Origin of the sequence: Streptomyces sp. NPDC002573 (assembly GCF_042889625.1) — a bacterium.
Lineage (GTDB): Bacteria > Actinomycetota > Actinomycetes > Streptomycetales > Streptomycetaceae > Streptomyces > Streptomyces gibsoniae.
Window position 1 is genome coordinate 1 of sequence record NZ_JBIARC010000043.1, and the last position, 57551, is coordinate 57551.

Annotated in this window: 47 protein-coding genes, 1 tRNA gene and 3 pseudogenes (1 of these 51 running past the window's edge); 29 read left to right on the forward strand and 22 right to left on the reverse strand. The window is 71.0% G+C overall.

Annotation, left to right across the window (positions count from 1 at the left end; all coding sequences use genetic code 11):
- The 3 genes and pseudogenes from ACFYX0_RS31610 to ACFYX0_RS31620 form a co-directional block, all read right to left on the reverse strand.
- A pseudogene (locus tag ACFYX0_RS31610) lies at positions 1 to 243 on the reverse strand (IS607 family transposase); the annotation flags it as partial.
- A 95-nt stretch (positions 244 to 338) separates the two neighbouring features.
- A pseudogene (locus tag ACFYX0_RS31615) lies at positions 339 to 878 on the reverse strand (TetR/AcrR family transcriptional regulator); the annotation flags it as partial.
- Positions 879 to 1134: 256 nt separating this feature from the next.
- A complete protein-coding gene (locus ACFYX0_RS31620; protein ID WP_388975242.1) occupies positions 1135 to 1551 on the reverse strand; it encodes an ATP-binding protein in 417 nt (138 codons plus the stop codon).
- A 122-nt stretch (positions 1552 to 1673) separates the two neighbouring features.
- Between ACFYX0_RS31620 and ACFYX0_RS31625 the strand changes: the two genes are divergently transcribed.
- Positions 1674 to 2492, forward strand: coding sequence for a Scr1 family TA system antitoxin-like transcriptional regulator (locus tag ACFYX0_RS31625; RefSeq protein ID WP_388975245.1), 819 nt, complete (start codon positions 1674 to 1676; stop codon positions 2490 to 2492).
- Complete coding sequence (locus ACFYX0_RS31630) at positions 2489 to 2761, forward strand: DUF397 domain-containing protein (protein WP_388975247.1); 273 nt, start codon at positions 2489 to 2491, stop codon at positions 2759 to 2761. The genes ACFYX0_RS31625 and ACFYX0_RS31630 overlap by 4 nt, the downstream gene beginning before the upstream one ends.
- Here ACFYX0_RS31630 and ACFYX0_RS31635 read toward each other — a convergent pair.
- Entirely contained in the window at positions 2665 to 3309 is a 645-nt protein-coding gene (locus ACFYX0_RS31635) for a GNAT family N-acetyltransferase (protein ID WP_388975251.1), read from the reverse strand. The genes ACFYX0_RS31630 and ACFYX0_RS31635 overlap by 97 nt on opposite strands.
- Positions 3306 to 4241 (reverse strand): EamA family transporter, encoded by a 936-nt coding sequence (locus ACFYX0_RS31640; protein ID WP_388975254.1) that lies wholly within the window; start codon positions 4239 to 4241, stop codon positions 3306 to 3308. Before ACFYX0_RS31640 ends, ACFYX0_RS31635 begins: the two co-directional genes overlap by 4 nt.
- A gap of 89 nt (positions 4242 to 4330) precedes the next feature.
- Between ACFYX0_RS31640 and ACFYX0_RS31645 the strand changes: the two genes are divergently transcribed.
- The 3 genes from ACFYX0_RS31645 to ACFYX0_RS31655 all read left to right on the forward strand — a co-directional run bounded on the left by ACFYX0_RS31645 (position 4331) and on the right by ACFYX0_RS31655 (position 8094).
- Complete coding sequence (locus tag ACFYX0_RS31645) at positions 4331 to 5248, forward strand: LysR family transcriptional regulator (protein WP_388975257.1); 918 nt, start codon at positions 4331 to 4333, stop codon at positions 5246 to 5248.
- A gap of 307 nt (positions 5249 to 5555) precedes the next feature.
- Positions 5556 to 7415, forward strand: coding sequence for a glycoside hydrolase family 3 protein (locus ACFYX0_RS31650; RefSeq protein ID WP_388975260.1), 1860 nt, complete (start codon positions 5556 to 5558; stop codon positions 7413 to 7415).
- Positions 7416 to 7494: 79 nt separating this feature from the next.
- Positions 7495 to 8094, forward strand: coding sequence for a hypothetical protein (locus ACFYX0_RS31655; protein ID WP_388975263.1), 600 nt, complete (start codon positions 7495 to 7497; stop codon positions 8092 to 8094).
- Between the two features lie 23 nt (positions 8095 to 8117).
- Here ACFYX0_RS31655 and ACFYX0_RS31660 read toward each other — a convergent pair whose 3' ends face one another.
- The 3 genes from ACFYX0_RS31660 to ACFYX0_RS31670 all read right to left on the reverse strand — a co-directional run bounded on the left by ACFYX0_RS31660 (position 8118) and on the right by ACFYX0_RS31670 (position 13957).
- Positions 8118 to 9542, reverse strand: a complete 1425-nt coding sequence (locus ACFYX0_RS31660) for a S28 family serine protease (RefSeq protein WP_388975266.1) — start codon at positions 9540 to 9542, stop codon at positions 8118 to 8120.
- A 125-nt stretch (positions 9543 to 9667) separates the two neighbouring features.
- Positions 9668 to 10054, reverse strand: coding sequence for a hypothetical protein (locus tag ACFYX0_RS31665; protein WP_311692611.1), 387 nt, complete (start codon positions 10052 to 10054; stop codon positions 9668 to 9670).
- A gap of 120 nt (positions 10055 to 10174) precedes the next feature.
- Positions 10175 to 13957, reverse strand: coding sequence for an ABC transporter ATP-binding protein (locus ACFYX0_RS31670; protein WP_388975269.1), 3783 nt, complete (start codon positions 13955 to 13957; stop codon positions 10175 to 10177).
- Positions 13958 to 14228: 271 nt separating this feature from the next.
- Between ACFYX0_RS31670 and ACFYX0_RS31675 the strand changes: the two are divergent.
- A pseudogene (locus ACFYX0_RS31675) lies at positions 14229 to 14396 on the forward strand (carboxyvinyl-carboxyphosphonate phosphorylmutase); the annotation flags it as partial.
- A gap of 188 nt (positions 14397 to 14584) precedes the next feature.
- On the opposite strand, the gene ACFYX0_RS31680 reads toward ACFYX0_RS31675, so the two are convergent.
- Together ACFYX0_RS31680 and ACFYX0_RS31685 are read right to left on the reverse strand one after the other, a co-directional pair.
- Positions 14585 to 15649: an esterase-like activity of phytase family protein gene (locus ACFYX0_RS31680; protein WP_388975272.1), complete on the reverse strand. Its 1065-nt coding sequence runs from the start codon at positions 15647 to 15649 to the stop codon at positions 14585 to 14587.
- 96 nt (positions 15650 to 15745) lie between these two features.
- On the reverse strand, positions 15746 to 16666 hold the full coding sequence (locus tag ACFYX0_RS31685) for a serine hydrolase (protein ID WP_388975274.1): 921 nt from the start codon (positions 16664 to 16666) through the stop codon (positions 15746 to 15748).
- Between the two features lie 234 nt (positions 16667 to 16900).
- On the opposite strand from ACFYX0_RS31685, the gene ACFYX0_RS31690 reads away from it, so the two are divergent.
- Entirely contained in the window at positions 16901 to 17521 is a 621-nt protein-coding gene (locus ACFYX0_RS31690) for a hypothetical protein (protein ID WP_388975276.1), read from the forward strand.
- Between the two features lie 75 nt (positions 17522 to 17596).
- Here the strand turns inward: ACFYX0_RS31690 and ACFYX0_RS31695 are convergent, their stop codons facing one another.
- The 3 genes from ACFYX0_RS31695 to ACFYX0_RS31705 all read right to left on the reverse strand — a co-directional run bounded on the left by ACFYX0_RS31695 (position 17597) and on the right by ACFYX0_RS31705 (position 21866).
- The gene (locus tag ACFYX0_RS31695; RefSeq protein WP_388975279.1) at positions 17597 to 19291 is read right to left on the reverse strand and encodes a thiamine pyrophosphate-binding protein; all 1695 of its coding nucleotides are present in this window, start codon (positions 19289 to 19291) and stop codon (positions 17597 to 17599) included.
- Positions 19288 to 20295 carry an agmatinase gene (gene speB, locus ACFYX0_RS31700; RefSeq protein WP_311692597.1) on the reverse strand — a complete coding sequence of 336 codons (1008 nt, stop codon included), beginning with the start codon at positions 20293 to 20295 and terminating at the stop codon, positions 19288 to 19290. The genes ACFYX0_RS31695 and speB overlap by 4 nt, the downstream gene beginning before the upstream one ends.
- 107 nt (positions 20296 to 20402) lie before the next feature.
- Complete coding sequence (locus ACFYX0_RS31705; protein ID WP_355904060.1) at positions 20403 to 21866, reverse strand: sodium:solute symporter; 1464 nt, start codon at positions 21864 to 21866, stop codon at positions 20403 to 20405.
- A 205-nt stretch (positions 21867 to 22071) separates the two neighbouring features.
- Here ACFYX0_RS31705 and ACFYX0_RS31710 point away from each other — a divergent pair, with 205 nt between their 5' ends.
- Entirely contained in the window at positions 22072 to 23724 is a 1653-nt protein-coding gene (locus tag ACFYX0_RS31710) for a PucR family transcriptional regulator ligand-binding domain-containing protein (RefSeq protein ID WP_388975282.1), read from the forward strand.
- A gap of 62 nt (positions 23725 to 23786) precedes the next feature.
- Complete coding sequence (locus ACFYX0_RS31715; protein WP_388975285.1) at positions 23787 to 24584, forward strand: phosphatase; 798 nt, start codon at positions 23787 to 23789, stop codon at positions 24582 to 24584.
- Positions 24585 to 24618: 34 nt separating this feature from the next.
- On the opposite strand, the gene tesB is transcribed toward ACFYX0_RS31715, so the two are convergent.
- The 4 genes from tesB to ACFYX0_RS31735 all read right to left on the reverse strand — a co-directional run bounded on the left by tesB (position 24619) and on the right by ACFYX0_RS31735 (position 27845).
- The gene (tesB, locus tag ACFYX0_RS31720) at positions 24619 to 25485 is read right to left on the reverse strand and encodes an acyl-CoA thioesterase II (protein WP_388975288.1); all 867 of its coding nucleotides are present in this window, start codon (positions 25483 to 25485) and stop codon (positions 24619 to 24621) included.
- Positions 25486 to 25519: 34 nt separating this feature from the next.
- On the reverse strand, positions 25520 to 26677 hold the full coding sequence (locus ACFYX0_RS31725) for an acyl-CoA dehydrogenase family protein (RefSeq protein ID WP_355904072.1): 1158 nt from the start codon (positions 26675 to 26677) through the stop codon (positions 25520 to 25522).
- A gap of 98 nt (positions 26678 to 26775) precedes the next feature.
- Positions 26776 to 27141: a YrdB family protein gene (locus ACFYX0_RS31730; RefSeq protein WP_388975373.1), complete on the reverse strand. Its 366-nt coding sequence runs from the start codon at positions 27139 to 27141 to the stop codon at positions 26776 to 26778.
- Between the two features lie 104 nt (positions 27142 to 27245).
- Entirely contained in the window at positions 27246 to 27845 is a 600-nt protein-coding gene (locus ACFYX0_RS31735) for a TetR/AcrR family transcriptional regulator (protein WP_388975291.1), read from the reverse strand.
- 86 nt (positions 27846 to 27931) lie between these two features.
- On the opposite strand from ACFYX0_RS31735, the gene ACFYX0_RS31740 reads away from it, so the two are divergent.
- From ACFYX0_RS31740 to ACFYX0_RS31785, 10 genes are all read left to right on the forward strand, one after another.
- Positions 27932 to 29548 (forward strand): carboxyl transferase domain-containing protein, encoded by a 1617-nt coding sequence (locus ACFYX0_RS31740; RefSeq protein ID WP_388975294.1) that lies wholly within the window; start codon positions 27932 to 27934, stop codon positions 29546 to 29548.
- Between the two features lie 8 nt (positions 29549 to 29556).
- On the forward strand, positions 29557 to 31497 hold the full coding sequence (locus ACFYX0_RS31745) for an acetyl-CoA carboxylase biotin carboxylase subunit (RefSeq protein WP_388975297.1): 1941 nt from the start codon (positions 29557 to 29559) through the stop codon (positions 31495 to 31497).
- Positions 31494 to 32432 carry a hydroxymethylglutaryl-CoA lyase gene (locus tag ACFYX0_RS31750; protein WP_311692579.1) on the forward strand — a complete coding sequence of 313 codons (939 nt, stop codon included), beginning with the start codon at positions 31494 to 31496 and terminating at the stop codon, positions 32430 to 32432. Before ACFYX0_RS31745 ends, ACFYX0_RS31750 begins: the two co-directional genes overlap by 4 nt.
- A 5-nt stretch (positions 32433 to 32437) precedes the next feature.
- Positions 32438 to 33598 (forward strand): acyl-CoA dehydrogenase family protein, encoded by a 1161-nt coding sequence (locus tag ACFYX0_RS31755; protein WP_388975299.1) that lies wholly within the window; start codon positions 32438 to 32440, stop codon positions 33596 to 33598.
- Positions 33599 to 33772: 174 nt separating this feature from the next.
- Positions 33773 to 34825: an ABC transporter substrate-binding protein gene (locus ACFYX0_RS31760; protein ID WP_388975301.1), complete on the forward strand. Its 1053-nt coding sequence runs from the start codon at positions 33773 to 33775 to the stop codon at positions 34823 to 34825.
- Between the two features lie 75 nt (positions 34826 to 34900).
- Positions 34901 to 35752 (forward strand): siderophore-interacting protein, encoded by an 852-nt coding sequence (locus tag ACFYX0_RS31765; protein ID WP_388975304.1) that lies wholly within the window; start codon positions 34901 to 34903, stop codon positions 35750 to 35752.
- 120 nt (positions 35753 to 35872) lie between these two features.
- Positions 35873 to 37348 carry a lysine decarboxylase DesA gene (desA, locus tag ACFYX0_RS31770; protein WP_388975306.1) on the forward strand — a complete coding sequence of 492 codons (1476 nt, stop codon included), beginning with the start codon at positions 35873 to 35875 and terminating at the stop codon, positions 37346 to 37348.
- The gene (locus tag ACFYX0_RS31775; RefSeq protein WP_388975308.1) at positions 37332 to 38612 is read left to right on the forward strand and encodes a lysine N(6)-hydroxylase/L-ornithine N(5)-oxygenase family protein; all 1281 of its coding nucleotides are present in this window, start codon (positions 37332 to 37334) and stop codon (positions 38610 to 38612) included. The genes desA and ACFYX0_RS31775 overlap by 17 nt, the downstream gene beginning before the upstream one ends.
- The gene (locus ACFYX0_RS31780; RefSeq protein WP_388975311.1) at positions 38609 to 39157 is read left to right on the forward strand and encodes a GNAT family N-acetyltransferase; all 549 of its coding nucleotides are present in this window, start codon (positions 38609 to 38611) and stop codon (positions 39155 to 39157) included. Before ACFYX0_RS31775 ends, ACFYX0_RS31780 begins: the two co-directional genes overlap by 4 nt.
- On the forward strand, positions 39154 to 40926 hold the full coding sequence (locus ACFYX0_RS31785; RefSeq protein ID WP_388975313.1) for an IucA/IucC family protein: 1773 nt from the start codon (positions 39154 to 39156) through the stop codon (positions 40924 to 40926). The genes ACFYX0_RS31780 and ACFYX0_RS31785 overlap by 4 nt, the downstream gene beginning before the upstream one ends.
- A gap of 74 nt (positions 40927 to 41000) precedes the next feature.
- On the opposite strand, the gene ACFYX0_RS31790 is transcribed toward ACFYX0_RS31785, so the two are convergent.
- Complete coding sequence (locus ACFYX0_RS31790; RefSeq protein WP_388975316.1) at positions 41001 to 42593, reverse strand: beta-N-acetylhexosaminidase; 1593 nt, start codon at positions 42591 to 42593, stop codon at positions 41001 to 41003.
- 266 nt (positions 42594 to 42859) lie between these two features.
- A complete protein-coding gene (locus ACFYX0_RS31795; RefSeq protein WP_388975318.1) occupies positions 42860 to 44425 on the reverse strand; it encodes a purple acid phosphatase family protein in 1566 nt (521 codons plus the stop codon).
- Between the two features lie 165 nt (positions 44426 to 44590).
- Between ACFYX0_RS31795 and ACFYX0_RS31800 the strand changes: the two genes are divergently transcribed.
- Positions 44591 to 44848 (forward strand): hypothetical protein, encoded by a 258-nt coding sequence (locus ACFYX0_RS31800; protein ID WP_311692562.1) that lies wholly within the window; start codon positions 44591 to 44593, stop codon positions 44846 to 44848.
- A gap of 65 nt (positions 44849 to 44913) precedes the next feature.
- Complete coding sequence (glmS, locus tag ACFYX0_RS31805; RefSeq protein ID WP_388975321.1) at positions 44914 to 46731, forward strand: glutamine--fructose-6-phosphate transaminase (isomerizing); 1818 nt, start codon at positions 44914 to 44916, stop codon at positions 46729 to 46731.
- Between the two features lie 116 nt (positions 46732 to 46847).
- Here the strand turns inward: glmS and ACFYX0_RS31810 are convergent, their stop codons facing one another.
- Both ACFYX0_RS31810 and ACFYX0_RS31815 read right to left on the reverse strand, forming a co-directional pair.
- On the reverse strand, positions 46848 to 47414 hold the full coding sequence (locus ACFYX0_RS31810) for a GPR1/FUN34/YaaH family transporter (protein ID WP_388975324.1): 567 nt from the start codon (positions 47412 to 47414) through the stop codon (positions 46848 to 46850).
- A 358-nt stretch (positions 47415 to 47772) separates the two neighbouring features.
- Positions 47773 to 48300, reverse strand: coding sequence for a universal stress protein (locus ACFYX0_RS31815; protein WP_311692556.1), 528 nt, complete (start codon positions 48298 to 48300; stop codon positions 47773 to 47775).
- A 479-nt stretch (positions 48301 to 48779) separates the two neighbouring features.
- On the opposite strand from ACFYX0_RS31815, the gene ACFYX0_RS31820 reads away from it, so the two are divergent.
- The 4 genes from ACFYX0_RS31820 (at position 48780) to ACFYX0_RS31835 (ending at position 51717) form a co-directional block, all read left to right on the forward strand.
- Positions 48780 to 49142, forward strand: coding sequence for a hypothetical protein (locus tag ACFYX0_RS31820; protein ID WP_388975327.1), 363 nt, complete (start codon positions 48780 to 48782; stop codon positions 49140 to 49142).
- A gap of 379 nt (positions 49143 to 49521) precedes the next feature.
- Entirely contained in the window at positions 49522 to 50778 is a 1257-nt protein-coding gene (locus ACFYX0_RS31825) for a helix-turn-helix domain-containing protein (protein ID WP_311692552.1), read from the forward strand.
- 152 nt (positions 50779 to 50930) lie between these two features.
- On the forward strand, positions 50931 to 51533 hold the full coding sequence (orn, locus tag ACFYX0_RS31830) for an oligoribonuclease (protein WP_311692550.1): 603 nt from the start codon (positions 50931 to 50933) through the stop codon (positions 51531 to 51533).
- Positions 51534 to 51644: 111 nt separating this feature from the next.
- Positions 51645 to 51717, forward strand: a tRNA-His gene (locus ACFYX0_RS31835).
- A 230-nt stretch (positions 51718 to 51947) separates the two neighbouring features.
- Here ACFYX0_RS31835 and ACFYX0_RS31840 read toward each other — a convergent pair.
- A complete protein-coding gene (locus ACFYX0_RS31840) occupies positions 51948 to 53003 on the reverse strand; it encodes a LacI family DNA-binding transcriptional regulator (protein WP_388975330.1) in 1056 nt (351 codons plus the stop codon).
- 342 nt (positions 53004 to 53345) lie between these two features.
- Between ACFYX0_RS31840 and ACFYX0_RS31845 the strand changes: the two genes are divergently transcribed.
- The 4 genes from ACFYX0_RS31845 to ACFYX0_RS31860 all read left to right on the forward strand — a co-directional run.
- Positions 53346 to 54668, forward strand: a complete 1323-nt coding sequence (locus ACFYX0_RS31845; RefSeq protein ID WP_388975333.1) for an ABC transporter substrate-binding protein — start codon at positions 53346 to 53348, stop codon at positions 54666 to 54668.
- The gene (locus tag ACFYX0_RS31850; protein WP_388975336.1) at positions 54665 to 55693 is read left to right on the forward strand and encodes a carbohydrate ABC transporter permease; all 1029 of its coding nucleotides are present in this window, start codon (positions 54665 to 54667) and stop codon (positions 55691 to 55693) included. The genes ACFYX0_RS31845 and ACFYX0_RS31850 overlap by 4 nt, the downstream gene beginning before the upstream one ends.
- Positions 55690 to 56598, forward strand: coding sequence for a carbohydrate ABC transporter permease (locus ACFYX0_RS31855; protein WP_388975339.1), 909 nt, complete (start codon positions 55690 to 55692; stop codon positions 56596 to 56598). Before ACFYX0_RS31850 ends, ACFYX0_RS31855 begins: the two co-directional genes overlap by 4 nt.
- Before the next feature lie 199 nt (positions 56599 to 56797).
- Positions 56798 to 57551, forward strand: partial view of a GH1 family beta-glucosidase gene (locus ACFYX0_RS31860; RefSeq protein ID WP_388975342.1) — the 5' portion only. 674 nt of this gene lie beyond the right edge of the window; 754 of the gene's 1428 nt are visible here — the first part of the coding sequence; its start codon is at positions 56798 to 56800; its stop codon lies off the right edge, out of view.

Below are 57551 nucleotides of genomic sequence, written 5' to 3' on the forward strand. Positions count from 1 at the left end.
CGCCGCCCATGCCGACAGGCGAGCGGTCTGCCGCTCCAGGTCCGGCTTCTGATCGTGCGAGGAAACACGGGCATACAGACCTACACCACCGGTCATGGAGGGTGAGGTGTTCGCGTCGATGTTCACCAGGATCGTGCGCGGTCCCACGCGTTCCGCAGGTACCGGCAATGTGCCCTCACGGAACCATCGATACGCGGTACGCGGGGCAATTCCCTGCGCACGTGCCCATTCCGTCAGGTTCATGCACAAGATCGTACAACACTCATGACATCTAAAAGACACTCATGGACACTTACCCGAGAGCAGGTTCTGACCCCTCGGTCGCCGAAGAGGACCTCTCAACGCCGACCGTGCGGGCCCAGATTGAGCAGCACCGTGCCGAGGTCGGCGGAAGTGAGGGCCGGCGTCGGCAGAGGGGGTGTGTCCGGGTGGGCGCGAAGGTCGTCAAGGAGCAAGGCGAGCGGGCGGAGCCAGGTGTCCGGGGCGACCGTGGTGAGCGCGGGAACCGCCCGGCCCAGTGCTGCCAGGGCGAAGAGCAGGTCCTCGGTGGTGAGGTCCGGGCGGAGGGTGCCCTGTTCCTGACCGCGCCGGAGCAGCCCGTCGATGGTTGTGCGGTTGTGGGCGTGGATCGCCTCCAGCGCGGTGACGCCTTCCAGATTCGTGGTCATGAGGTCGTTGGTGCCGCGGTCTGCCGCCAAGCCGGCGAACACTGCTCGTAGGTACTCCGTCAGTCCCGTCCATGCGTCTTCGGCGGCTCTTGCCCGTTCGCCCGCCGCTGTGGTCTCAGTGAGCGCATCGCGGAAGACCTCATCGACGAGCGCGGCACGGGTCGGGAAATGGCGATAGAGGGTGGCGTTGCCCACGCCCGCCCGCCGGGCGTGACGCGCGTGCCGTCGTCCTGCTGTCCCCGGACCGCGTTGCGCGCCGCATCATGGGACGCAACATGACGGACGACACGCGTCGGCCGGACGCTGCCCGCGCGGGCCACGCCCAGGCCTGCGCCCTGGCCCCTTCGGTGGCCGACGTCTGGCAGGGGTGACGCGGGGTCAAAGTGCACGTCGCCCGACATCGCCTGACCGCGTGAGTTGCGTTGGATGTGCGGCCTCACGCGGCGTAGGGCGTAGCCACGGTCGGTCAGAACAGAATCCTGGCCCACACCGTCTTCCCGACGCCCCGGTCCCTGACTCCCCACGACTCGGACAGCGCGGCGACGAGCAGCAGGCCGCGGCCCGAGGTCGACTCCGGGTCCGGGTCCGCCGGCACCGGCAGGCGCGCGCAGGCGTCGGACACCTCCACGTCCACGGTCTTCTCACCGTCGTACGCCATCGCCACCTCGAAGTAGCGGCCGGGCACACGACCGTGGCGTACGGCGTTCGTCGCCAGTTCCGAGACGACGAGTTCGACGGTCTCGCGCGCCTCGTCGGGCACGCCCCAGGAACGCAGGACACGGCGGGCGCCGCGGCGGGCCTCGACGGCGTGGCGCGGGGTGGGCGTGAACCTCAGCCGCCAGGTGCGGAGCCGCACACGCGCGCCGTCACTTTCTGTATTCACAGGGCTACTTTCGGCCCTGGTCGCTACCGTCGCCAGTGACCGAGCGTCGACGACTGCGGACGGCAACTGGTGCGCTGCGCGCGTTGATCGGCGTAGAGCCGTGTAGAGGGGGTGGTGCTGCGGTGGGGCAGCCCAGGAAGAACTCGCCGTCGCCCGCCGCGCAGTACTTCGCAGAGGTCCTGCGAACGCTGCGCGTGAACGCCGGGTTGTCGCAGAACGAGTTGGGCGAGCGGATGGCGTACTCGGGGGCGGCGGTGAGCGCGGTGGAGACGTGCGCGAAACCGGCGACGGACGAGTTCATCGCGGCGGCGGAGAAGGCGTTGGGGGCCGGGGGGTTGATTGCGGCGGCTGCGAAGTACCTGCGGCTGGAGCGGTATCCGGCTCATTTTCAGGGGTTCGTGCAGCTGGAGCAGGAGGCGTTGAGCATTTCTTCGTACTGCACGCAGCTCATCCATGGCCTGCTGCAGACGAAGGAGTACGCCGAGGCAGTCCTCAACTACGCTTTCCCGCCCCTGGACACGGAGGAGGTGGAACGGCTGGTGTCGGCACGCATGGAACGTAAGGAGCTGTTGGACCGCAAGCCAGGGTGTGTCGTCAACGTCATCCTCGAAGAAGCAGCCCTCAAGCGCCGGATCGGCGACACAGAGACCATGCGCGCCCAGTACGAGCACCTGTCGGCGAGCACCAGGCGGCCGAACGTCGTCCTTCAGGTCATGCCGGAAAACAGGGCAGGTCATGCGGGCCTGCAAGGCGCCCTCACCGTGCTCGACACCCCGGAGAACACCACCCTTGTGTACATGGAGGGCAATGGCCACAGCACGCTGGTTTCACGGCCCGATGAGGTCGGTGTTCTGGCGCGCCGCCATGCAATGATCAGGAGCCAGGCCCTCCATCCGGAGGAATCCGCCGCCCTGATCGAGCAGTTGGCAGGGGAGCTATGACCGACTTGGCGTGGTTCAAGAGCAGCTACAGCGACAGCAGTGGCGGTGAATGCCTCGAAGCCGCCTTCGCCTGGCACAAGAGCAGCTACAGCGATTCCGGCGGCGGCGACTGCGTCGAAGTCGCCCGCACCGCCCACATACACATCCGTGACTCCAAGGCCCCGACCCGCCCCTACCTGACCCTCTCCCCCGACGCCTGGGCCAGTTTCCTGACCCTTGCCTCCAAGGGTGCGCGGCGTTCGGGCCACTCCTCCGCCGTGATCGAGTAGATCGCGGAGTCCCGGAGGCGGTCCTCCTCGCCCGGGGTCCAGGAGCGGGACCAGTTGCGCAGGACGCCCTCGAAGCGGGCGCCGGTGCTCTCGATGGCCGCCCGGGAGCGGGCGTTGCGCGCGTCGGTCTTCAGGTCGACGCGCGCGACACCCCACTCCTCGAACGCGTGGCGGAACAGCAGCAGCTTGGACTCGGCGTTGACACCCGTGCCCTGGGCCGACCGGGCCAGCCAGGTGAAGCCGATCTCGATGGCGTCGAGCCGGTCGTCCGACAGCCAGCAGCGAGGGTCCCAGAAGGAGGTCGTGCCGACCACCCGGCCCGTGGCGAGGGAGATCTGGGCGTACGGCGCCAGTCGGCCCGCCGCCGCCCGGGCGAGCTGGGCGTCGATGTAGTCCCCGACCTCGTCGGCTCTGGGCACCCAGGTGTACGCGTAGGAGGTCCGGTCCTCCTCCGCCGCCACCGCCAGGCCGGCCGCGTGCCGGTGCTCCAGCGGCTCCAGCCGCACGAGCGTGCCCTCCAGGACCGGTCCCCTCAAGATGAACGTCACCGTTGCAGCGTGGCGGATCCGCTCGTCGGCGTCGAATGGATTTCGTACTCCTTCACACGTTCCTCCGCCCGCCGGGCCCCCTTCGGAGCCAGGGACGTCAGCGCCACCCCGCCCACCAGCAGCGCCGCCGCTCCCCAGCGCAGCGGGGTGATCTGCTCGCCCAGGAACAGGGCCGCGGACGACATGCCGAAGACGGGGACGAGCAGGGAGAACGGGGCGACCGTGGACGCGGGGTGGCGTCGCAGCAGCCAGCCCCACGCGCCGAAGCCGAACACGGTGGTGATCCAGGCGACGTAGAGGACGACGCCCACGCCTTGCCAGTCCAGGGCCCGCAGGGCCGACAGGTCGCGGGAGGGGCCTTCGGTCAGCAGGGACAGGCCGAGCAGGGGCAGGACGGGCACGGTGCTCACCCACACCATGAAGTTGAGCGCGTCGGGCGGGGACGCCTTGCGGGTCAGGACGTTGGACAGGCCCCAGAAGGCCGCCGCCGCGATCACCAGGGCGAACGCGCCGAGCGGACCGGCCGTGCCCTCGTCGACGGCCGCGAGGACCACTCCGACGAGGGCCACCGCCATCCCCAGCGCCCGTACGCGCGTGGGCCGTTCGCCGAGGGCCGCGAAGGCGATCAGCGCCGTGAAGACGGACTGGATCTGGAGCACCAGGGAGGACAGTCCGGCGGGCATGCCCGCGTTCATGCCGAGGAACAGCAGGCCGAACTTGGCCACGCCCAGGACGAGGCCGACGGAGAAAATCCATTTCCAGGCCACCTTCGGGCGGCCGACGAAGAAGACGGCCGGGACGGCGGCGGCCAGAAAGCGCAGGGCCGAGAACAGCAGGGGCGGGAAGTGGCCGAGGCCGATCTCGATGACCGTGAAGTTCACGCCCCAGACGGCGGTGACAAGGACGGCGAGAGCAAGGTGTGCGGGTCGCATGCGTCGAGGATCACGGCCGGCGACCGTGAAGCACCAGCGATGATTGCTGCATGATCGGATGAAGCATCGCTAATCCCTGAGGGGGGTCCATGCTCGATCTCCAACGGCTGCGCGCCCTGCACGCCGTCTCCGTCCACGGCACGGTCGGTGCCGCGGCCGCCGCGCTCGGGTACACGCCGTCCGCGGTCTCCCAGCAGATCGCCAAGCTGGAGCGGGAGACCAGGACGACACTGCTGGAGCGGGAGGGGCGCGGGGTGCGGCTCACCGACGAGGCACGGCAACTCGCGGGCACCGCACAGGAGTTGATGGCGATCGTGGAGCGCGCCGAGACGGACCTGGAGGAGCGGCGTGGGGTGCCGGCCGGACGGCTGACCGTGGCCGCGTTCCCGTCGGCGGCGCGCGGGCTGATGCCGGGCGTGCTCGCGGACCTGGCGCGGCGGCATCCCGCCCTGGACGCCCGGCTCACCGAGGTCGACCCGCATCTGTCGGTGGACCTGGTCGCTAAGGGCGCCGTCGATCTCGCCGTCGTGCACGACTGGGACATCGCCCCGCTGCCGGCGCCCTCAGGGGTGGAGCAGGCGGTCATCGGGGACGACCTGTGCGATCTGCTCGTCCCCGAGGGGCACCCGTTCGACGGGCGGGAGTCCGTGCGGCGCGAAGAGCTGGGCGGCGAGCGATGGATCTGCCAGCCGCCGGGCCGGGTCTGTCACGACTGGCTGCTGCGGACCCTGCGGTCGGCGGGACACGAACCGGAGGTCGTCCACCAGGCCGACGAGAATCCCACCCTCGTCGCCCTGGTCGGAGCCGGCCTCGGGGTCGCGCTCATCCCGCGCCTGGGCCGCGGCCCGCTGCCGCCCGAGGTCGTCGAGGTCGCCCTCGACCCGATGCCCGTACGACGGCTCTACGCACTGTGGCGCACGGGCGCGGCGCGGCGGCCGGCGATCGCGCAGACCGTGCGGACACTGAAGGAGTTCTGGCCCGGGGCGGCGGCACGGGCGACCCGCTGACCTCCTGCGTACCGCTTGCGGATTCCGGGGGCGCCCGGGGAACCCGTCCGAGCCCGCCTTCGTCCAAGGCGCAGGCTGCCGGATGAGTCTCCGCCTGCGGTGTCGGCCTCGCTGCTGGCTGCGATCGCTGACCCACCCTCTCCGCCGCACGCGGCCGGCAGCACGCCGTCATCGGCGCGCCCCCTCCACCTGCGCCGATGGCGGCCCCCCGCCGGTTACCGTGCAGTGCCTTGACTGGCAGAAACTTCCCGGATATTGGTGACTCCTCGGAAGTTTCCTTCAGCGTTCTCCTTCGGAAGGAGCGCATGTGCACGACTCCGGCACAGGAAGCACCGCACACCCCTCCAGACGCTCGGTCCTCGCCGCCACGGCGGGCCTGACCGCGGCCCTCGCCCTCACCCCGGAATCCGCCCGCGCCGCCGGGCGCGACGACGCGCGGCTCACGGCCCTCATCTCCCGTATGACGCTGGAGGAGAAGGTCGGCCAGCTCTTCGTGATGCGGGTCTACGGCCACTCGGCCACCGACCCCGACCAGGCCGACATCGACGCCAACCTCGCCGAGATCGGCGTACGGACGGCCGCCGAACTGGTCGCGAAGTACCGCGTCGGCGGGATCATCTACTTCACCTGGGCGCACAACACCCGTACACCGCACCAGATCGCGGACCTCTCGAACGGCATCCAGCAGGCGTCCCTCGCCCAGCCGCGCGGCCTGCCCGTGCTCATCGCCACGGACCAGGAGCACGGCATAGTGGCCCGCGTGGGCAGGCCCGCCACCCTCTTTCCCGGCGCGATGGCGATCGGGGCCGGGGGCTCCCGGGCCGACGCCCGTACCCTCGGCCGGATCTCCGGCGCCGAGCTGCGCGCCATCGGCATCCGTCAGGCGTACGCGCCGGACGCCGATGTGAACGTCAACCCGGCCAACCCGGTCATCGGCGTACGGTCCTTCGGCGCGGACGCGGACGCGGTGGCGGGGCTTGTCGCCGCGGAGGTGAAGGGCTGTCAGGAGTCCGGGGTCGCGGCCACCGCCAAGCACTTCCCCGGCCACGGCGACACGGCCGTCGACAGCCACTTCGGATTCCCGGTCATCACCCACAGCCGTGAACTGTGGGAGAAACTCGACGCGGTGCCATTCCGGGCGGCGATCCGCGCGGGGATCGACTCGATCATGACCGCGCACATCATGGTCCCCGCGCTCGACGACTCCGGCGACCCGGCGACGCTCTCCCGCCCGATCCTCACCGGCATCCTGCGCGAGGAGCTGGGCTACGACGGGGTGGTGGTGACCGACTCGCTGGGCATGGAGGGCGTGCGCCAGAAGTACGGCGACGACCGGGTGCCCGTGCTCGCCCTGAAAGCCGGCGTCGACCAGCTGCTCAACCCGCCCTCCCTGGACCTCGCCTGGAACGCGGTGCTCACGGCCGTGCGCAGCGGGGAGCTGACCGAGGCGCGGCTCGACGAGTCGCTGCTGCGCGTCCTGCGGCTGAAGGCGAAGCTCGGGCTGCTGGACCGGCCGTACGTCACCGCGGACGGAGTCGACCGGACCGTCGGCACCCCCGGGCATCTGCGCACGGCGGACCGTATCGCGGACCGTACGACCACACTGCTCGTCAACCAGCGGGGACTGCTGCCGCTGTCGCGCCGTACGCACCGCAGGATCCTCGTCGTGGGCGCGGATCCGGCTTCGCCGTCCGGCACCGACGGGCCGCCCACCACCGTGCTCGCGAACGCCCTCACCGCCCTGGGCTTCACCGCGACCGCGCTGTCCACCGGCACGGCGCCCACGGCGGCGGCGATCGAGAAGGCGGTGACGGCGGCGGGGGACTCGGACGCGGTGGTCGTGGGCACCTACAACGTGACCGCGACCAGTTCCCAGCGGACCTTGGTGACCCGGCTCGCCGCCACCGGGAGACCGGTGGCCGCCCTCGCGATCCGCAATCCGTACGACGTGGCCCAACTCCCCGACGCCACGGCCTGCCTGGCCTCCTACTCCTGGACCGACGTGGAACTGCGCGCGGCGGCACGGGTGATCGCGGGCCGAGTACGGCCGCGCGGCAGGCTGCCGGTGCCGGTGCCGCGGGCGGACGATCCGACGCAGGTGCTGTACCCCCTCGGGTACGGGCTGTCGTACCAGGGGTACGCCGGAGACCTCTCGTACGGCCCCTGAATGTCGCAAAGCGCCCTGGTTGTCTGGCGTGAGCCGTGCCCGCGGTTCACGCTGGACGGGGGAAACCGGGGGGTTGGCGATGCGAGGGACACACGCGTGGCTGGGTGCGCTGCTCACAGCCGCGCTGGCGGCGGCCGGGCTGTGCGGGTGCCAGTCGCCGTCGGGGGCGGCACAGGAGCGGCCGGGCGGGGACACCCCCTCGCCCGTGGCGTCCGGGTTCGGGGTCGAGTTCCTCGCCGTCGGCGAGTGCAGCTCCTTCGGGACGACGAGCTTCACCGAGGTGCCGTGCACCAGCGAGCGGGCGGCGGCGCGGGTGGTCGCCCGGTTCGACGGGGGCCCGCCGGACGGCGGTCCCGCGTGCCCGGCGACCACGGACTTCGTCCTGCACATCAGCGCGTCCGGGACCGTGCCCCGCGGCTACGCCTGTATGCGGAACCTCGAGCCGCCGCACCCGGGGGACCCCGGCGGCGGGGGCGGACCGCGCACGATCGTCGGGGACTGTGTCTACGGCGCGGGCAAGGGCGAGGTCCGCGAGACGGCCTGCGACGGCAAGGGCGCCCACCGGCCCGAGTACAAGGTCACCTCGGCAGTGTCGCGGCGCTCGCAGTGCCCGCCGTCGACCGCGCTGTACGTCCAGCTGGGCGGTGAGAAGCCGGTGGGCTGTGCCCGGAAGACGTGAGCCCTCCGGGCACGGCCCGGCCGTCACGGCCGAAGCGCCGGCTCCCGCTCCACGTCCCGGCGGTCCAGCCGCGCGTCGTAGCGCGCCAGCGGCCGCGCGGCCGACGGGTCGGTGCGGACCGCCGCCGGTGCCACGCCCGCCCAGTCCAGGATGCGGGCCGTGGCCAGGGTCTTCTGGTCGGCGACCAGACCGGCCACGTTCGCGCCGTGGTTCAGGCCCGGAGCCGTGAAGACGTAGGAGTCCCGCGCGCCCGCGCCGAGCCGGAAGCGCTCCGCGCCCCACGGGTCGTTCTGGCCGTAGACGAACAGCATGTGCCGTGCGTGGTGGCGCACCCAGGTGTCCACGTCCCGCATCGCCCACGGCTGGAAGCGCATCGGGATCGAGCGGGGCACGAAGTTGCGGGGCGGCTGGTAGCCGTAGCGGATCAGCGGCTTCTCGATGTACGGGAAGTGGATCGTGGGCGCGCCAAGCTGGGTGCCCGCCTGGTAGTAGTACGGCGTGTAGGTCTCCAGCCCCTGGTCCGTGTACGCCGAGAAGCCCGAGATCGTGTCCACCGAGTCCCAGATCTGCTGGTCGGTGGCGTGGGCCGCCTCGGCGGGGACGGTTCCGCAGTCGGACAGCAGGCTGTACTGCCAGAAGCCCCACACATAGTCCAGGACGACCGCCTCGTAGGCCCGGTCCAGACCGCCGATGGTCGTGAACGTGTAGCCGCCGGCTGCCGCGAACTGCTCGTACTTCCGCTCCAGCGGCTCCCGGCGCACCAGCGCCTCGCGCTGCACCGCCTCCAGCCGGTCCCTGCACTCCTTGGTGCCGACCGTCGCGAAGAAGCGGTCGTAGGCCGAGTCCTCGTCGTTGACCACGTCGTTGGGGGCCACGTACGCGACGACGCCGTCCATGTCGTGCGGGTAGAAGCGCTCGTAGTACGTCGCCGTCATACCGCCCTTCGAGCCGCCCGTCGCGATCCACCGGTGGGTGTAGACCGGCTTGAGCGCCTCGTAGATACGGTGCTGGTCGCTCGCCGCCTGCCAGATGTCGAGCTTCGACCAGTCGGCCGGGGCGGGGCGGGACGGCGTGAAGAAGCGGTACTCCAGGGAGACCTGGTTGCCGTCCACGATCTGCGTCGGCTCACGGCGGCCCGGGGTGGTGGAGACGCTGTAGCCGCTGGTGTAGAAGACCGTCGGCCGCGAGACGTCCTTGTGCAGGATCGTGATCCGCTGCTGGAACGTGCCCTCGGAGGGGTGCCGGTGGTCGATCGGCTGGGTGTAGTTGAGCACGAAGAAGCGGTAACCGGCGTACGGCTTCTCCTCGATGAGGCTCATCCCGGGTATCGCGAGCAGCCGGTCCTTGATGTCCGTGTCCGCCGCCGCGGCGGCGGTGGCCGTCCCGGCCGTGCTCAGCGTGCCGATCAGCACCACGAGCGCCAGCAGCCATCTGAGCGCCTTGCGCATGCACCCTCCCCTGTGAACGCGGATGTCCGCCGGAACCTAGCGGAGCAACTCCCGCCGCACCAGGGGAGGTTGGAGATACCTGTGAAATGGCTGAGAAGATCCCCCGCCCCTCGGGGCGGCGGCCGTCAGCACATGATCCAGCCGGAACTGACCGAGCTCGAGCCCACCGACCCCCGGATCCACACACAGCGGTGGCCGGCATGCACGACCACCGGCCCGGCGTGGTAGGTGAACTGCCCGCTGTCGGCCACCGGACGGCTGCCGCGCGCCTGCACGCTCACCGACATCGCCTTCCGGCCGAAGGTGTTCCTCGCCACCGTCACCGCGCACACGAAGCCGTCCCGCTTGTACACCCGCACCGAGCCGGTGGCGAACGACAGCGTGCGCACCTGCCGTCCGGAGCAGGGGTCGTCCGCCTGCGCGTGCCCGGGGCTCGCCACCGCGAGCAGACCGGACGCCGTCAGTACGGCCAGGCCGAGCGCCAGGCGCCGGCGTATCGCACCACTGTCCACTTCTCGTCCCTCCCGCGACCATCAACGTACTGGTGTACGGACGCAGGACGTAGGTCCGATGGTTGCGTCGCACGGTCTCCCTGCCCCATGGGGAACCGGAATTGCCCCTCCGACCGCCGGTCAGGCCGTGGACCCGACCGGCTCCTCCGGCTCCGGCGTTCCGACGAACGTCCGCCACAGCCGTGCGTAGCGGCCGTCGAGACGCAGCAGCTCCTCGTGGGTGCCGTCCTCCGCGACCCGGCCGTGGTCCATGACCACCACCCGGTCGGCGCGGGCCGCCGTCGTCAGCCGGTGGGCGACCACGAGCGTGGTACGGCGGCCGGTGAGACGGTCCGTCGCCTGGTTGACCTGGGCCTCGGTGGCCAGGTCCAGCGCGGCTGTGGCCTCGTCAAGCAGCAGGATGTCGGGGTCGACGAGTTCCGCGCGGGCCAGGGCGATCAACTGCCGCTGTCCGGCGGACAGATTGCGGCCGCGCTCGGCGACCTCGTGCAGATAGCCGCCGTCCAGCGTGGCGATCATGTCGTGCGCGCCGACCGCCCGTGCCGCGGCCTCCACCTGGGCGTCGGTCGCGTCCGGCCGCCCGTAGGCGATGGCGTCCCGGACGGTCCCCGCGAACAGATACGCCTCCTGGGGGACGACGCCGAGCCGGTGCCGGTACGAGGTCAGGTCGAGGGAGCGCAGATCGGTGCCGTCGATCAGCACCCGGCCGTGCGTGGGGTCGTAGAACCGGGCGACCAGCTTGACCAGGGTCGACTTGCCCGCGCCGGTCTCCCCGACGAAGGCGACGGTCTGCCCGGCGGGGATCCGCAGATCGATGCCGCTGAGGGCCTCCTCGTCGTCGCCGTAGGCGAAGTCGACGCCGTCGAAGGCGACCTCACCGTGCAGGGACCGCACCGGGAGCGGCTCGTCGGCGGCCTCGGTGGCGGTCGGCTCCCGCAGCAGCTCCTGGATCCGGCCGAGGGACACCGTCGCCTGCTGGTAGCCGTCGAAGACCTGGGAGAGCTGCTGCACCGGGGCGAAGAACAGATCGATGTACAGCAGATACGCGACCAGGGCACCCGTCGTCAGCGTCCCGGCGTCCACCCGGTGCGCGCCCTCGATCAGCACGGACGCGGTGGCCACCGACGACAGCAGCTGCACGAAGGGGAAGTACACGGATATCAGCCACTGGCCGCGGATACGGGCCCGGCGGTAGCTCTCGCTGGCCTCGGTGAACCGCCGTCCGCCGTCCTGCTCGCGCCGGAACGCCTGGAGGATCCGCAGCCCGGACACCGACTCCTGGAGATCCGCGTTGACCGTCGAGACCCGCTCGCGGGCGAGTTCGTACGCCTTCACGCTGGCCCGGCGGAAGAAGACGGTCGCCACCACCAGCGCCGGCAGGGTGGCGAACACCACGAGAGCGAGCCGCACGTCGATCACCAGCAGCGCGACCATGATGCCGAAGAAGGTGACCACGGAGACGAAGGCGGTGACGAGCCCCGTCTGCAGGAACGTCGACAGCGCGTCGACGTCGGTCGTCATCCGGGTCATGATCCGGCCGGTCAGCTCCCGCTCGTAGTAGTCGAGCCCGAGCCTCTGGAGCTGCGCGAAGATCTTCAGGCGGAGGGAGTAGAGGACGCGCTCACCGGTGCGCCCGGTCATCCGGGTCTCCGCGACCTGCGCCGTCCACTGCACGAGGACGGCGAGCAGGGCCAGCAGGGACGCGGCCCAGACCGCGCCGACGGCCATCCGGGACACACCCTGGTCGATACCGTGCCGGATCAGGATCGGCAGCAGCAGACCCATGCCCGCGTCGACGGCGACGAGGCCGAGGCTCGCGAGGAGCGGCAGACCGAAGCCGCGGAGCAGCCGGGTGAGGCCGTACGACTCCTCGGCCCGCACCGCGCGTGCCTCGTCGACGCCGGGGGTGTCGGTGGCCGGGGGCAGCTGCTCGACCTGGGCGAGGAGTTCGGGGGTGGCCGGGGAGCCGCTCAGCGCGCGGTCCCGGGGCTCGCGGTCGCCGGTCCACAGATGAGGGGTGACGCCCCGCTCCGCGTCGAACTCGGCGTCCAGTTCCTCGCGGACGGAGGAGTCCTCCCGGGGCGCGGCGGGCAGGGCGTGGCCGGGCGAGACCCCGCCCAGTTCGTCGGGGTCGGTCAGCAGCCGCCGGTAGAGGGCGGATCGCTCCTGGAGTTCCTCGTGTGTGCCGATGTCGGCGAGCCGGCCGTCGTCGAGGACCGCGATGCGGTCGGCGAGGTTGAGGGTCGAGCGCCGGTGGGCGATCAAGAGGGTGGTGCGCGCGCCAGCGCTCGTTGAGGGGTGGTGGTCGGGCGACGGGCGGGCGGTACGGCCCTCCATGACCTGCTTCAGCGCCTCGTGGATCTCGTGCTCGACCCGGGCGTCCACCGCCGAGGTCGCGTCGTCGAGGACCAGCAGCCGGGGGTCGGTGAGGATCGCCCGGGCCAGTGCGATGCGCTGGCGCTGACCGCCGGAGAGGGTGAGGCCCTGCTCGCCGACCTTGGTGGCGTAGCCGTCGGGCAGCTCGGCGATGAAGCGGTCGGCCTGCGCCGCGCGGGCGGCCCGCTCGATCTGCTCGTCGGTGGCGTCCGGGCGGCCGTAGGCGATGTTGTTGCGGACCGTGTCCGAGAACAGGAAGGAGTCCTCGGGGACCAGCCCGATCGCGGCGCGCAGGGACGACTGGGTGAGCTCGCGCACGTCGTGGCCGCCGACGAGGACGGCGCCGTGGGTGACGTCGTAGAAGCGGGGCAGCAGCAGGGAGACCGTCGACTTGCCGGAGCCGGAGGAGCCGACGACGGCGAGGGTCTCGCCGGGACGTATCTCGAAGGAGAGGCCGTCGAGGACCGGGCGGCCGTCCTGGTAGGCGAAGGAGACGTCGTCGAACTCGACGGTCGCCGGGGCGTCGGCGGGCAGCTCCTTGGTGCCGTCCGACAGCGAGGGCTCGGTGTCGATCAGTTCCAGGATGCGTTCGGCGCCCGCGCGGGACTGCTGGCCGACGGTGAGCACCACGGCCAGCATGCGCACCGGGCCGACGAGCTGGGCGAGATAGGAGGAGAAGGCGACGAACGTGCCGAGGGTGATGTGTCCGCGCACCGCGAGCCAGCCGCCGAGCGCCAGCATGGCGACCTGGCCGAGGGCGGGCACGGCCTGCAGGGCAGGGGTGTAGCGGGCGTTCAGCTTGATGGTGCGCAGCCGGCCCGCGAAGAGGCGGCGCCCGACCTCCCGGAGCTTGCCGGTCTCCTGTTCCTCCTGCCCGAAGCCCTTGACCACGCGGACGCCGCTGACGGCGCCGTCCACCACGCCCGCCACGGCGGCGGCCTGCGCCTGGGCGTACCAGGTGGCCGGGTGCAGCCGGGTGCGGCTGCGCTTGGCGATGAACCACAGGGCGGGCGCGACGGCCAGCGCGACCAGGGTCAGCGGCAGCGACAGCCACGCCATGATCACCAGGGAGAGCAGGAAGAGGAGGACGTTCCCGATCGTCATCGGGAGCATGAACAGAAGACCTTGCACCAACTGAAGGTCGCTGGTGGCGCGGCCGACGACCTGGCCGGTGGACAGCTCGTCCTGGCGGCGCCCGTCGAGCCGGGTGATCGTCCCGTACATGTCCGTGCGCAGGTCGTGCTGGACGCCCAGGGCGAGCCGCCCGCCGTAGTAGCGGCGGATGTAGGTGAGGACGTAGACGAGGACGGCGGCGCCGATGAGCGCGCCCGCCCAGGGCCCCACGGACCGGCTGTGGTTCCCGATGACATCGTCGATGATCACTTTGGTGATCATCGGGACGACCGCCATGACGGCCATGCCGCCCAGCGAGGAGCCGAGCGCGAGGATCACGTCCTTCGGGTAGCGCCACGCGTACCCCGCGAGCCTGCGTGCCCAGCCGCGTGTCTCCCCCTCGTGCGCCACCACGCCGGTCCCTTCCTGTCGCCCTGATCGTCCGGACAGCACCAACGCGGACCAGGGCGGATTTCATCCCTCCGCAACAATTCCCGGCCGAAGGTCGCAGCCGTCTGCGACTGCGGGCCCAGTCCGACGGAGCGCGTGCGGGGAACGTGAGTGACGTTTCTGCGGTGAAGGTGGCGGCCCGACCGGGTGAGTAAAAGATATCTATAGAGAATGACTTGTACAGGTACAGAAATAATCCCGATCAGGTAAAGGACCTCCACAGAAGGGCTGGACGGTGGCCTACGGAAACGAGCTGCAGGAGCAGATCGCCGCGCAGGGAACCACACCACTGATCGGTGTCTACGACATGTACTCGGCCTCGATCGCGGCCGCGCACTACGACGGGATGTTCGTGTCCGGCTTCGGATTCGCCGCGTCGCACTACGGTCTGCCCGACATCGGTGCCGACCTCCAGACCGGCAGCGGCACCGCGGGCAGCGACCACGACGGCAGCGCGGTCGACGCGATCCAGGCCCTTGTATGCGCCGGGGCGCGGGACGACGGCGAGGAGGACGGCGGCTGAGGCCTCCGGAGGACCACGGGGAACGGCCGGGCGCGTGGGCGCCCGGCCGTTGCGCGGTCCGCGGGCCGTCAGTGGCCGGCGGGGTGCGGGAGGCGTACGCGCAGTGAGTACAGGCGGGTGACCTGGCCCGCGTTCTGGTTGTCGTCGCTGACCAGCAGCACGTTCAGCCAGCCGTGCGCGGCGCCCGTGACCGCCATGCCCTCGATGTTGTCGAGCAGCGGGTTCGGCTGGGGCTGGTGGGCCTGCGCGCCGAGCGAGGGGCAGTTCACCAGGTCCGCCAGGAGGGTCTTGCGGACGAGGCGCACACCGCCCTGTCCGGTCAGCGTGTCGATGCCGCGAGTGTCCGTGGCGTGCCGGAGGTCCGCCAGGTAGAGGCGGACCGTGTTGCCGTACCCGGCGGTGAACCCGCGCTCCAGGACCAGCAGCCGGCCGTCGGGGGTGGCGGTGGTCTCGGAGACCCCGAGGCCGGTGTCGGTCCGGTAGCCGTACTGGGCCGCCGACGCGAAGTGCCTCCCCTGGCGCGTCCAGGTCTGGAAGCGGACGATGCCCGGGGTGTCGCCGCTGAGTGAACCCTCCATGCTGGCCAGCAGCGTGCGGCCGCCGGGCAGCAGGGTCAGGCCCTCGAAGGTCAGGTTGGCGGTGGCCCGGCCGGCCGGGGCGACCGCCAGCGGGGCGGGCACCGGAAGACGGTCCAGGAGCTTTCCGTCGCGGGAGTAGCGGCGGACGGACGGCTCGGTCTCGGAGGAGACGAGCCGCGTGCCGGTGGGGGTCCCCCCGCTCGAGCGAAGCCGAGAGTGGGGGAAGTCGACGAGCAGTCCCTCGGAGTCGAGCGCGGCACCCTTCTCGTCGGCCAGGTTCACCACGCTCGTGGGCTTGAGGGTCTTGGGGTCCAGGGTGAACAGGGACGAGCGGTCGGAGAGCGCGACGATGCGCTTGTCGCTGTCGACGGAGAGCGCGGAGAGGTTGCCGACGAACGTGCCCTCGTAGCTCGTCTTGTCGAGGGCGTCCGAGAAGCCCCGGATGTCCACGGTGGAGGAGCACGCGTGCGGGGCGGCGGGGGTGCCGGCGGCGGCCGGTGAGGTGGCCGCCGCCAGGGTGGCGGTGACGGTGGCGAGAAGGATTCTCAGGCGCATGCCGTCACGGTAGGGCGACGCGGCTGGCCCCGGAGTGGACTCCCCTTGAACCAGCCGGAGTTGGCCCGTGTCGGCTCACCGCCGGGCCGGCGGCTTTCAGTTCGCCGGGACCGCCGGGATCGCCTCCTGCGGTGTGCTCGTGGGCACGTACGCGCTCTTGGCGGAGACCGTCGGCACCAGGTCCTTGTGGATGGCCTTGGCCACGTTCTGGATCGTGGTGACGCCGTAGTCCATGGTGCTGTTGTCCTGCGTCAGCACGGTGATCATGTAGTCGTGCCCGGCCCCGTTGAAGGTGCCGACGCTGTGCACGCGCCAGCCGTGCGTGGCGCGCGACAGCCAGCCGTTCTTCACATGCACGGAGACACCCGAGGGCGCGCCCGCCGGGGTGCCCCAGCGCTGCGCGGAGACGACCTTCCCCATCAGCTTCAGGATGTAGGCCCGGGAGTTGTCGCTCAGCACGGAGTTCTTGGCGGTGATCAGCTTGAGCAGCTTCTGCTCGTCCTGCACGGTGATCTGGGTCAGGCCCCAGTAGCCGTTCGCGCCCGGCTTGGTCTGGGTCATACCGGCAGCCGTGAGGAAGCCCTTGACCTTCGTCAGGCCCAGCTGCCTCCACAGCGTGCTGGTCGCGTCGTTGTCCGACTTGGTGATCATCGCCGTGGCGAGGGAGGTCTCACGGTCGGTCAGATAGCGGTTGTGCTTCTTGGCGTCCCACAGCAGTGTGGCGAGCACCGTGACCTTGACGACGCTGGCCGAGTCGTAGGCGCTGGTGGCACGCAGCGAGCAGGTGGTGTTCGTGGACCGGTCGTAGAGGCCGACCGCGACGGTGCCCTTGCGGTTGGCGAGGGCCGCGGTGATGTCCTTCTGGAGCTTGGCGGCGAGACCCGTCTTGCCCGAGGTGCAGCTCACCGTCGGCGTCGTGGCCGAGACGGGCGTCGCGGCGACCACGGACGGTATGAGAATCCCGGCGGCGATACCCGCACCGAGCACACGGGCACGCCGGGATCTGTGGTGAGTCATGGAAGTCCCCCATCCCTTACGTGGATTCGGACGTGCCCCCGGCACGTCCTGCCCTGATGACTCACGGGTACAGGTGAAAGGTTGCACGAGAGAACATCCTTTCCCGGTTGCCCGTCCCTCAGACGTCCTTCCGCCACGGAGGAAACCGCCCGGCGCGGCGCGGCCCTGACCACGATCCGGCCGGGCGCTGTTGCGATCATGGGCGCACGCGTCCGGAGACACGGGGAGGAAACAGTGAGCTACTGCCTGGAGATGAGCACCGGTGACATGCGGAGCGTGATGCGGCTGCTCACCGCGGTGGAGCGGACGCCGGAGCAGGAGCGGATGCTCGGGATCGTGCGCGAGAGGTGCGCGCGGACCGACGCGCGGCTCCAGGAGCAGGACGTCGATCTCGGTGTGTCCGTCGGCCGCGCGCTCGACGAACTGCTGGAGGGCGCCCCCAGCGTGGACGTGAGCCCGGCGTACACCTATGCCTTCCACGAGGTGGTGGCGTGCCACTTCTCCGAGACCGTGGACCTCGGGTCCTGGCGGCGGCTGTCCTGGTTCCACTCGGTGGACGACGAACTGGCCCGGCACGGTGTGCCGTCCGAGCTGCGACCGGGCTCGTACCTGTTCAGCGGGCCGCCGGTACAGCTGCCGCACGCCGGCGACATCGTTCCGCAGATCGGGGTCCTGGCGGCCCAGCGTGCCGCCGCGGTCGCCGAGGCGTACGAGGCGGTGCTGGACCGGCTGGACCCCGACCACCAGGGCACGGTGCGCCGGTTCGCCGAGGTCCTGCAGTTCGAGGCCGAGGAGTGGGAGAGTGCCCGGGAGCTCGGCCGGACGAACGACACGATCTTCTTCTGGTTCCGGTGACCCGGCCGCGGTGACGGCACGTCAGGTGCGTCGGACGTAGCGGACCCGTCGGACGTGTCGCGCCCGTCGGAGGTATCAGGCGCGTACTTCCAGGTGCGTCGGGGCGAACATGCGCAGCACCGCCGGGAGGACGACCACCGAGGGTCCCGGCTCGGCGAGCGCCTTCGTCAGGTCCTCCTCCAGGGTGTCCGGGGTCGTACGGACGCCCGGGACGCCGAACGACTCCGCCAGGGCCACATAGTCCGGGCGGGTCAGTTCCGTCGCCGTGGCCTGGCCGAAGGCGTCCGTCATGTACTCGCGCAGGATGCCGTAGCCGCCGTCGTCGACGATCAGCCAGGTCACGTTCAGGTCGTACTGCCGGGCCGTCGCCAGCTCGGCGATGGAGTAAAGGGCTCCGCCGTCGCCGGAGACCGCGAGCACGGGGTGCGTGGGGTCGGCCACGGCGGCGCCGAGCGCGGCCGGGAAGCCGTAGCCGAGGCCGCCCGCGCCCTGTGCCGAGTGCATGGTGTTCGTTCCCCGCGGGTCGAACGCCGACCACGCCCAGTACGCCAGGATCGTCATGTCCCAGAAGGACGGGGCACCGGCGGGCAGGGCGCGCCGCACCGACGCCAGCAGCCGCTGCTCCAGGGTCAGTTCCTGGGCCGCGATCCGCTCGGCGACCCGCGCCAGCACTGCCCGTACGCGCTCGGGGGCGCTCGCGTCCTCCCGTTCCGACACCGTCTCCAGCAGGGCCTGCAGGGCCAGACGCGCGTCCGCGTGGATGCCGAGGGCGGGGTGGTTGGACTCCAGCTTGCCGAGGTCCGCCTCGATCTGGATCACCCGGCCGCGCGGCTTGAACGTATGGTAGTTCGAGGACAGTTCGCCCAGGCCCGAGCCGACCACCAGCAGGACGTCCGCGTCCTCCAGGAAGTCGGTCGTGTGGCGGTCCTCCAGCCAGGACTGCAGGGAGAGGGGATGCTCCCAGGGAAAGGCGCCCTTGCCGCCGAAGGTGGTGACGACGGGGGCGTTCAGCTTCTCGGCGAGCCGGCGGAGCTTGCCCGCGGCATCCGCCCGGACCACTCCCCCGCCCGCGATGACCGCCGGGCGGGACGCCTTCGACAGCAGGTCGGCCGCGACCGCGGTCAGTTCCGGGCGCGGGGGCAGGTCCTCCGGCGTCGCGTCCACCGCGGTCACCACCGGCAGGGCGGTCTCGGCGAGCAGCACGTCCTGGGGGATCTCCACCCACACCGGCCCGTGTGGGGCCGTCAGCGCCGACTTCCACGCCTGGGCGATCGCCGACGGGATCTGCGACTGCGTACGGACCGTGTGCACCGACTTGACCACGCCCCGGAACGAGGCCGACTGGTCGGGGAGTTCGTGCAGATAGCCGTGGCGCCCGCCGCCCAGCCCGGCGGCCGGGATCTGACTGCTGATCGCCAGGACCGGGGCCGAGGCGGCCGCCGCCTCCTGGAGCGCGGCCAGGGACGTCAGCGCGCCCGGGCCCGTCGAGAGCAGGAGCGGGGCGGCCTCTCCCGTGATCCGTCCGTAGGCGTCCGCCGCGAAACCGGCGTTGTTCTCCACGCGCAGACCGACGTACCGCAGCGTGGAGCGGCGCAGTGCGTCGAACATGCCGAGCGCGTGCTGGCCGGGCAGGCCGAAGACGGTCGTCGCGCCCAGCCCGGCCAGGGTCTCCACGACCAGGTCTCCGCCGTTGCGGCCGGTGGGAGTGTTCAACGCGGCCTCGGTCTGCGCCGCCGTCGGACGGAGAACCAGGTCGTGGTCGTGGGTCACTTGGTCTCGGTCTCCTCACCGGCGCGGGCGGCCGCGATCTGGCGAGTCATGATCGTCGTCAGCTCGTAGGCGGTGTGGGAGGCGGCCACCGAGGTGATCTCCGCGTGGTCGTAGGCGGGCGCCACCTCGACGACGTCCGCCGAGACCAGGTTGCAGGAGGCGAGGCCGCGCAGGATCTCCAGGAGCTCACGCGAGGTCATGCCGCCGGCCTCGGGGGTGCCGGTGCCCGGGGCGTGCGCGGGGTCGAGGCAGTCGATGTCGATGGAGATGTACAGCGGGCGGTCGCCGATGCGCTGGCGCAACTGGTCGGCGACCTCGTCCGCGCCGCGCCGGTAGATGTCGGCGGAGGTGACGATGCCGAAGCCCATCTTCTCGTCGTCGGTGAGGTCCTGCTTGCCGTACAGCGGGCCGCGGGTGCCGACGTGGGAGAGCGCGGAGGTGTCGAGGATGCCCTCCTCGACGGCGCGGCGGAACGGGGTGCCGTGGGTGTACTCGGCGCCGAAGTAGGTGTCCCAGGTGTCGAGGTGGGCGTCGAAGTGGAGCAGGGCCACCGGGCCGTGCTTCTTGGCGACGGAGCGCAGCAGCGGCAGGGCGATGGTGTGGTCGCCGCCGAGGGTCATCAGACGGGCGCCCGTGCCGAGCAGTTCGTCGGCGGCGGCCTCGACGGTCTCCACCGCCTCGTTGATGTTGAACGGGTTCACGGCGATGTCGCCGCCGTCCGCGACCTGGGCGAGCGCGAAGGGGGAGGCGTCCTGCGCCGGGTTGTACGGGCGCAGCAGACGGGACGCCTCACGGATGGCGTTGCCGCCGAAGCGGGCGCCGGGGCGGTAGGAGACACCGGAGTCGAAGGGCACACCGACCACCGCGACGTCCGCGGTGCCGACCTCGTCGAGGCGGGGCAGCCGGGCGAAGGTCGCGGGGCCCGCGTACCGCGGGATGCGGGACGAGTCGACGGGTCCGCGGGGTCGGCCGGCGCCTGCTGCGGGGTTCTCGGTACTGCTCATCGTCGGACTCCTCCGGGTCATGCGGGTTTCTTCCAGTGTCGCGGACCCCGGGGCGGGGTCCGCACGGTCCGGCCGCCGTGCGGCGGCCGGACCGAAGCATCCAGGGCTCAGACGCCCACCGTCGTCGGCTCCTCCGCGGCCGGCGCGCCACGGCCCGCGAGCCGCTCGCGCCAGGCGGTCAGCACGGCCTCCTCGGTCGGCTTCGTCGCCAGCGACACCACGACGTACGTCGCCAGCGAGGCCAGCAGCCCGTAGTAGACGGGCTCGTTGGCGAGGATGCCGTAGGTCGCCATCAGGGCGATGACCGCGAGACCGCCGACGGAGACCGAGGCGAGCGCGCCCTGCGCGGTGCCGCGCTTCCACAGCAGTCCGCCGAGGATCGGCACCAGCAGCCCGCCGACGAGCAGGTTGTACGCGACGGTCAGCGCCTCGACCACGTTGTTCAGCGCGATGGCCGTACCGATCACGGCGACCCCCATCACGAGGATGAAGACGCGGTTGCCCCTGACCTCGTCGTGCGCCTCGCCCCCGTCGCGGCGCACGACACCGCGCAGCCGCGACCAGATGTCGTTGTTGGCGACGGTCGCACAGGCGATGAGCGCGCCGGAAGAGGTCGACATCACCGCGGCGAGGGCCGCCGCGAGCACCAGCCCGCGCACACCGACGGGGAGTTCCTGCTTGACGATGGTCGCGAAGGCGTCGTCCGGGCTGCCCAGCTTCGGGAACAGCACCTTGGCGGCGGTGCCGATGACGGCGCCGGCAAGCGCGTAGACCAGGCAGTAGGTGCCGGCCACCGTGCCGCCCCACCTGGCCGTCGTGTCGCTGCGGGCGGTGAACACGCGCTGCCAGATGTCCTGTCCGATCAGCATGCCGAACGTGTAGATGAGGACATAGGTGAAGATCGTCTCGCCGCCGATGCCCAGCGGGTCGAAGTACGACGTCGGCAGCTTGGCCTTCATCTCGCTGAAGCCGCCCGCCCGCATCACCGCGAGGGGCAGCAGCAGAAGCAGGACGCCGATGGTCTTCACCACGAACTGCACCATGTCGGTGAGCGTGATGGACCACATGCCGCCGAGCGTCGAGTACGCGACGACGATGGCGCCGCCCAGAATGATCGCGACGGTCCGGTTCATGTCGAAGAGGACGTCGAAGATGGTGGCGTAGGCGATGGTCGAGGTGACCGCGAGCATCAGGGTGTACGCCCACATGACCACGCCCGAGATCACACCGGCCCGGCCGCCGTACCGGAGGTCGAGCATCTCGGAGACGGTGTAGACCTTCAGCCGGGCGATGCGCGCGGAGAAGAAGACGGAGAGGACGAGCAGTCCGAGGCCGATGGTGAACACCATCCAGGCGCCGGACAGCCCGTACCGGTAGCCGAGGCCGACGCCACCGATGGTGGACGCGCCGCCGAGGACGATCGCGGCCATGGTGCCGGAGTACATCGCGGGCCCGAGCCGGCGGCCCGCGACGAGGAACTCGCTCTTGGACTTGGCGCGGCGCATGCCCCACCAGCCCATCGCCAGCATGCCGGCGAGATAGACGACGATCACTGTGTAGTCGACGGCCATTGGGGCCCTCCTTCGCATACTTTCCGGTGGCGTGTCGTGCAGAGACGTAGAGGTTCCTGGGGAACCGGGACGTCGGCAGCGGACCGCGGGGACATCCGCCCGTACCCGCGGCTGCCGGTCTGCAGAGACACTAGGTGGCCGGAAAGCGACTCTGAAGTGTACGTTTCATCCATCTGAACCGAGCAGACTGGAGGAACCGTCCACCATGCCGGATCCGTCGTCACCGGCCGCTCCGGCGGTACCCCCCACACCACCGGTGCCGCTGTCGGCCCTGCTCGCCCGGGAGGACCTGGCCCTGCGGCAGATCGCCGGCCCGGCCGGCCCGGACATCGTGATCCACTGGGCGCACACCTCGGAGATGGCCGACCCCTACCCGTATCTGCTGGGGGGCGAGCTGCTGCTGACGGCGGGCGTGCAGATCCCCGAAGCGGCCGGCACCGGCGCGGGGGCCCCCGGTGGCGCGGGTCCTGGACCGGAGAAGTACTTCGACGACTACGTCTCCCGGATCGTGGCGGCGGGCGGCGCGGCACTCGGTTTCGGTCTGGCGCCGGTCCACGACACGGTGCCGCCCGCGCTGGTGGCGGCCTGCGACCGCCACGGGCTGCCGCTGCTGGAGGTCCCGCCGCAGACGACGTTCTCGGGCGTGGCCCGTGCGGTGTGGCAGCTGATGGCCCAGGCCCGGCTGGCCGAGCTGCGCCGTGTCACGGAGGCCCAGCAGAGCCTGGCCGCGGCGGCGGCCCGCCCGGACCCGATGCCCTCGGTGCTGCGGCAGCTGGCCCAGCGGGTCGCGGGCTGGGCGGTGCTCTACGGCCCGGACGGGACGCATCTCGCGGCGGCGGGGCGGGGGCCGGAGAGCGAGGTACGGGAGGCGATGGCGGAGCTGGCCCGGGTCGTACGGCCCGTCGGCACCGCGGCCGCGCCCTCGGCGGACGCCCCGCAGCCGGGTGCGCCCGCGGGGCCGGGCCGTACCCGCCCCGCTCCGTCCTCCGCCGCCGAGACCGTCGCCGGGACACATCTGGCCGCCTACGCGCTCAACCCGGTCCAGGGCTTCGTCCTCGGGGTCGCCTCCCCGCGGCGCGACCCCGGGGACCACACCATCGCCTCGGTCGCCGCGGTCCTGCTCTCCCTGCTGACCGGAGAGCATCACAGCGGAGCGGGCGCGGCGCGTTCGTCGGCGCTGGTACGGCTGCTGCTGGGCGCCGCACCCGAGGCGGTCGCACCGCTGCTCGGGGACGACCGGTGGATCGTCGTGCACGCCCGCCCGGACGCCCCGGCCCCCGAGGCCAAGCGGCCGCACCCCGGCGGCACCGGTCCGCACGACGCCATGGCCGCCGCCGCGCTCGGCGCCGCGCTAGGGTCCGCGCTGGTCGACCTCGAGGAGGGGGCGGTACGGGTCCTCGTCCCCGCCGACCGCGAACCGGCCCCGCTCCCGGGCTGGACCCTCGGCGTGAGCGCGCCCGTCCTCCCGGGCGACTGGCCCGCCGCCGACGCCCAGGCGGCCCGCGCCCTGACCCGCGCCCGCGCCACGCGTGCGCCGCTGGTGCGCCACGGCGAGCGCACGGGGCTGGCCGACCTGGTCCCGGCCGAGCAGGCCGAGCTGCACGCCCGCACCCTGCTCGCCCCGATCGCCGGGACACCCGCCCTGGTGGAGACCCTGCGCACCTGGCTGTCCCTGCACGGCAGCTGGGACCGTACGGCGGTCGCCCTGTCGGTCCACCGCAACACGGTGCGCCAGCGCATCGCCCGCTGTACGGCACTGCTGGACGCGGACCTGGACGACCCGGACGTACGGATGGAGCTGTGGTTCGCGTTGCAGCGGACGGGACAGGGCCGCGCGGCGCCCGCCCGCGCCGAGTGACGCACGTCCCACGCTGCGGAACAACGGCCGTCCCGGCGCAGCTCGACGGCACAATGGGGGCCATGCCGATACCCGGGACCCCCAGCCGCGCCGAGCTCGTCGACCACCTCGTCCGCACGCGCATCGCGGGCGACGTCGCCACGCCCCGTGAGAACAACCTCTCGCACTACCGCAAGCTCTCCAACGGCGACCGCAACTACTGGCTCGGCCTGGAACTCGGCGACCGCTGGACCGACGAGCAGGACGTGCTCGCCGTCATGGCGGAGCGCTGCGGCGTGAACGACGATCCCGAGTACCGCTACGGCCAGGACACCATCGACCCGGAGCTGACCGTCGCCGCCCTGGACCGTCTGGCGGCCCGCCTGCGCAAGGCCGCCGACAGCCGGCAGCGCGTGCTGCTGGCCACCGGGCACCCCGGGGGGCTCCTTGATGTGCACCGCGCCACCGCGGCCGCCCTGCGCGCCGCCGGGTGCGAGATCGTCGTCATCCCGGACGGACTGCAGACGGACGAGGGGTACGTCATGCAGTTCGCCGACGTGGCCGTCCTCGAGCACGGCGCCACCCTCTGGCACACGCACTCCGGCGAGCCGATGGGCGCGATCCTGAAGGGTCTGGAGGCGGCGGGCCGCCCGCTGCCCGACCTGGTCGTCGCCGACCACGGCTGGGCGGGCCGCGCGGGCCAGCTGGGCATCGACTCCGTCGGCTACGCGGACTGCAACGACCCGGCCCTCTTCCTGGCGGAGTCCGAGGGAACCGTCCAGGTAACGGTCCCCCTCGACGACCACGTCACCAGCCCCCGCCACTACGACCCGCTGACGGCGTACCTGCTCGACGCGGCGGGGCTGACGAACGGCGACTGAGCCCCGTCGCCACGCGGACGGCGGCCGCGTCCCGTCACCACGGAACGCGGACCACGCCCTCCTGGATCACCGAGACCGCCAGGCGGCCGTCCTGGGTGTAGATGCGGGCCTGGCCGAGGCCGCGGCCGCCGTGTGCGGAGGGGGACTCCTGGTCGTAGAGCAGCCACTCGTCGGCCCGGAACGGGCGGTGGAACCACATCGCGTGGTCCAGGGAGGCCCCGACGACATCGCCTATGGCCCAGCCGCCGCGCCCGTGCGCGAGCAGCACCGAGTCGAGGAGCGTCATGTCGGACACGTAGGTCGCGAGGACCACGTGCAGCAGGGGGTCGTCCGCGAGCTTGCCGTTGGTGCGGAACCACACCTGGGAGTGCGGCTCGCGGGGGTCGCCGAACTTCCCGTAGGGCGGCTCGTCGACGTACCGCAGGTCGATCGCCTCCCGGGCCTCCAGGAGGCGCTCCACCACCTGGGGGTCGAGGTGGCCATAGGAGCGCAGCCGGTCCTCGGAGGTGGGCAGGGTGGCCGGGTCGGGAGACGGCGGCATCGGGGCCTGGTGGTCGAGGCCCTCCTCGTCCGTCTGGAACGACGCGGACAGCGTGAAGATCGGCTTGCCGTGCTGTACGGCGACGACCCGGCGGGTGGTGAAGGAGCGGCCGTCGCGCAGACGCTCGACGTTGTAGACGATGGGCGCGCCGGGGTCCCCCATGCGCAGGAAGTACGCGTGGAGGGAGTGCGCCAGCCGGTCCGCGGGGACCGTGCGCCCGGCGGCGACCATGGCCTGGGCCGCCACCTGCCCGCCGAAGACACGGGGGACGACGGCGGACCGGGACTGGCCGCGAAAGATGTTCTCCTCGATCTGCTCCAGGTCGAGCAGATCGAGGAGACCCTGTAGTGCCTGACTCATGGGTCAGTTCTATCCGCAGGTGGTTGCGCCGGGCTTACAGGCCCATGTCCTTGGCGATGATCGTCTTCATGATCTCGCTCGTGCCGCCGTAGATGCGGTTGACGCGGTTGTCCGCGTACAGGCGGGCGATCGGGTACTCGTTCATGAAGCCGTAGCCGCCGTGCAGCTGGAGGCAGCGGTCGATCACGCGGTGGGCGACCTCGGTGCAGAAGAGCTTCGCGGAGGCGGCCTCGGCGGGGGTCAGCTCACCGGCGTCGAGGGCCTCCGTGGCGCGGTCGGCGACCGCCTCGGCCGCGTCCACCTCGGCCTGGCAGGCGGCCAGCTCGAACTTGGTGTTCTGGAAGGCGGCGACGGGCTGGCCGAAGACGGTGCGCTGCTGGACGTAGTCCTTGGCGAACCGGACGGCGGCCTTGGCCTGCGCGTAGGCGCCGTAGGCGATGCCCCAGCGCTCCGAGGCCAGGTTGTGGCCGAGGTAGTAGAAGCCCTTGTTCTCCTCGCCGAGCAGGTCCTCGACGGGCACCTTGACGTCGACGAACGCCAGCTCGGCGGTGTCGGAGGTCTTCAGGCCCAGCTTGTCGAGCTTGCGGCCGACCGAGTAGCCCTCGGCCTTGGTGTCCACGACGAAGAGGGAGATGCCGTGGCGGCGGTCCTCGGCGGTGGGCGCGGAGGTGCGGGCGCAGACGATCATGCGGTCGGCGTGCACGCCACCGGTGATGAAGGTCTTCGCGCCGTTGAGGACGTAGTGCGTGCCGTCCTCGGAGAGCTTGGCGGTGGTCTTCATGCCCGCGAGGTCCGAGCCGGTACCCGGCTCCGTCATCGCGATGGCCCACATCTCCTCGCCGGCGACGAACTTCGGCAGGTAGCGCTTCTTCTGCTCGTCGGTGGCGAGCAGCTTTATGTACGGCAGGCCGAGCAGCACGTGGACACCGGAGCCACCGAAGGACACGCCCGCGCGGGCGGTCTCCTCGTACAGGACGGCCTCGAACTTGTACGAGTCGATGCCCGCGCCGCCGTACTCCTCGTCGACCTTGATACCGAACACGCCCAGCTCGGCGAGCTTGTAGTAGAAGTCGCGCGGCGCCTGGCCGGCGGCGAGCCACTCGTCGTAGACGGGAACGACCTCGGCCTCGATGAAGGCGCGCAGGGTCTCCCGGAACGCCTCGTGATCCTCGTTGAACAGCGTACGGCGCACGCCGCCACCTCCGCGTACCTTGACTGTCTAAGCGCTTGCTCATATCAAACGTACCGGCGAGTAGAGGCGGGCGTCCAGAGGCCCCCTGGTAACGCTCGTCACGCTTCCCGGGCGGCCCTGGAGCGGAAGGCCTCCGCGAGCGCGGTGTTGACGAGCGTGACGGCGGCCAGGACCCCGGCTGCGACGGGGTGACCGACCGCGTACAGGGCGGCGGCGCCACCGCCGAGCACCACCGCCTTCACCACGAGAACGAGCGGTAGCCCCGGCCGCAGCCGGGCCCGGGGCGCGGCGAACAGGCCCCACACCGCGACGGCCAGCGCCGGAGTGGCCACACCGAGCACGATCCGAAGCGCACCTTCATGGCCCGCACCGAACCCCCACCAGCCCAGGCACACCAGGGCGGCGAGCTCGATCAGGAACGCGAGGACCTCGTTCACGGCGTACCAGGGTGGCACTCCGCTCATGGCCGCGTCGCCCGCCCCGCCGGCCGTACGGGCCTCCCCGGCCGCTCCGCCCCGTCCCGCCATCCGGCTCTCACCCCTTGTGCCGCGTCCGGCGTCTGCCGCCGTCACTGCCCCCCGGCCGCCGCGAAGGCGCCCCGGGCCATCCGGTGCAGCAGCTCCGCCGTGGCTCCCCGGCTCGGGAGGGGGCCCCGGCGGCTCAGGTGCGGGGTCGAGTTCAGCAGGCCGAAGACCGAGTGGACCGCCGAGCGGGCCGCCGGTTCCGTCAGCTCGGGGTAGACCTCGCGCAGGACCTCCACCCACAGTTCGACGTACTGCCGCTGGAGCTGGCGCACGAGCTTGCGGTCGCTGTCCCGGAGGCGGTCCAGCTCGCGGTCGTGCAAGGTGATCAGGGGACGGTCGTCGAGCGCGAAGTCGATGTGCCCCTCGATGAGCGAGTCGAGGACCATCTCGGGGGCGGCCGCCCCGTCGGCCTCCGCCAGGCGCCGCTTCGCCCCCGTCAGCAACTGGCCGCTGATCCCCACCAGCAGCTCCGCGAGCATGGCGTCCTTGCCCGCGAAGTGCCGGTACAGACCCGGTCCGCTGATGCCGACGGCGGCGCCTATCTCGTCGACCCCCACACCGTGGAAGCCACGCTCGGCGAACAGCCGCGCGGCCTCCTTGAGGATCTGCTCGCGACGGGTGGGGGCGTCGGTTCTGGTGGCCATGAAATCAATTCTAGACAGGGAGGTTAGCGGTCGTTAACCTGAAGGAAATGCGTTAACGCTCATTAACAAGGTGAGGGGACCGCAGGATGCTGGAGGCACCGGAGCTGACGAGCGCGGCAGAACCCGCGTCGGAGGCCTGGCGGGCCAATGAGGAGGCGCACCGCGCGCTGGGCGAGGCGCTGCGCGCCAAGCTGGCCGCGGCCCGCCTGGGCGGCGGCGAGAAGGCCCGTGCGCGCCACACCGCCCGCGGCAAGCTGCTGCCGCGCGACCGTGTGGACACCCTGCTCGATCCGGGGTCGCCCTTCCTGGAGCTGGCGCCCCTCGCGGCCGACGGGATGTACGACGGGCAGGCCCCGGCCGCCGGAGTGATCGCCGGGATCGGCCGGGTCAGCGGCCGCGAGTGCGTGATCGTCGCCAACGACGCCACGGTCAAGGGCGGCACGTACTACCCGATGACGGTGAAGAAGCACCTCCGGGCCCAGGAGGTGGCGCTGGAGAACCGCCTCCCCTGTCTGTATCTGGTCGACTCCGGCGGTGCCTTCCTGCCCATGCAGGACGAGGTGTTCCCCGACCGCGAGCACTTCGGGCGGATCTTCTACAACCAGGCGCGGATGTCGGGCGCCGGGATCCCCCAGATCGCCGCGGTGCTCGGGTCCTGCACGGCCGGCGGGGCCTATGTCCCGGCGATGAGCGACGAGGCCGTGATCGTGCGCAACCAGGGCACGATCTTCCTGGGCGGCCCGCCCCTGGTGAAGGCGGCCACCGGTGAGGTGGTGACGGCCGAGGAGCTGGGCGGCGGCGAGGTCCACTCGCGGGTGTCGGGCGTGACCGACCACCTGGCCGAGGACGACGCGCACGCGCTGCGGATCGTGCGGGCCATCGTCTCCACGCTTCCCGCACGCGGGAAGCTGCCCTGGGAGGTCGTCCCGTCGGTCGAGCCGAAGGTCGACCCCTTCGGGCTGTACGGCGCGGTCCCGGTCGACTCCCGCACGCCGTACGACGTGCGCGAGGTCATCGCGCGCGTGGTGGACGGCTCGCGCTTCGCGGAGTTCAAGGCGGAGTTCGGCCAGACCCTCGTGACCGGCTTCGCCCGTATCCACGGCCACCCGGTCGGGATCGTCGCCAACAACGGCATCCTGTTCTCCGAGTCCGCCCAGAAGGGCGCCCACTTCATCGAGCTGTGCGACCAGCGCGGCATCCCGCTGGTGTTCCTGCAGAACATCTCCGGCTTCATGGTCGGGCGGGACTACGAGGCGGGCGGCATCGCCAAGCACGGCGCCAAGATGGTCACGGCCGTCGCCTGCACGCGCGTACCGAAGCTGACGGTCGTCGTCGGCGGCTCCTTCGGCGCGGGCAACTACTCGATGTGCGGACGGGCCTATTCGCCGCGCTTCCTGTGGATGTGGCCGAACGCCAAGATCTCGGTCATGGGCGGCGAGCAGGCCGCGTCGGTCCTCGCGACCGTCAAGCGCGACCAGTTCGAGGCGCGCGGGGAGGACTGGCCCGCGGAGGAGGAAGAGACCTTCAAGGCCCCGATCCGCGCCCAGTACGAACGCCAGGGCAACGCGTACTACGCGACCGCCCGGCTGTGGGACGACGGTGTGATCGACCCGCTGGAGACCCGGCAGGTGCTGGGCCTGGCCCTGACGGCATGCGCCAACGCGCCCCTGGGTGAGCCCCAGTTCGGCGTCTTCAGGATGTGAGGGGGACCATGTTCGACACGGTGCTTGTGGCCAACCGGGGCGAGATCGCCGTACGCGTCATCCGTACGCTGCGGTCGATGGGCGTGCGCTCGGTGGCCGTCTTCTCCGACGCCGACGCGGACGCCCGCCATGTCCGGGAGGCCGACACGGCGGTCCGGATCGGTCCGGCGCCCGCGGCCGAGAGCTATCTCTCGGTGGAGCGTCTGCTGGAGGCCGCCGTCCGGAGCGGCGCCCAGGCGGTGCACCCCGGGTACGGCTTCCTCGCGGAGAACGCCGCGTTCGCGCGGGCGTGCGCGGAGGCGGGCCTGGTCTTCATCGGCCCTCCCGCGCAGGCGATCTCCCTCATGGGCGACAAGATCCGCGCCAAGGAGACGGTGCGCACGGCCGGCGTCCCGGTCGTGCCCGGATCCAGCGGCAGCGGCCTCACGGACGAGGAACTGGCCGCGGCGGCCGGGGAGATCGGCATGCCGGTGCTGCTGAAGCCGAGCGCGGGCGGCGGCGGCAAGGGCATGCGGCTCGTGCGGGACCCGGCGGTGCTGGCGGACGAGATCGCCGCCGCCCGCCGCGAGGCCCGTGCCTCCTTCGGCGACGACACGCTCCTGGTGGAGCGCTGGATCGACCGCCCCCGCCATATCGAGATCCAGGTCCTGGCCGACGGCCACGGCAACGTGGTGCACCTGGGCGAGCGCGAGTGCTCCCTCCAGCGCCGCCACCAGAAGATCATCGAGGAGGCGCCCAGTGTGCTCCTCGACGAGGCCACGCGCACCGCGATGGGCGAGGCGGCGGTCCAGGCCGCGCGCTCCTGCGGGTACGAGGGCGCGGGCACGGTGGAGTTCATCGTGCCGGGCGGCGACCCCTCGTCGTACTACTTCATGGAGATGAACACCCGCCTCCAGGTGGAGCACCCGGTCACCGAACTGGTCACCGGAGTGGACCTGGTGGAGTGGCAGCTGCGGGTGGCGGCGGGCGAGCCCCTGTCCTTCGGGCAGAAGGACATCACGCTCACCGGACACGCGGTCGAGGCCCGTATCTGCGCCGAGGACCCGGCCCGCGGCTTCCTCCCCTCCGGAGGCACCGTGCTGGCGCTGCGCGAGCCGCAGGGGGACGGGGTGCGCACGGACTCGGGCCTGACGGAGGGCACCGAGGTCGGCAGCCTGTACGACCCGATGCTCTCGAAGGTCATCGCCTACGGCCCCGACCGCGCGACCGCGCTGCGCAGGCTGCGGGCGGCCCTCGCCCGGACGGTCACGCTGGGCGTGCAGACCAACGCCGGCTTCCTGCGCCGGCTGCTGGCCCATCCCGCGGTCGTGGCGGGCGAACTGGACACGGGTCTGGTGGAGCGGGTGGTGGACACACTCGTCACCACCGAGGTGCCGCAGGAGGTCTACGAGGCCGCGGCGGCCGTCCGCCTGGAGGCGCTGAAGCCGAGCGGCGCGGGCTGGACCGACCCGTTCTCCGTGCCGAGCGGCTGGCGGCTGGGGGGCGAGCCGCGGCCGGTGGCCTTCCCCATGCGGGTGTCCGACCCGGTGGAGTACGCCCCGCGGGGCACCCACACGGTGACCGAGGACTCGGTGTCCGTCGTCCTGGACGGCGTACGCCACACCTTCCGGCGGGCCGGGGACTGGCTGGGCCGCGACGGGGACGCCTGGCATGTACGCGACCACGACCCGGTCGCCGCCTCGCTCACCCGGTCGGCGCACTCCGGCACCGAGTCGCTGACCGCGCCCATGCCGGGCACGGTGACCGTGGTCAAGGTGGCCGTCGGGGACGAGGTGACGGCCGGGCAGAGCCTGCTGGTCGTCGAGGCGATGAAGATGGAGCACGTCATCTCCGCCCCGCACGCCGGGACCGTCGCCGAACTCGACGTCACCCCCGGCACGACGGTCGCCATGGACCAGGTGCTGGCCGTGATCGCGCCGCACGAGGAGGACGGGGAGGCGACGGAATGACCGCTCAGGGACTGCCCATGGTCGTGCCCTCCGAGGACCTGCCCCCACGGGTCAGGATCCACGAGGTCGGCGCGCGCGACGGGCTGCAGAACGAGAAGAGCACGGTGCCGACGGAGGTGAAGGCGGAGTTCATCCGCCGGCTCGCGGACGCGGGCCTGACCACCATCGAGGCGACCAGCTTCGTCCACCCCAAGTGGGTGCCCCAGCTCGCGGACGCCGAGCAGCTGTATCCGCTCGTCGGCGATCTGCCGGTGGCGCTCCCGGTCCTCGTCCCGAACGAACGCGGACTGGACCGCGCGCTCGCGCTCGGCGCCCGCCGGATCGCCGTCTTCGCCAGCGCCACCGAGTCCTTCGCCAAGGCCAACCTCAACCGCACGGTGGACGAGGCCCTCGCGATGTTCCGGCCGGTGGTGGAGCGGGCGAAGGAGCACAAGGTGCACGTCCGTGGCTATCTGTCCATGTGCTTCGGCGACCCCTGGGAGGGGGCCGTGCCGATCCACCAGGTCGTCCGCGTCAGCAAGGCGCTGATGGACATGGGCTGCGACGAGCTGAGCCTGGGCGACACGATCGGTGTGGCGACGCCGGGCCATGTCCAGGACCTGCTGTCCGAGCTGAACGAGGAGGGCGTGCCGACCAGTGCCATCGGCGTGCACTTCCACGACACCTACGGCCAGGCCCTCGCCAACACCCTGGCGGCGCTCCAGCACGGCGTGACGACGGTCGACGCCTCCGCGGGCGGCCTCGGCGGCTGCCCGTACGCGAAGTCCGCCACCGGCAACCTCGCCACCGAAGACCTCGTCTGGATGCTTCACGGCCTCGGCATCGAGACCGGCGTCGACCTCGGCCGGCTCACCGCCACGAGCGTGTGGATGGCCGCCCACCTGGACCGGCCCAGCCCGTCCCGTACCGTCCGAGCCCTCTCCCACAAGGAGTGACCCCCATGGACCACCGACTCTCCCCCGAGCTGGAGGAACTCCGCCGCACGGTCGAGGAGTTCGCGCACGACGTCGTGGCGCCCAAGATCGGCGACTTCTACGAGCGCCATGAGTTCCCGTACGAGATCGTCCGCGAGATGGGCCGGATGGGCCTGTTCGGACTGCCCTTCCCCGAGGAGTACGGCGGCATGGGCGGCGACTATCTGGCGCTCGGTATCGCGCTGGAGGAACTCGCCCGGGTGGACTCGTCCGTCGCCATCACCCTGGAGGCGGGGGTGTCGCTCGGCGCGATGCCCGTCTACCGCTTCGGCACGGAGGCCCAGAAGCAGGAGTGGCTCCCGCGGCTGTGCTCCGGCGAGCTCCTGGGCGCCTTCGGTCTGACCGAGCCGGACGGCGGCTCGGACGCGGGCGCCACCCGGACGACGGCGCGGCTGGACCCGGAGACGGACGAGTGGGTGATCAACGGCACCAAGTGCTTCATCACCAACTCGGGCACGGACATCACCGGTCTGGTGACGGTCACCGCGGTGACGGGCCGTACGCCGGAGGGCCGCCCGCACATCTCCTCGATCATCGTCCCGTCCGGCACGCCCGGCTTCACGGTGGCGGCCCCCTACTCGAAGGTGGGCTGGAACGCCTCGGACACCCGTGAGCTGTCCTTCGTGGACGTGCGCGTCCCGGCCGCGAACCTGCTGGGCGAGGAGGGCCGCGGCTACGCCCAGTTCCTGCGCATCCTGGACGAGGGCCGGATCGCGATCTCGGCGCTGGCGACGGGCCTGGCGCAGGGCTGTGTGGACGAGTCGGTGAAGTACGCCAAGGAGCGCCATGCGTTCGGCCGGTCGATCGGCGCGTACCAGGCGATCCAGTTCAAGATCGCGGACATGGAGATGAAGGCCCACACGGCCCGGCTGTCCTGGCGCGACGCTGCGTCCCGTCTGGTCTCCGGCGAGTCCTTCAAGAAGGAGGCGGCCCTGGCGAAGCTCTACAGCTCCACCGTCGCCGTGGACAACGCCCGCGACGCCACCCAGATCCACGGCGGCTACGGCTTCATGAACGAGTACCCGGTGGCCCGGATGTGGCGCGACTCCAAGATCCTGGAGATCGGCGAGGGCACGAGCGAGGTCCAGCGCATGCTGATCGCCCGGGAGCTGGGACTGACGGGCTGAGCCCGCAGCACCGACCACAGCGATGAGGGGCCCGCGCCGCACCAGGCGCGGGCCTCTTCGCATATGAGGCGCGGTCCGTCCCGCGACCTGCCCCCTGGACAGGAAGTGAGGTTAGGCTAACCTACCTTCGACTCGTCCGGCGGATGCTCCGCCCCGTTCGAAGGCAGCACACCCATGTCCAATGCCCGTGCCACCCGCCTCACCCGTCGCGGCCTTCTCGGCGCCGGCGGCGCTCTCGGCCTCGGTGCCGCGCTCGCGGCCTGCGGGGGCGGCGACAAGGGGAAAGACACCGGCTCGGACAGCGCGAAGGGCACGGACAAGACCGGCCCCTGGTCGTTCAAGGACGACCGCGGGCAGACCGCGAAGGCGGACAAGGTCCCCGCCGACATCGTGGCGTTCGTCGGTGTCGCCGCCGCGCTGCACGACTACGGCGTCGGTGTGAAGGGCGTCTTCGGCCCGACGAAGACCAAGGACGGCAAGGCCGATGTCCAGGCCGGCGGGCTCGACGTCGACAAGGTCACGCTCCTCGGCAACGAGTGGGGCCAGTTCAACATCGAGAAGTACGCGGCCCTCAGCCCCGACCTGCTCGTCACCACGATGTTCGACGGCGCCGGGACGCTCTGGTACGTCCCGGAGGAGTCGACGAAGAAGGTCCTCGCCCTCGGCGCCCCCAGCGTCGGCATCTCCGTCTACGACCGCCAGATGACCGAGCCGCTGCAGCGGATGCTGGAGCTCGCGAAGTCTCTCGGCGCGGACACCGCCTCCTCGGCCATCACCCGGGCGAAGAAGCGGTTCGAGGACGCGGCCGCCCGGCTGCGGGCCGCCACCAGGGCCAAGCCCGGCATCAAGGTGCTGGCGGGCTCCGCGAGCCAGGACATCTTCTACGTCTCCGGCTCCGACCTCTCCGTCGACCTGGAGTACTTCAAGGCCCTCGGCGTGAACTTCGTGGAGCCCTCCGCCTCCGCCCTCAAGGCGAGCGGCGGCTGGTTCGAGAATCTGAGCTGGGAGAACGTCGACAAGTACCCGGCGGACATCATCATGATGGACAACCGCACCTCGGCCATCCAGCCCGCCGACATCACCGAGGCGACCTGGAAGAAGCTCCCCGCGGTCAAGGCGGGCCAGGTCATCGCCCGCAACCCCGAGCCGATCCTGTCGTACGACAGGTGCGCCCCGCTGCTCGAGGACCTCGCCAAGGCCATCGAGACGGCCGAGAAGGTCAGCTGACCGCCCCTCACCGCCCAAGGCGCCCCGCTCCCGAGGAGCCCGCCTCTCGGGAGCCCTGTCCCCTCAGGAGCACCCATGACGACGGCCGTGGCCGCCCCGTTCCGTTTCTTCTCCCTCCAGGTCGTACGGAGGAGGCGGCTCGGCCCGTCCGTCGTCCGTGTCACCTTCGCGGGGGACGACCTGCGCGCGTTCCGCTCCGACGGACACGACCAGAGCCTGTCCCTCTTCCTTCCGCATCCCGGCCAGAGCGAGCCCGCCGTGCCGATCGAGCTCGGCGACCTCTGGTGGCAGGGCTGGCGCGAACTGCCCGACGACGTACGGGCGGTGATGCGCTCGTACACCCTGCGGTCCCTGCGGCGCGAACCCGATGGACCCGACGAGATCGACATCGACTTCGTACTGCACGGCGTGGCGCCGGAAGCCCCCGTCCCGGCGGGTCCCGCCTCGCTCTGGGCCTCCCGCGCCGCCGCCGGTGACCGTGTCGTCCTGATCGGCCCGGCGGCCGCGGACAACCGCGCGATCCGCTTCCGTCCGCCCGAGGACACCGATCTGGTGGTGATCTGGGCCGACGAGACCGCCGTGCCCGCCGCCTCCGCGATCCTCGAACAGCTCCCCGCGGGCATCCGCGCCCATGTCTGGCTGGAGGCCGGGCAGGCGGGCGACATCCAGGACCTGGCGACGGAAGCCGACGCCGAGGTCACCTGGCTGGTCCGCGGCACAGGGGCCCCCACCGCGCTCGCGGCGGTCAGAGGCGCCGAACTCCCCGACGCGCAGGCCCCGTACGTGTGGATCGCGGGCGAGTCCGGCTGGGTCAAGGAGCTGCGCCGGCACTTCGTCGGCGAACGCGGGATCGACCGCCGGCGCGTCACCTTCGTCGGCTACTGGCGGCAGGGGCTGAGCGAGGAGCAACTGCGCGCCGAGGAGTGACGACGCTCACCGGAGGCGGGGTTCCCCAAGATCAAACTTAGGTTAGGCTAACCTAAGTTTTGCCGGGCGGCTCCGCCCTGCCCCGTCCCGCACGGACTGTCCCCACCGGAGGACCCCCACATGCGCTCTCACCTGCTCAATGACCTCACCGCGGAGCACTACCGCCGCTCCGTGACCGAAGGAGTGGAGCGGGTGGCCGCCAGACTCGCCGCCACCGACCGTCCGTTCACCGGCGTCACGGTCGATGCCCTCGCCCCCCGGATCGAGGGCATCGACCTGGACCGCCCGCTGCACGACAGCACCGCGGCCCTGGACGAGCTGGAGGAGCTGTACCTCCGCGATGCCGTCTACTTCCACCACCCGCGCTATCTCGCCCATCTCAACTGCCCGGTCGTCATCCCGGCCGTGCTCGGCGAGGCCGTCCTGTCCGCCGTCAACTCCTCCCTCGACACCTGGGACCAGTCGGTCGGCGGCACCCTGATCGAGCGCCGGCTCATCGACTGGACCGCCGGGCGCATCGGTTTCGGACCCGCCGCCGACGGCGTGTTCACCTCCGGCGGCAGCCAGTCCAACCTCCAGGCGCTGCTGCTGGCCCGCGAGGAGGCCAAACCGGGGCGGGCGGGATGGAACGCCCCCGACACCTCCGACACCCTCGGCAAACTGCGGATCTTCGCCTCCGAGGCCGGCCACTTCAGCGTGCAGAAGTCGGCGAGACTCCTCGGTCTCGGCCCGGACGCCGTCGTCTCCGTCCCGGTGGGCGCGGACAAGCGCATGCAGACCGTCGCCCTCGCCCACGAGCTGGAGCGCTGCGTCGCGGAGGGCCTCGTCCCGATGGCCGTCGTCGCCACCGCCGGGACCACCGACTTCGGCTCCATCGACCCGCTGCCGGAGATCGCCGAGCTGTGCGCCCGCCACGACGCCTGGCTGCACGTGGACGCGGCCTACGGCTGCGGACTGCTCGTCTCGCCCGCCCGCCGCCGTCTCCTCGACGGCATCGAGCGCGCCGACTCGGTCACCGTCGACTACCACAAGTCCTTCTTCCAGCCGGTGAGTTCGTCCGCCGTGCTGGTCCGGGACGCCTCCACGCTGCGCCATGCGACCTACCACGCGGACTATCTCAACCCGCGCCGCATGGCCACCGAGCGCATCCCCAACCTGGTCGACAAGTCCCTGCAGACCACCCGCCGCTTCGACGCCCTCAAGCTGTGGATGACCCTGCGCGTGATGGGCGCGGACGGCGTCGGCGCCCTCTTCGACGAGGTCTGCGAGCTGGCACGAAAGGGCTGGGAGCTGCTGGCCGCCGACCCCCGCTTCGACGTGGTCGTCGAGCCGCAGCTGTCCACCCTGGTCTTCCGCTACATCCCGGCGGCCGTCACCGACCCCGCCGGGATCGACCGCGCCAACCTGTACGCCCGCAAGGCCCTGTTCGCCTCCGGCGACGCCGTGGTCGCGGGCACCAAGGTGGCCGGCCGCCACTACCTGAAGTTCACCCTGCTCAACCCCGAGACGACGACGGACGACATCGCCGCCGTACTCGATCTGATCCCCGGCCACGCCGAGCAGTACCTGGGAGAGTCCCTTGACCGCGCATCCTGACACCCCCGCCACCCACGACTTCGTGGGGATCGGACTCGGCCCCTTCAACCTCGGCCTCGCCTGCCTCACCGAGCCGATCGACGGACTCGACGGCGTCTTCCTGGAGTCGAAGCCCGCCTTCGAGTGGCACTCCGGGATGTTCCTGGAGGGCGCCCACCTCCAGACCCCGTTCATGTCCGACCTGGTCACCCTGGCCGACCCCACCTCCCCGTACTCGTTCCTCAGCTACCTCAAGGAGCGCGGGCGGCTGTACTCGTTCTACATCCGTGAGAACTTCTATCCGCTGCGCATGGAGTACGACGACTACTGCCGCTGGGCGGCCTCGAAGCTGAGCTGCGTCCGCTACGGCACCACGGTCACCGAGGTGACGTACGAGGAGCAGGACGAGCTGTACGTCGTACGGACGCGGGAGGGGGAGGTCCACCGGGCCCGCCACCTGGTCCTCGGCACCGGCACCCCGCCCCACATCCCCGACGCCTGCCGGGGCCTCGCGGGCGACGTCATCCACAACTCCCGCTATCTGGACCACAAGCACCAGCTCCAGGCCAAGGAGTCGATCACCCTGGTCGGCAGCGGTCAGTCCGCCGCCGAGATCTACCACGACCTGCTCAGCGAGATCGACGTCCACGGTTTCCGGCTGGACTGGGTGACCCGCTCCCCACGCTTCTTCCCGCTGGAGTACACCAAGCTCACCCTGGAGATGACCTCCCCGGAGTACATCGACTACTTCCACGCCCTGCCCGAACGGACCCGCTACCGCCTCACCGAACAGCAGAAGGGCCTGTTCAAGGGCATCGACGGGGCACTGATCGACGAGATCTTCGACCTGCTGTACCAGAAGAACCTGGACGGTCCGGTGCCCACCCGGCTGCTCACCAACTCCGCGCTCACCAGCGCCCGCCACGAGAACGGCACCTTCACCCTCGGCTTCCGCCAGGAGGAGCAGGAGAAGGACTTCGAGCTGAGTTCCCAGGGCCTGATCCTCGCGACCGGCTACCGGTACGTCGAACCGGAGTTCCTGAAGCCGGTCCGCGACCGTCTGCGCTACGACGGACACGGCAACTTCGACGTGGCCCGCAACTACGCCGTCGACGTGACGGGCCGGGGCGTGTTCCTGCAGAACGCCGGCGTCCACACGCACAGCATCACCAGCCCCGACCTGGGCATGGGCGCCTACCGGAACGCGTACATCATCCGGGAGCTGCTGGGCACCGAGTACTACCCCGTCGAGAAGACCATCGCCTTCCAGGAGTTCGCCGTATGAGCACGACCACGAGTGCCGTCGGCACCCTCACCTTCCGGCCGCTCGACCCTCTGAAGGACGCCGAACTCCTGCACCGCTGGGTCACCCACCCCAAGGCGACCTTCTGGAGGATGCAGGAGGCCCGGCTGGAGGACGTCGAGCGGGCGTACATGGAGATCGCGGCCGACCGGCACCACCACGCGTTCCTCGGGCTGCACGACGGCGAGCCCGCGTTCCTGACGGAGCACTACGACCCCGCGCACCGCGAACTCGTCGGCCTGTACGAGCCCCGGCCCGGTGACGTCGGCATGCACTTCCTCGTCGCGCCCACCGACCGGCCCGTGCACGGGTTCACCCGGGCCGTCATCACCGCCGTCGTACGGCAGTTGTTCGAGGATCCGGCCACCGAGCGGATCGTGGTCGAGCCCGATGTGCGCAACACGGCCGTGCACGCGCTGAACGCGGCGGTCGGGTTCGTGCCCGAGCGTGAGATCACCAAGCCGGAGAAGACGGCGCTGCTCAGCTTCTGCACCCGCGAGCGGTTCGAGCGGGCGGTGGCGGCATGACCCTCACCGACGCCGTCGCCCATCTCTCCCCCGAGCGCTGGGCGCAGGCCAACCGTCTCCTCATACGCAAGGCGCTGGCCGAGTTCGCGCACGAGCGGCTGATCGCCCCCGAGGCGGGGGACGACGGCCACTACGTCGTCCACAGCGACGACCGGCTCACCCGCTACCGGTTCCGCGCCACCCTGCGTGCCCTCGACCACTGGGAGGTCGACCCCGAGTCGATCACCCGCCACCGCGACGGCACCGAACTGCCCCTCGCCGCAATGGACTTCTTCGTCGAGTTGAGGACGGCCCTCGGCCTGAGCGACGAGATCCTGCCCGTCTATCTGGAGGAGATCTCCTCCACCCTCTCCGGCACCTGCTACAAGCTCACCAAACCGAAGGTCACCTCCGCCGAGCTCGCCCGGAGCGGGTTCCAGGCCATAGAGACCGGGATGACCGAGGGCCACCCCTGCTTCGTCGCCAACAACGGGCGGCTCGGCTTCGGCATCCACGAGTACCTGTCGTACGCCCCCGAGACCGCGAACCCCCTCCGGCTGGTGTGGCTGGCGGCGCACCGCTCACGGGCCGCGTTCACGGCCGGCACGGGCATCGCGTACGAGTCCTTCGTACAGCGGGAGCTGGGGGCCGCGACCCTGGACCGCTTCCACCGGCGGCTCACCGACCAGGGCCTGGACCCGGCGGACTACCTCCTCATCCCCGTCCACCCCTGGCAGTGGTGGAACAAGCTCACCGTCACCTTCGCCGCGGAGGTCGCCCGGCGGCACCTCGTCTGCCTCGGCGAGGGGGACGACGAGTATCTGGCCCAGCAGTCCGTGCGGACCTTCTTCAACACCGACCATCCCGAGAAGCACTATGTGAAGACGGCCCTGTCCGTCCTCAACATGGGCTTCATGCGCGGGCTCTCGGCCGCCTACATGGAGGCGACCCCGGCGATCAACGACTGGCTGCACGGGCTGATCGAGGGCGATCCGGTGCTCAAGGCGACCGGACTGACGATCCTGCGCGAGCGGGCGGCCGTCGGCTACCGCCATCTGGAGTACGAGGCGGCCACCGACCGCACCTCCCCGTACCGCAAGATGCTCGCCGCCCTGTGGCGCGAGAGCCCGGTCGGCTCGTTCCGGGAGGGCGAGACCCTGGCGACGATGGCCTCCCTCGCCCATGTCGACCACGAGGGCGCCTCCTTCGCGGGGGCACTGATCGAGCGGTCGGGGCTCGCCCCCACCGAGTGGCTGCGCCACTATCTGCGGGCCTACCTCACCCCGCTGCTGCACTGCTTCTACGCCTACGACCTGGTCTTCATGCCGCACGGCGAGAACGTCATCCTCGTCCTGGAGGACGGTGTGGTGCGGCGCGCGGTCTTCAAGGACATCGCCGAGGAGATCGCGGTGATGGACCCGGACGCGGTGCTGCCTCCGGAGGTCACCCGGATCCGGGTGGAGGTGCCCGCGGACCAGAGGCTCCTGTCGGTCTTCACGGACGTCTTCGACTGCTTCTTCCGCTTCGTCGCGGCGAACCTCGCCGGCGAGGGCGTCCTGACGGAGCAGGACTTCTGGCGCACGGTCGCCGAGGTCGTCCACGAGTACCAGGACGCGCATCCGCACCTCGCCGACCGGTTCCGGCAGTACGACATGTTCGCCCCGGAGTTCGCCCTGTCCTGCCTCAACCGGCTCCAGCTGCGCAACAACCGGCAGATGGTGGACCTCGCGGATCCCTCGGGGGCGCTCCAGCTGGTCGGGACCCTGAGGAACCCGATCACGGGCCTCTAGCGCCCGCGCCCGAAACAGACGGGCACCCCGGTGTACGGTCCACCGGGGTGCCCGTCGTCGTCCGGTGCTGCGGTCTACCGCGCGGGCCAGGGCACCTGGGGCGACCGGTAGTACCCGATCCCCAGCGCGTCCCACCGGGGCCCCTGGGCGGCGAGCCGCACCCGGTAGGCGTCCCAGTCGTGTGTGGCGGCCGGCGACCAGCCCAGCTCGGCCACGCCCGGCAGCCGGGGGAAGGCCATGTAGTCGATGTCGGCGTCGGTGACGAGCGTCTCGGACCACAGCGGCGCCTCGACACCGGCGATCGCCGAGGCGGGCGCGCCCGCCAGATAGGTGCCCGGGTCCCAGTCGTAGGACCGTTTGACCTCCACCAGTCCCGCCCAGTCCTGTCCGAGCGGCGTGTCCTTGGTGTACTTCATGTCGAGGTAGACCCGGTCGGCCGGGGACAGGATCAGCCCGGTGCCGTTGCGTGCGGCCTGGACGACCTGGGCCTTCTCGTCGGCGGCGGTGTCGTCGAGGCCCCAGTACTGGGCGAGCGCGCCCTTCACCGGGTGCGCCCCGGTCAGCTGGTGCCAGCCGATCACGGTCTTGCCGTACTTGGCGACGATGGGCTGCACCCGGTCCATGAACGTCACATAGTCGGCGTGGCTGGTGGAGTGTGCCTCGTCACCGCCGATGTGCAGGTAGCGGCCCGGGGTGAGGGCGGCCAGCTCCCGCACGACGTCGTCCACGAAGTCGTAGGTCACCGGCTTGTTCACGCACAGCGAGCTGAAGCCGACGTCGGTGCCGGTGTAGAGCGGGGGTGCCACGCCGTCGCAGTTCAGTGAGGCGTACGAGGCGAGCGCGGCGTTGGTGTGGCCGGGCATGTCGATCTCGGGGACGATCTCGACATAACGGGCGGCGGCATGGCGGACGATCTCCTGGTACTGCGCCTTGGTGTAGAAGCCGCCCTTGCCGCCGCCGACCTGGGTCGAGCCGCCGTAGGTCGCGAGACGCGGCCAGGAGTCCACGGCGATCCGCCAGCCCTGGTCGTCGCTCAGATGCAGATGCAGGGTGTTGATCTTGTAGAGCGCCAGGGCGTCGATATAGCGCTCGACCTGGGCGACGCCGAAGAAGTGGCGGGAGACGTCGAGCATCGCGCCGCGGTAGGCGTAGCGCGGGGAGTCCGTGACGGTACCGCCCGCGACCAGCCAGGGGCCGGGCTGCACGGTCTTCCTCTCGACGGCCGGGGGCAGCAGCTGGCGCAGCGTCTGCACCCCGTGGAAGAGGCCGGCGGGGCGGCCGGCGGTGATGGTCACGCCGTGGGCGTCGCCGGCGAGCCGGTAACCCTCGGCGCCGAACGGTCCGCTGCCGAGGGTGAGCCGGATGCCTCCGGCGCCGGTCGTGGTGACCGGCAGCCGGTAGCCGGTCGAGGGCCGCAGGACGTCCGCGAGGTACTCGCCGACGCGCCGGGTCTCGCTCGTGCCGTCCACCCGGATGCGGGTGCTCCGGGTGATCGCGTACGGGGATCCCCCCGCCACGGCGGAGGCGGGCGCCGGGACCACCCGGGCGAAGGAACCGGTGCCGCGGGCGGCCGCTGCGGGCTGGGCACCGGCGCCGAGGGTGAATCCGGCCGTCGCGACGAGCAGAAGTGTTCCGAGGATGCGGGGCGTTCTGTGGTGCTGTGACACATGCGCTCCCTTCCACGAGGACCCATGCGCTCGCCCGGACCGGACGAGAGGGGTATAGACCACTCTCCCGCAGAACGGGCCCGGGCAACCCCCGCCCCGCCGAGAATTCATCCCGGCGCCCGGGCCGCGCGAAGGGCTCCGGCGGGCCGTCCGGCGGCCGGAGACGTGCCGAGACCGAGCGGGCGGCCCTCGTGCCGGACACGAGGACCGCCCGCCGTCTTCCGCGCCCTGCCTTCCGGGCGCCGAAGCGGCCTTCGGGAGTGGTGCTACTTCGCCCGGCGGGCCACCGTGAAGTGGTCGACCTGCTCACCGGACTCGGCGATGCCGCGCACCTTCAGCGTGGCGTACCGGCCCTTGGCGGCGGGGGTGACGTCGACGCGCAGGAAGGAGTAGTCGAGGTAGCGCACGCGCGACCAGGCGACCGTCTCGTTCTGCTTGCCTTCCTTGACGTTGATGAACGAGGCGACGGACTCGACCTCGTTCTCGTGGCCCTCGTACGACAGCGGGGCGCTGAACGCGTACAGGCTGCGGCCCGCCGCGCCCGCCGTCACGTACACCACGCCCTCGGACTCGGGGTACGCCGTGCCGCCGATCGGGAGCTTCTTGACGACCTTGTCGCCCTTGATGACGTCGGTGCGCTCGTACTGGTGGTTGTGGCCGTTGATGACCAGGTCCACGGTGTACTTCTCGAACAGCGGCACCCACTCCTGTCGCACGCCCCCCTCCGAGGCGTGCGCCGTGGAGGTGCAGTACGCGCAGTGGTGGAAGAACACGACGACGAAGTCGATGTCGTGGCTGGCGCGGAACTTCTTGAGCTGGGCCTCCAGCCACTTGGTCTGGGTGCCGCCCGAGATGCCGAGGTTGGCCGGGATCTCGAAGGAGATGTCGTTGGCGTCCAGCGAGATGACCGCCGTGTTGCCGTAGACGAAGGAGTAGACGCCCGGGAGGTTCGTCCTGTCCGGTCCGTTGTCCGGCAGGGTCCAGCGGGCCTCCTCGCCGCCGTAGCCGTTGGGCGAGTACCAGGCCTCCATGTCGTGGTTGCCGTAGGCCGGCATCCACGGCACCTGCTTGGCGACCGACTCCGTCTGGTACAGGAACTGGTCCCACACACGCGAGTCGAAGCCGGTGTCGGTGGTCTTGCCCGCGCCGGCCGGGTCGCCGTAGGCGATGTCGCCGGCGTGCAGGTGGAAGGCCGGGTTCTGGCCGAGCAGCAGGCTGTTGTTGGCCAGGGCGTGGTAGCTGACGCCCTCGTCGCCGAACGCGGTGAAGGTGAAGGGCTCCTTGTGGGCGGGAGCCGTGGTGAAGGTGCCGAGGGTGCCCAGCAGATGCCGCTCGGCCGGGTCGAAGCCCGCGTGGCCGACGCCGTAGTAGTAGGTCTTGCCGGGGCGCAGGTTGGTGAGCTTGGCGTGCAGGTAGTACTGGGTGTGGTCGCCGCTGGCGCCGACGCCGGCCGGGGTGTAGAGGGTGCGGACCTCGGCGGGGATCTTGCGGGAGAGGTCACAGGGGTGGGCGCCGACCCGGATGAACGGCTTCTGCACGGCGACCGGGACCTGCCAGGAGACGGTGATCTCGGTGCGCGGGTCGTTGCCGAAGGCGAGGTGGCGGCCGAAGGGGGCGACGAGGGCGCCGTCGACGGTCTCGGTCGCGGGGGCGGTGCGCTGGGTGGGGACGGCGGCCTGGGCGGTGGCGCCCGGGACGAACGCGCCACCGGTGACGGCGCCCAGGGTGACGGCGCCGCCTCTGATCATCGTGCGCCGGGAGAATCTCGTGCGCAGGTACTCGTGCTGCTCCGCCATGTTCATACGGGCGGCGAACTTCTCAGGTACTCCCATACGAGGTATGTCCATGTGGCCTGAACTTCCTCCACATAAACGACGTGGCGCAAGACACAGAATGGACAGGCGTCGAACAGGCACCCACGAGAGTCACCGTGGACAGCTGCCCGAAATCGGGCACGGATCTTGCGATTCCGGCGCCCGTACCGCAGGATCTACCGGGTGCACGACGAACTTGTTGATCATCTGACGCGGTCCACGACCCTGAGCCGGGGCGAGGCACTGCGGGTGGTCCAGGACGTGCTCGCCTACTTCGACGAGACGACCGAGGAGTTCGTCCGCCGCCGTCATCGCGAACTGCAGGCCCAGGGCCTGGTGAACGCGACGATCTTCGAGCGGATCGAGGCCGATCTGAGGTACCGCGCGGTCGCGCCGCCCGAGCTCACGCTCCGCCAGCTGCGCCGCATCGTCTACGGCTGAGGCGCCGGAGACGGCCTCGGAGGCCACCTCACCACAACGGGGACAAAAGGGACTTAAGGATATATATGTGCGGAATCGTTGGATACATCGGTAAGCGCGACGTGGCCCCGCTGCTGCTGGAAGGTCTGCAGCGGCTGGAGTACCGCGGCTACGACTCGGCGGGCATTGTCGTCACGTCCCCCAAGACGTCCGGCCTGAAGATGGTCAAGGCCAAGGGCCGGGTCCGCGACCTGGAGGCCAAGGTCCCCGCGCGCTTCAAGGGCACCACCGGTATCGCCCACACCCGCTGGGCCACCCACGGCGCCCCGTCCGACGTGAACGCCCACCCGCACATGTCGGCCGACCACAAGGTCGCCGTCGTCCACAACGGCATCATCGACAACGCCTCCGACCTCAGGAAGAAACTGGAGGCGGACGGCGTCGAGTTCCTCTCCGAGACCGACACCGAGGTCCTCACCCACCTCATCGCCCGCTCCCAGGCCGAGACCCTGGAGGAGAAGGTCCGCCAGGCGCTGCGGGTCGTCGAGGGCACCTACGGCATCGCGGTGATGCACGCCGACTTCGCCGACCGCATCGTGGTCGCCCGCAACGGCTCCCCCGTCGTGCTCGGCATCGGCGAGAAGGAGATGTTCGTCGCCTCCGACGTCGCCGCACTGGTCACCCACACCCGTCAGATAGTCACCCTCGACGACGGCGAGATGGCCACCCTCAAGGCCGACGACTTCCGCACGTACACCACCGAGGGCACCCGGACGACGGCCGAGCCGACCACCGTGGAGTGGGAGGCCGAGTCGTACGACATGGGCGGCCACGACACGTACATGCACAAGGAGATCCACGAGCAGGCCGAGGCCGTGGACCGGGTGCTGCGCGGCCGCATCGACGACCGGTTCTCCACGGTCCACCTGGGCGGCCTCAACCTGGACGCCCGCGAGGCCCGCGCGGTGCGCCGCGTGAAGATCCTCGGCTGCGGCACCTCGTACCACGCCGGCATGATCGGCGCCCAGATGATCGAGGAGCTGGCCCGGATCCCCGCGGACGCCGAGCCCGCCTCCGAGTTCCGCTACCGCAACGCGGTCGTGGACCCCGACACGCTGTACGTCGCGGTCTCGCAGTCCGGTGAGACCTACGACGTCCTCGCGGCCGTCCAGGAGCTGAAGCGCAAGGGCGCGCGGGTGCTGGGCATCGTCAACGTCGTCGGCTCGGCGATCGCGCGTGAGGCGGACGGCGGCATGTACGTCCACGCCGGCCCCGAGGTGTGCGTGGTCTCCACCAAGTGCTTCACCAACACCACCGTCGCCTTCGCGCTGCTCGCGCTGCACCTCGGCCGTACCCGGGACCTGTCGGTGCGCGACGGCAAGCGGATCATCGAGGGCCTGCGGAAGCTGCCCCAGCAGATCTCCGAGATCCTCAAGCAGGAGGAGGAGATCAAGGCGCTGGCGGACCAGTTCGCGAACGCCCGCTCGATGCTCTTCATCGGCCGTGTGCGCGGCTACCCGGTGGCCCGCGAGGCCTCGCTGAAGCTGAAGGAGGTCTCGTACATCCACGCCGAGGCCTACCCGGCCTCCGAGCTGAAGCACGGCCCGCTGGCGCTGATCGAGCCGGCCCTGCCGACCGTGGCGATCGTGCCGGACGACGATCTGCTGGAGAAGAACCGCGCGGCCATGGAGGAGATCAAGGCCCGTAGCGGCAAGATCCTCGCGGTCGCCCACCAGGAGCAGGAGAAGGCCGACCACACGATCGTGGTCCCGAAGAACGAGGACGAGCTGGACCCGATCCTGATGGGCATCCCGCTGCAGCTCCTCGCCTACCACACCGCGCTGGCGCTGGGCCGGGACATCGACAAGCCGCGCAACCTGGCGAAGTCGGTGACGGTGGAGTAGCGGTTCCCCGCCGCCCCGGATCACCCCGCACGACGTGAACGACCCCCTGTGTGCCACCAGCACAGGGGGTCGTTCCCTCAGGGGACCGGGGCCGCCCTCCCCGGCCCGGCGCTGCCTCAGCCGGCGGCCGTCACCCCCCGGCCGGCAGCGCGTCGCGGCAGGGACGTGGGCCACTTGGCCAGGACCGCCGTGGCCGCGTACCAGGCGACGGCGCCCGCGGCGACCGCGCACCAGCCGCCCGCCTTGCCCAGCGCGTCGTTGCCCGCGAAGCGCCCGATGGCGAGCAGCACCAGGGAGACGCAGAGCAGGGCGTAGGTGCCCTGGCCGAGGACGTCGCCCGCCGCTCCGAGAGCCAGGCTCAGGACGACGAGGGCGAACAGCAGCGAGAAGAGTCCCGCGGCGTTGTCGGACATCTGGCCGCCGGCCGTGACGGCCCAGGTGAACCACAGGGCGCCGAGCGCCGAGAAGGCCGTACCGTTGGCGGAGTCACGGTCGCGGAAAGCGAGCAGGCCGGCGAGGAACAGGGCAACGCCGCCCACATAGTGGGCCAGTGACACGGCGTCGGCCGTCGTCACGCCGTCGATCACCTTGGTCGTTCCGAGACCGAAGGCCAACAGCGTGACACCCAGCGCGAGTCGGCCGACGATCGTGGTGGTGCTTCCCGCAGAGACGTCGTTGTCCACGGCGGGCTCCCTTCTTGTCCTGCACGTACGGTCGTGCGGTGACCGATATATGCCCTTCACAAAGACACAAACACCTCTACGCGCGAGTAGCTTCGCCCGCTCGCGCAAGGGAGTTGGAGGTGGCCGTTCTCCATCTCACCTGAGCCGACGGGGAGTTACGAAAGGGCGGCGCGGAGGTTGCGACGGGGTCGCGGGGCGAGGCGGCCGGGACCGGGCGGTCGCAGGCGCGTGAAACCGGCCATGGGCGGGTCCGAGGGGCGTCAGCGCGTGAAACCGGCCTGACCGCGCCCGAGCGGTCGTACGCACGCACAAGCGGCCACGGGCACGCCGAAGCGCCCGGAGACGGTGTCGGAGAGCCTCAGGGGATGACGATGACGGGGCGCCGGGCGCGCTTGGCGAGCCGGCCGGCGACCGAGCCGAAGATACGGCCGACGATGCCCTGGGTGGAGCCGACGACGATGGCGTCCGCCTCGTACTCCCGCCCCACCTCTTCGAGTTCGTGACAGATGTCGCCGCCGCGCTCGACCAGGATCCAGGGCACCTCGGCGAGATGCTCGGCGCAGGCCAGTTCCAGCCCGAGGACCTCGGTGCGGTGGTCCGGCACATCGACGAAGACCGGTGGCTCGCAGCCCGCCCACACCGTGGTGGGCAGCCGGTTGGCGACATGCACGATGATCAGGCCCGAGCCGGAGCGGTGGGCCATGCCGATCGCGTAGGCGAGCGCGCGCTCGCTGGACGTGGAGCCGTCGAAGCCGACCACCACACCGTGCTTGAAGGCGGGGTCGCAGGACGGGCGTGACTCTTCGGCCGCCAAGGGCTCGGCCGCCGTGGGATCGGCGACGCGGCGCTTGCGGTCCGCGGGTTCGAAGAATTCGTGACCGGCCATGAGTGTCTCGGCGTTGTGATCCTCGTGGGTGGGACGACACTGTGCGGCGGAGCGGTGTCCGGGAATCATCTCCCAACCGCATACCCCCAAGGGTACGGCGGCACGCCTCCTTCGCCCAGATCCCGCGCGACCCCCAGAGTTCCCGGCTTCGCCCGAACAAGAGGAGCCCCCGTCACGGGGTTCCAGAGAGCATGCACGAGGGACGCCCGTAACGCAATGGTTGCTGCCTCGTACAGGTGGTTCGCACAGGGTTCACTCAGCGACCAGGGCGGCGGCCCGGCTTCCGCGGCACGGGTTCGGACAGGGAGCGAAGAACACCGGCCACGGCACCGGGGAGCGACGGTCCGGTCACGCCGTGGCACCAGGACGGCTCGCGGCGGTCCGCCGGCGCCGGCCGGCGCGGTGCACCCGTGGACGCCAGTGACCGACCGATCGGACACGCGTTGATTCCGGTGACCCTCCGCCCCAGGGAGCCCGCCGTGTCCGCACCCCGCCCCGTGTCCCGGAACCGTCCGGTACCCCGGAACCGTCCCACTTCCGAAACGGCGGCCGTGCTCGTCCGCTGGGCCTGGTTCACCTGTGTCCTGGTCCCCGTGGTCCTCGTCTGGAGCGGCACCTCGGTCGCCGGTGCGATCAGCGCCACGATGGGCCTCACAGCGGTCACCTGGGCGTGCCGCGCGCTGCTGCGGCAGTCCGAACTGGGCGCGGCGCGGCCCGCGGACGAGGAGTGCGCACCCTGCGGCTTCCCGCGCTCCGCACCCCACTCCGCCCGGTACGGCGCGGCCGGAACGGGGGCGCGAGGGGGCGGGCGGAACGGAGACGCAAACACTCCGGTCGACTGACCGGTTTCCGCGCACGCCCCCGCTTCTTTTCAGCCAACTTCTCACACCCGTGCATCATGGGGCCGAACGGCCCCCCACCCCCCGTTCGACCTGCACCGAAAGGGTCCTGGAGGGCTCCCGGACCCTATGTGGATTGGCCACGGGGACGAGGCGCACTTCCCTGCACGGCCCACGAGTGCAACCCTTCGTGATCGAATGCTTCACGCCAAGTTGTCATGTCGACAATGTGCCGGATGGTGAACTGGTCACGCCGCCACGGCGGGACACAGTAAATTCGATCATGATTGTCTTTACGGCGGGGGACTCGTGCAGGACCGAGGGGAAACGTGCAGGAGCGACACAACCGAGGAGCCGCGACCACCGAGGGGGGCTTAGCAGGATGAGCCACGACTCCACTGCCACGGCGGATGCCGCGGCCCGGAAGCTGTCCGGGCGACGGCGCAAGGAGATCGTCGCGGTGCTGCTGTTCAGCGGCGGCCCCATCTTCGAGAGTTCCATACCGCTTTCGGTGTTCGGGATCGACCGCCAGGACGCCGGAGTTCCGCGCTACCGACTGCTGGTGGCCGCCGGAGAGGAAGGCCCGCTGCGGACCACAGGGGGCCTGGAACTCACCGCGCCGTACGGGCTCGAGGCGATCTCACGGGCGGGCACCGTCGTGGTGCCGGCCTGGAGGTCGATCACCTCACCACCGCCCGAGGATGCGCTCGACGCACTGCGCCGGGCGCACGAGGAAGGCGCCCGCATCGTCGGGTTGTGCACCGGCGCCTTCGTGCTGGCCGCCGCCGGACTGCTGGACGGCCGGCCGGCCACCACACACTGGATGTACGCACCGACGCTGGCCAAGCGCTATCCGTCGGTGCACGTCGATCCACGCGAGCTGTTCGTGGACGACGGCGACGTCCTGACGTCGGCCGGCACCGCGGCCGGTATCGACCTCTGCCTCCATATCGTGCGCACGGACCACGGCAACGAGGCGGCGGGCGCACTCGCCCGGCGCCTGGTGGTCCCACCGCGCCGCAGCGGCGGCCAGGAGCGCTATCTCGACAGGTCTTTACCTGAGGAGATCGGCGCCGACCCCCTCGCGGAGGTCGTCGCCTGGGCGTTGGAGCATCTCCACGAGCAGTTCGACGTGGAGACCCTGGCCGCGCGGGCGTACATGAGCAGGCGGACGTTCGACCGCCGGTTCCGTTCGCTGACCGGCAGCGCGCCGCTGCAGTGGCTGATCACCCAGCGGGTGCTGCAGGCCCAGCGGCTGCTGGAGACCTCCGACTACTCGGTCGACGAGGTCGCCGGGCGCTGCGGCTTCCGCTCGCCGGTCGCGCTGCGCGGGCATTTCCGGCGCCAGCTCGGCTCGTCGCCGGCGGCGTACCGGGCCGCGTACCGGGCGCGCCGTCCGCAGAGCGAACGGGCGGGGGACCCTGACGGGCCCGGTGGACCGATGGCGCCGCAGGTGGCGCAGGAGGCCGCCCCGGTCCCGATGCAGACCCGGCGCACGGCCGCCGCGAGCTCGCTCGGCGCCGCGGCGTCCCTGGCCGCGGACCACCACGGCAAGCACGTCGACCATCCGGTCAGGCACGTCCCGGAGCTGTACGCGGCGAGCCGCCCGAGCCTGCCGGGGCAGCGCAGCGCGCACTAGCGCTGGCCCGGAGTCGGGGACGGGCGGGATCCACCAGACGTGGCGCACACCACGCGGATCCCGCCCCTTCGGCGTGCCCGCAGGGCCGGGACCGGGCCTTTCTCCCTGCACGGGCGGTCCGCATGACCCGGGCGGGCCATAAGGTGGGACACATGAACGATCGCATGGTGTGGATCGACTGCGAGATGACCGGACTCTCGCTGTCCGACGACGCGCTCATCGAGGTGGCCGCGCTGGTCACCGACTCCGAGCTGAACGTACTCGGCGAGGGCGTGGACATCGTGATCCGGCCGCCGGACACGGCGCTGGAGACGATGCCGGAGGTGGTGCGTCAGATGCACACCACCTCGGGACTGCTCGACGAGCTGGCGGCCGGCACGACGCTCGCCGACGCCGAGGAGCAGGTCCTCTCCTACATCCGGGAGCACGTCAAGGAACCGGGCAAGGCGCCGCTGTGCGGCAACTCGGTCGGCACGGACCGCGGCTTCCTGGCCCGCGACATGCCGACGCTGGAGGACTACCTCCACTACCGGATCGTGGACGTCAGCTCGATCAAGGAACTGGCCCGGCGCTGGTACCCGAGGGCGTACTTCAACAGCCCCGAGAAGAACGGCAACCACCGGGCGCTGGCCGACATCCGCGAGTCGATCGCGGAGTTGCGCTACTACCGGGAGGCGATCTTCGTGCCGCAGCCGGGCCCCGACTCGGACACGGCGCGCACGATCGCGGCCCGGCACGTGCTGCCCGCGCAGTAGCGTTCCTGACGGGGCCCTGACCGGGCCCCGGAGAAACGCTGGCGCGAGCACCCCTTCGGACCCTGTACACTTTTTCTCGGCCGGTGCGGAAAGCAGAAAACACCGGTCATGGTGGGTGTAGCTCAGCTGGTAGAGCACCTGGTTGTGGTCCAGGATGTCGCGGGTTCGAGTCCCGTCACTCACCCTCAGTAGCCAGCCGGTGACCCGTGGGAGCGGGACACCGGCTGGACTGCGTTTCGGCCACTGCGTCCCGGCCGACCTGGGCCGACGCCCCGGAACACGGGTCGGCCGTCGTACGACGCATCCGGCACACGCGCGACCATGGGGCAGCCTCGGCAGCCGGACGGCACCCGGCCCTCGGCGGGCGCGGCGCGCCCGGGCGCGCCGCACGGACCGACGCCGTGGCGGCGCATCTCAGGAGGAGGCGCGCTCCACCAGTTCCGTCGGCAGGACCAGCTGACGGCGTTCCGGGCCGCGCGCGGCCGCCGGGCGACGGTCCGCTATCTCCTCCAGCAGCAGATCGATCATCGCGCGGCCCATCTCCTCTATCGGCTGGCGCACGCTCGTCAGGGGCGGATCCATGTGGCGGGCGATCACCGAGTCGTCGAAGCCGACCAGCGCCACGTCGTCGGGGATACGGCGGCCCGCCTCGCGCAGCACCTGGCGGGCCCCGGCCGCCATCACGTCCGACTCCGCGAACACCGCGTCCAGAGCGGGACGGCGGGCCAGCAGCTCCGTCATGGCCCGGCGGCCGCCCTCCTCGGTGAAGTCACCGCGGGCGATCAGGGCCTCGTCCACCGCGCGGCCCGCGTCCCGCAGTGCGTCGCGATAGCCGTCGATACGCCGCTGGGCGCCGTAGACGTCGAGAGGGCCGGTGATCGTGGCGATGTGCGCACGACCGCGGGTGATCAGATGCTCGACCGCCGAGCGGCCGCCGCCGTAGTTGTCCGAGTCCACCGACGGCAGCGTCTCGCGCTCCGAGCGGGGGCCGCTGATCACCGCCGGGATCTCCAACTGGGCGAGGAGATCGGGCAGCGGGTCGTCCGCGTGCACGGACACCAGCAGCACCCCGTCCACCCGGTGCGCCGCGAGGTACTGGGCCAGCCGGCGGCGCTCACGGTCGTTGCCCGCGAAGATCAGCAGCAGTTGCATCTCCGTGTCCGCCAACTCGGCGCCCACGCCCTTGAGCATGTCCGAGAAGTACGGCTCGGCGAAGAAGCGGGTCTCCGGCTCGGGGACGACGAGAGCGATGGCGTCGGTGCGGTTGGCGGCCAGCGCCCGCGCCGCCGTGTTCGGCACATAACCGAGTTCCGCGACCGCCGCCTCGACCGCCGCGCGTGTCGCGTCGCTGACCCGGGGCGAGCCGTTGATCACCCGGGACACCGTGCCGCGACCGACACCGGCGCGCGCGGCCACCTCTTCGAGGGTCGGCCGACCGCCGCCCCTGCCCCGCGCTCCGTGGCTTGCCATGGGGCTCCGCCTTCCGCCGTCGTCTCACGCTGGCCTGGAATCTAACAGTCCCGTCCGCCGTGGCGATCACTCGCGGCGAGCGCCGGACAGCACGGCGCGAGCCGAGGGGACCGCCCCGGTTCCGGCTAACAGCCCGATAACTGAACGCAGTTCTGCGCGTCAGCTCCCTTGACACCCCCGCCCCGACCCACGACTCTTCAACTCATCACTTGTGGGAGCGCTCCCACAGTACCTGACCCATACACGTCCCGCACGTTCCCCGCCCGAGCCGCAGCGCGTACGAACGGGTCCAACCAATGCAGTTGGCCGGGGGGTCGGCACGTCAGGCAACAGGAGGACGCAATGCGCACGAGTACCCGCCGGTCCCACAGGCTGGTGGCCTTCGCGGCCGTCGCCGCGCTGGCCACGGGTCTGCTGGCCGGCTGCGCCAACGACTCGGACGGCGGCTCGCCGGACGCGAGCGGCGGTGGCGGCAAGGGCAAGACCACCTTGACGATCGGCACGTTCGGCGTCTTCGGCTACAAGCAGTCCGGTCTCTACGACGAGTACATGAAGCTGCACCCGGACATCTCCATCAAGGAGAACGTCACCACCCGCACCGACGTCTACTGGCCGAAGGTCCTCACCCGTCTGCAGGCCGGTTCCGGTACGGACGACGTCCAGGCGATCGAGGTCGGCAACATCACCGAGGCGGTGGAGACGCAGGCCGCCAAGTTCGTCGACCTCGGCAAGGAGGTCGACAAGTCCCAGTGGCTGGACTGGAAGCTGGCCCAGGCCACCACCAAGGACGGCAGGACGATCGGGCTCGGCACGGACATCGGCCCGATGGCGATCTGCTACCGCAAGGACCTGTTTCAGAAGGCCGGTCTGGAGACGGACCGCACCAAGCTCGCCGCCCTGTGGAAGGGCGACTGGGCCAAGTACGTCGACCTCGGCAAGCAGTACATGAAGAAGGCGCCGAAGGGCACCAAGTTCGTGGACTCGGCCGCCTCGGTCTACAACGCGGTGCTGGGCGGCGCGAGCGTGCGCAACTACGACAAGGACGGCAACGTCGTCTGGGACAAGTCCGAGGGCGTGAAGAAGGCCTGGGACGTCGCCATGACCGCGGCGACGAGCAACATGTCGGCGAAGCTGAAGCAGTTCGACCCGACCTGGGACCAGGGCTTCGCCAACGGCACCTTCGCCACGGTGGCCTGCCCGGCGTGGATGATCGGCTACATCGAGCAGAAGTCCGGTGACTCCGGCAAGGGCAAGTGGGACGTGGCGGCGGCCCCGACCGCGTCGAACTGGGGCGGCTCCTTCCTCGGCGTGCCGACGGCGAGCAAGCACCAGAAGGAGGCCATCGCCCTGGCGAAGTGGCTGACCGCACCCGAGCAGCAGGCGAAGGTCTTCGCCAAGCAGGCCAGCTTCCCGTCGACCCCGTCGGCGTACGCGAACCTCACGCCGCAGGCCGACACCACCGCCTACTTCTCGAACGCACCGCTCACACAGATCTTCTCCGACTCGGCCAAGACCATCCCGTCGCAGCCGCTCGGTCCCAAGGACAAGCCGATCGACAGCGCGATCACCGACATCGGCATCCTCCAGGTCGAGCAGAAGGGCAAGACCCCGGCCCAGGGCTGGGACGCGGCCACCAAGGAGATCAAGGACGTGCTCGGCCAGTGACCCGCTCCCAAGAGGCTCTCGCGCACCCCGCGTCGAGCGCCGAGGCCGCGCCCGGCAGCCAGCCGGGCGCGGCCCGGGGCGCTCACGGTCGCGGTACGCCGCCGGCGGGCGCCGGCTCCTGGCGCAGCCGGCTGTACCGCTGGGACATGAAGGCGTCGCCGTATGTGTTCATCGCCCCGTTCTTCGTCGTCTTCGGGGCCTTCTCGCTGGTCCCGCTGCTCTACACGGCCTGGTACTCGCTGCACAGCGTGCAGCTGTCCGCGCTGGACCATCAGACCTGGGCGGGGCTGGACAACTACAAGAACCTGTTCTCCTCGGAGTTCTTCTGGAACGCGCTGGAGAACACCTTCACCATCGGTGTGATCTCCACGGTGCCGCAGCTCCTCGCGGCGCTGTGGCTCGCGCATCTGCTCAACTACCGGCTGCGCGGCTCGACCGTCTGGCGGGTCGTGATGCTCACCCCGTACGCCACCTCGGTGGCCGCGGCGACGCTGGTCTTCACGCTGCTGTACTCCTGGGACGGCGGCATGGTCAACTGGCTGCTGCACTTCGTCGGCGTCGGCCCGGTCAACTGGCGGGAGTCCGACTGGGGTTCGCAGTTCGCTGTGTCCTCGATCGTGATCTGGCGGTGGACCGGCTACAACGCGCTGATCTATCTGGCGGCGATGCAGGCGATCCCCAGCGATCTGTACGAGTCGGCGGCACTGGACGGCGCGGGGCGCTGGCAGCAGTTCCGCCATGTGACGGTGCCGATGCTGCGGCCGACGATCCTCTTCACGGTGATCGTCTCCACGATCGGCGCGACGCAGCTCTTCGGAGAGCCCCTGCTGTTCGGCGGGGCCAGCGGCTCCAAGGGCGGCTCCGAGCACCAGTACCAGACGCTCGGCCTGTACATGTACGACCAGGGCTGGATCATCGGCAACCTCGGCAAGGCCTCCGCGATCGCCTGGTCGATGTTCCTGATCCTGCTGGTGGTGGCCGTGGTCAACATGCTGCTCTCCCGAAGGCTGAGGAAGTCCCAATGACCTCAAGTGATCTGACGCTGCCCGGGGCGACCGGGAAGGGGACGGCACGGGGCGAGCGGCGGCGTCCCCGGGTGATGGGCGCGGGAAAGCAGCTGGACGCGGGCCCGGTCACCTACGTCGTCCTGACCGTCTTCGCACTCGTCTCGCTGGCGCCGCTGGTGTGGACGGCGATCGCGGCATCCCGCACCGACCGCCGGCTCGCCGAGACGCCGCCGCCGGTGTGGTTCGGCGGGAACCTGTTCAAGAACCTCCAGGCGGCCTGGGACCAGGCCGGGCTCGGCACCGCGATGTTCAACTCGACGCTCGTCGCGGCCACCATCACCGTCAGCACGGTCCTGTTCTCCACGCTGGCCGGATTCGCCTTCGCCAAGCTGCGGTTCCGGTTCTCCGGTGCGCTGCTGCTGCTGACGATCGGCACGATGATGATCCCGCCGCAGCTGGCCGTCGTACCGCTGTATCTGTGGATGTCCGACCTCGGCTGGTCCAACCAGCTCCAGACCGTCGTGCTGCCGACGCTGGTGACGGCCTTCGGCACGTTCTTCATGCGGCAGTACCTGGTGCAGGCGCTGCCCACCGAGCTGATCGAGGCGGCGCGGGTGGACGGTGCGAGCAGTCTCCGGGTGGTGTGGCATGTGGTCTTCCCCGCGGCGCGGCCCGCGATGGCCGTGCTCGGCCTGCTGACCTTCGTGTTCGCCTGGAACGACTTCCTGTGGCCGATCATCGCCCTCAACCAGCAGAACCCCACCGTGCAGGTCGCGCTCAACTCGCTGGGCACCGGGTACGTCCCCGACCAGGCGGTCATCATGGCCGGCGCTCTGCTCGGCACGCTGCCGCTGCTGATCGCCTTCCTGCTGTTCGGGAAGCAGATCGTGGGCGGGATCATGCAGGGCGCGATCAAGGGCTGACCGCCGCCCGCGCCCGACCGGCTCGCGCGAGGGACCACCTCCCGCGCCGCCCCTGACGTCCGGGGGCCGGGTCACCGCCGCCCCGGCCCCTTTCCCCTATCCCCCTCCTCCTCCGAACCACCGCGGATCCGCCGGGCCCCCTGGCCCGTCGGGTCCCGCACCACCGTCGGTCTCCTCGACCAAAAATGGGAGCGCTTCCATGCCTGAGTCCGCAACGCCCGTGACCTTCCCCCCTGCCTTCCTCTGGGGCGCGGCGACCTCCGCGTACCAGATCGAGGGGGCGGTGCGGGAGGACGGCCGTACCCCCTCCATCTGGGACACCTTCAGCCATACGCCGGGCCGGACGGCCGGTGGCGAGACCGGTGACATCGCTGTCGACCACTACCACCGCTATCGCGAGGACGTCGCGCTGATGGCCGAGCTGGGCCTGTCGGCGTACCGCTTCTCCATCTCCTGGTCACGGGTGCAGCCGACCGGCCGGGGCCCCGCGGTCCAGCGGGGCCTGGACTTCTACCGCCGTCTGGTCGACGAGCTGCTCGCCCATGGCATCCGGCCCGCGATCACCCTCTACCACTGGGACCTGCCGCAGGAGCTGGAGGACGCGGGCGGCTGGCCGGAGCGCGACGTGGCGTACCGGTTCGCCGAGTACGCGCGGATCGTGGGCGAGGCGCTGGGCGACCGCGTCGAGCAGTGGATCACCCTGAACGAGCCGTGGTGCAGCGCTTTTCTGGGCTACGGCTCCGGGGTGCACGCCCCGGGCCGTACGGACGCGGCGGCTTCGCTGCGCGCCGCGCACCATCTGAACCTGGCCCATGGCCTCGGCGCCTCCGCGCTGCGGTCCGTGATGCCGGCCCGCAACTCGGTCGCGGTGAGCCTGAACTCCTCGGTGGTGCGCACGGTGTCGCAGGACCCGGCGGACCTGGCGGCGGGCCGGAAGATCGACGACCTGGCGA

Excerpts from the sequence above, each read along its gene's own strand:
- ACFYX0_RS31630 (WP_388975247.1), top strand. The coding sequence starts at position 2,489 with ATGACCGACTTGGCGTGGTTCAAGAGCAGCTACAGCGACAGCAGTGGC.
- ACFYX0_RS31640 (WP_388975254.1), bottom strand. The coding sequence starts at position 4,241 with ATGCGACCCGCACACCTTGCTCTCGCCGTCCTTGTCACCGCCGTCTGG.
- ACFYX0_RS31645 (WP_388975257.1), top strand. The coding sequence starts at position 4,331 with ATGCTCGATCTCCAACGGCTGCGCGCCCTGCACGCCGTCTCCGTCCAC.
- ACFYX0_RS31655 (WP_388975263.1), top strand. The coding sequence starts at position 7,495 with ATGCGAGGGACACACGCGTGGCTGGGTGCGCTGCTCACAGCCGCGCTG.
- ACFYX0_RS31660 (WP_388975266.1), bottom strand. The coding sequence starts at position 9,542 with ATGCGCAAGGCGCTCAGATGGCTGCTGGCGCTCGTGGTGCTGATCGGC.
- ACFYX0_RS31680 (WP_388975272.1), bottom strand. The coding sequence starts at position 15,649 with ATGCGCCTGAGAATCCTTCTCGCCACCGTCACCGCCACCCTGGCGGCG.
- ACFYX0_RS31685 (WP_388975274.1), bottom strand. The coding sequence starts at position 16,666 with ATGACTCACCACAGATCCCGGCGTGCCCGTGTGCTCGGTGCGGGTATC.
- speB (WP_311692597.1), bottom strand. The coding sequence starts at position 20,295 with ATGAGCAGTACCGAGAACCCCGCAGCAGGCGCCGGCCGACCCCGCGGA.
- ACFYX0_RS31705 (WP_355904060.1), bottom strand. The coding sequence starts at position 21,866 with ATGGCCGTCGACTACACAGTGATCGTCGTCTATCTCGCCGGCATGCTG.
- ACFYX0_RS31710 (WP_388975282.1), top strand. The coding sequence starts at position 22,072 with ATGCCGGATCCGTCGTCACCGGCCGCTCCGGCGGTACCCCCCACACCA.
- ACFYX0_RS31715 (WP_388975285.1), top strand. The coding sequence starts at position 23,787 with ATGCCGATACCCGGGACCCCCAGCCGCGCCGAGCTCGTCGACCACCTC.
- tesB (WP_388975288.1), bottom strand. The coding sequence starts at position 25,485 with ATGAGTCAGGCACTACAGGGTCTCCTCGATCTGCTCGACCTGGAGCAG.
- ACFYX0_RS31730 (WP_388975373.1), bottom strand. The coding sequence starts at position 27,141 with ATGAGCGGAGTGCCACCCTGGTACGCCGTGAACGAGGTCCTCGCGTTC.
- ACFYX0_RS31735 (WP_388975291.1), bottom strand. The coding sequence starts at position 27,845 with ATGGCCACCAGAACCGACGCCCCCACCCGTCGCGAGCAGATCCTCAAG.
- ACFYX0_RS31740 (WP_388975294.1), top strand. The coding sequence starts at position 27,932 with ATGCTGGAGGCACCGGAGCTGACGAGCGCGGCAGAACCCGCGTCGGAG.
- ACFYX0_RS31745 (WP_388975297.1), top strand. The coding sequence starts at position 29,557 with ATGTTCGACACGGTGCTTGTGGCCAACCGGGGCGAGATCGCCGTACGC.
- ACFYX0_RS31750 (WP_311692579.1), top strand. The coding sequence starts at position 31,494 with ATGACCGCTCAGGGACTGCCCATGGTCGTGCCCTCCGAGGACCTGCCC.
- ACFYX0_RS31755 (WP_388975299.1), top strand. The coding sequence starts at position 32,438 with ATGGACCACCGACTCTCCCCCGAGCTGGAGGAACTCCGCCGCACGGTC.
- ACFYX0_RS31760 (WP_388975301.1), top strand. The coding sequence starts at position 33,773 with ATGTCCAATGCCCGTGCCACCCGCCTCACCCGTCGCGGCCTTCTCGGC.
- ACFYX0_RS31765 (WP_388975304.1), top strand. The coding sequence starts at position 34,901 with ATGACGACGGCCGTGGCCGCCCCGTTCCGTTTCTTCTCCCTCCAGGTC.
- desA (WP_388975306.1), top strand. The coding sequence starts at position 35,873 with ATGCGCTCTCACCTGCTCAATGACCTCACCGCGGAGCACTACCGCCGC.
- ACFYX0_RS31780 (WP_388975311.1), top strand. The coding sequence starts at position 38,609 with ATGAGCACGACCACGAGTGCCGTCGGCACCCTCACCTTCCGGCCGCTC.
- ACFYX0_RS31785 (WP_388975313.1), top strand. The coding sequence starts at position 39,154 with ATGACCCTCACCGACGCCGTCGCCCATCTCTCCCCCGAGCGCTGGGCG.
- ACFYX0_RS31795 (WP_388975318.1), bottom strand. The coding sequence starts at position 44,425 with ATGGGAGTACCTGAGAAGTTCGCCGCCCGTATGAACATGGCGGAGCAG.
- glmS (WP_388975321.1), top strand. The coding sequence starts at position 44,914 with ATGTGCGGAATCGTTGGATACATCGGTAAGCGCGACGTGGCCCCGCTG.
- ACFYX0_RS31815 (WP_311692556.1), bottom strand. The coding sequence starts at position 48,300 with ATGGCCGGTCACGAATTCTTCGAACCCGCGGACCGCAAGCGCCGCGTC.
- ACFYX0_RS31825 (WP_311692552.1), top strand. The coding sequence starts at position 49,522 with ATGAGCCACGACTCCACTGCCACGGCGGATGCCGCGGCCCGGAAGCTG.
- orn (WP_311692550.1), top strand. The coding sequence starts at position 50,931 with ATGAACGATCGCATGGTGTGGATCGACTGCGAGATGACCGGACTCTCG.
- ACFYX0_RS31840 (WP_388975330.1), bottom strand. The coding sequence starts at position 53,003 with ATGGCAAGCCACGGAGCGCGGGGCAGGGGCGGCGGTCGGCCGACCCTC.
- ACFYX0_RS31845 (WP_388975333.1), top strand. The coding sequence starts at position 53,346 with ATGCGCACGAGTACCCGCCGGTCCCACAGGCTGGTGGCCTTCGCGGCC.
- ACFYX0_RS31855 (WP_388975339.1), top strand. The coding sequence starts at position 55,690 with ATGACCTCAAGTGATCTGACGCTGCCCGGGGCGACCGGGAAGGGGACG.